The sequence below is a fragment of the Caballeronia glebae genome (genome assembly GCF_001545035.1).
Taxonomy (GTDB): domain Bacteria; phylum Pseudomonadota; class Gammaproteobacteria; order Burkholderiales; family Burkholderiaceae; genus Caballeronia; species Caballeronia glebae.
This window is the reverse complement of the sequence record NZ_FCOJ02000022.1, coordinates 57,672-104,048: the sequence shown is the minus strand read 5'-3', so window position 1 is coordinate 104,048 and position 46,377 is coordinate 57,672. Positions and strand designations below refer to the sequence as shown.

51 protein-coding genes (1 of these 51 cut by a window edge) are annotated in these 46,377 nt (G+C 62.4%); 21 read left to right on the top strand and 30 right to left on the bottom strand.

The window, feature by feature from the left end:
* A partial coding sequence (locus AWB82_RS17110) for a hypothetical protein (RefSeq protein ID WP_143756757.1) occupies positions 1 to 229 on the bottom strand: 229 nt, incomplete at its 3' end.
* A 589-nt stretch (positions 230 to 818) separates the two neighbouring features.
* On the opposite strand from AWB82_RS17110, the gene AWB82_RS17105 reads away from it, so the two are divergent.
* Positions 819 to 1,421 (top strand): phosphatase PAP2 family protein, encoded by a 603-nt coding sequence (locus AWB82_RS17105; RefSeq protein WP_086969224.1) that lies wholly within the window; start codon positions 819 to 821, stop codon positions 1,419 to 1,421.
* A 142-nt stretch (positions 1,422 to 1,563) separates the two neighbouring features.
* On the opposite strand, the gene AWB82_RS17100 is transcribed toward AWB82_RS17105, so the two are convergent.
* Positions 1,564 to 1,929, bottom strand: a complete 366-nt coding sequence (locus AWB82_RS17100; protein ID WP_086969223.1) for a DUF1348 family protein — start codon at positions 1,927 to 1,929, stop codon at positions 1,564 to 1,566.
* A gap of 11 nt (positions 1,930 to 1,940) precedes the next feature.
* Positions 1,941 to 2,762, bottom strand: a complete 822-nt coding sequence (locus AWB82_RS17095; protein ID WP_086969221.1) for an alpha/beta fold hydrolase — start codon at positions 2,760 to 2,762, stop codon at positions 1,941 to 1,943.
* Positions 2,763 to 3,044: 282 nt separating this feature from the next.
* Between AWB82_RS17095 and AWB82_RS17090 the strand changes: the two genes are divergently transcribed.
* Both AWB82_RS17090 and AWB82_RS17085 read left to right on the top strand, forming a co-directional pair.
* Positions 3,045 to 3,656 carry a DUF1003 domain-containing protein gene (locus tag AWB82_RS17090; RefSeq protein WP_200818131.1) on the top strand — a complete coding sequence of 204 codons (612 nt, stop codon included), beginning with the start codon at positions 3,045 to 3,047 and terminating at the stop codon, positions 3,654 to 3,656.
* 20 nt (positions 3,657 to 3,676) lie between these two features.
* The gene (locus AWB82_RS17085) at positions 3,677 to 4,117 is read left to right on the top strand and encodes a hypothetical protein (protein WP_086969220.1); all 441 of its coding nucleotides are present in this window, start codon (positions 3,677 to 3,679) and stop codon (positions 4,115 to 4,117) included.
* Between the two features lie 260 nt (positions 4,118 to 4,377).
* Here AWB82_RS17085 and AWB82_RS37135 read toward each other — a convergent pair whose 3' ends face one another.
* The gene (locus AWB82_RS37135) at positions 4,378 to 4,572 is read right to left on the bottom strand and encodes a hypothetical protein (protein ID WP_143756753.1); all 195 of its coding nucleotides are present in this window, start codon (positions 4,570 to 4,572) and stop codon (positions 4,378 to 4,380) included.
* A 93-nt stretch (positions 4,573 to 4,665) separates the two neighbouring features.
* Between AWB82_RS37135 and AWB82_RS17075 the strand changes: the two genes are divergently transcribed.
* From AWB82_RS17075 to AWB82_RS17065, 3 genes are read left to right on the top strand one after another with little or no spacing between them, the layout of a single operon-like run.
* Entirely contained in the window at positions 4,666 to 6,993 is a 2,328-nt protein-coding gene (locus tag AWB82_RS17075; protein ID WP_086969243.1) for an FdhF/YdeP family oxidoreductase, read from the top strand.
* Positions 6,986 to 8,386, top strand: coding sequence for a cytochrome ubiquinol oxidase subunit I (locus AWB82_RS17070; protein WP_086969216.1), 1,401 nt, complete (start codon positions 6,986 to 6,988; stop codon positions 8,384 to 8,386). Before AWB82_RS17075 ends, AWB82_RS17070 begins: the two co-directional genes overlap by 8 nt.
* Before the next feature lie 17 nt (positions 8,387 to 8,403).
* Entirely contained in the window at positions 8,404 to 9,393 is a 990-nt protein-coding gene (locus tag AWB82_RS17065) for a cytochrome d ubiquinol oxidase subunit II (RefSeq protein WP_086969214.1), read from the top strand.
* Positions 9,394 to 9,485: 92 nt separating this feature from the next.
* Here the strand turns inward: AWB82_RS17065 and AWB82_RS17060 are convergent, their stop codons facing one another.
* Together AWB82_RS17060 and AWB82_RS17055 are read right to left on the bottom strand one after the other, a co-directional pair.
* Positions 9,486 to 9,863, bottom strand: a complete 378-nt coding sequence (locus AWB82_RS17060) for a DUF3331 domain-containing protein (RefSeq protein WP_086969212.1) — start codon at positions 9,861 to 9,863, stop codon at positions 9,486 to 9,488.
* A 39-nt stretch (positions 9,864 to 9,902) separates the two neighbouring features.
* Positions 9,903 to 10,829: a helix-turn-helix domain-containing protein gene (locus tag AWB82_RS17055; protein WP_086969242.1), complete on the bottom strand. Its 927-nt coding sequence runs from the start codon at positions 10,827 to 10,829 to the stop codon at positions 9,903 to 9,905.
* A gap of 478 nt (positions 10,830 to 11,307) precedes the next feature.
* Between AWB82_RS17055 and AWB82_RS17050 the strand changes: the two genes are divergently transcribed.
* From AWB82_RS17050 to AWB82_RS17040, 3 genes are all read left to right on the top strand, one after another.
* Entirely contained in the window at positions 11,308 to 11,655 is a 348-nt protein-coding gene (locus tag AWB82_RS17050) for a DUF4148 domain-containing protein (protein WP_086969210.1), read from the top strand.
* Between the two features lie 28 nt (positions 11,656 to 11,683).
* Positions 11,684 to 12,487 (top strand): alpha/beta hydrolase, encoded by an 804-nt coding sequence (locus AWB82_RS17045; protein WP_086969208.1) that lies wholly within the window; start codon positions 11,684 to 11,686, stop codon positions 12,485 to 12,487.
* Between the two features lie 153 nt (positions 12,488 to 12,640).
* Positions 12,641 to 14,053: an HdeD family acid-resistance protein gene (locus AWB82_RS17040; RefSeq protein ID WP_086969206.1), complete on the top strand. Its 1,413-nt coding sequence runs from the start codon at positions 12,641 to 12,643 to the stop codon at positions 14,051 to 14,053.
* 12 nt (positions 14,054 to 14,065) lie between these two features.
* On the opposite strand, the gene AWB82_RS17035 is transcribed toward AWB82_RS17040, so the two are convergent.
* From AWB82_RS17035 to AWB82_RS17005, 7 genes are all read right to left on the bottom strand, one after another.
* Positions 14,066 to 15,313, bottom strand: coding sequence for an NYN domain-containing protein (locus tag AWB82_RS17035; protein ID WP_086969204.1), 1,248 nt, complete (start codon positions 15,311 to 15,313; stop codon positions 14,066 to 14,068).
* Positions 15,314 to 15,410: 97 nt separating this feature from the next.
* Positions 15,411 to 16,541, bottom strand: a complete 1,131-nt coding sequence (locus tag AWB82_RS17030; protein ID WP_268811029.1) for an NAD(P)H-dependent flavin oxidoreductase — start codon at positions 16,539 to 16,541, stop codon at positions 15,411 to 15,413.
* 58 nt (positions 16,542 to 16,599) lie between these two features.
* Positions 16,600 to 16,995, bottom strand: coding sequence for an SRPBCC family protein (locus tag AWB82_RS17025; protein ID WP_086969199.1), 396 nt, complete (start codon positions 16,993 to 16,995; stop codon positions 16,600 to 16,602).
* A gap of 13 nt (positions 16,996 to 17,008) precedes the next feature.
* On the bottom strand, positions 17,009 to 18,793 hold the full coding sequence (locus AWB82_RS17020; RefSeq protein WP_086969197.1) for a DNA-binding protein: 1,785 nt from the start codon (positions 18,791 to 18,793) through the stop codon (positions 17,009 to 17,011).
* A 268-nt stretch (positions 18,794 to 19,061) separates the two neighbouring features.
* Positions 19,062 to 19,370 carry a DUF4148 domain-containing protein gene (locus tag AWB82_RS17015; protein ID WP_086969195.1) on the bottom strand — a complete coding sequence of 103 codons (309 nt, stop codon included), beginning with the start codon at positions 19,368 to 19,370 and terminating at the stop codon, positions 19,062 to 19,064.
* A 310-nt stretch (positions 19,371 to 19,680) separates the two neighbouring features.
* Positions 19,681 to 20,958 carry an MFS transporter gene (locus tag AWB82_RS17010; RefSeq protein WP_086969193.1) on the bottom strand — a complete coding sequence of 426 codons (1,278 nt, stop codon included), beginning with the start codon at positions 20,956 to 20,958 and terminating at the stop codon, positions 19,681 to 19,683.
* 26 nt (positions 20,959 to 20,984) lie between these two features.
* On the bottom strand, positions 20,985 to 22,403 hold the full coding sequence (locus AWB82_RS17005) for a M20 family metallopeptidase (protein ID WP_086969192.1): 1,419 nt from the start codon (positions 22,401 to 22,403) through the stop codon (positions 20,985 to 20,987).
* A gap of 117 nt (positions 22,404 to 22,520) precedes the next feature.
* Here AWB82_RS17005 and AWB82_RS17000 point away from each other — a divergent pair, with 117 nt between their 5' ends.
* Positions 22,521 to 23,456: a LysR family transcriptional regulator gene (locus AWB82_RS17000; RefSeq protein WP_086969190.1), complete on the top strand. Its 936-nt coding sequence runs from the start codon at positions 22,521 to 22,523 to the stop codon at positions 23,454 to 23,456.
* A 4-nt stretch (positions 23,457 to 23,460) separates the two neighbouring features.
* Here the strand turns inward: AWB82_RS17000 and AWB82_RS16995 are convergent, their stop codons facing one another.
* From AWB82_RS16995 to AWB82_RS16980, 4 genes are read right to left on the bottom strand one after another with little or no spacing between them, the layout of a single operon-like run.
* Positions 23,461 to 23,841 carry a VOC family protein gene (locus AWB82_RS16995; protein WP_086969188.1) on the bottom strand — a complete coding sequence of 127 codons (381 nt, stop codon included), beginning with the start codon at positions 23,839 to 23,841 and terminating at the stop codon, positions 23,461 to 23,463.
* Positions 23,842 to 23,899: 58 nt separating this feature from the next.
* Complete coding sequence (locus AWB82_RS16990) at positions 23,900 to 25,156, bottom strand: patatin-like phospholipase family protein (RefSeq protein ID WP_086969186.1); 1,257 nt, start codon at positions 25,154 to 25,156, stop codon at positions 23,900 to 23,902.
* Between the two features lie 15 nt (positions 25,157 to 25,171).
* Positions 25,172 to 25,954: a 3-hydroxybutyrate dehydrogenase gene (locus AWB82_RS16985; RefSeq protein WP_086969185.1), complete on the bottom strand. Its 783-nt coding sequence runs from the start codon at positions 25,952 to 25,954 to the stop codon at positions 25,172 to 25,174.
* Positions 25,955 to 25,975: 21 nt separating this feature from the next.
* Positions 25,976 to 26,755, bottom strand: coding sequence for an acetoacetate decarboxylase (locus tag AWB82_RS16980; RefSeq protein ID WP_086969183.1), 780 nt, complete (start codon positions 26,753 to 26,755; stop codon positions 25,976 to 25,978).
* Between the two features lie 360 nt (positions 26,756 to 27,115).
* Here AWB82_RS16980 and AWB82_RS16975 point away from each other — a divergent pair, with 360 nt between their 5' ends.
* Entirely contained in the window at positions 27,116 to 27,295 is a 180-nt protein-coding gene (locus AWB82_RS16975) for a hypothetical protein (RefSeq protein WP_086969182.1), read from the top strand.
* Between the two features lie 504 nt (positions 27,296 to 27,799).
* Here AWB82_RS16975 and AWB82_RS16970 read toward each other — a convergent pair.
* The 4 genes from AWB82_RS16970 to AWB82_RS16955 all read right to left on the bottom strand — a co-directional run bounded on the left by AWB82_RS16970 (position 27,800) and on the right by AWB82_RS16955 (position 30,336).
* Entirely contained in the window at positions 27,800 to 28,363 is a 564-nt protein-coding gene (locus tag AWB82_RS16970; protein WP_200818130.1) for a M48 family metalloprotease, read from the bottom strand.
* Between the two features lie 2 nt (positions 28,364 to 28,365).
* Entirely contained in the window at positions 28,366 to 29,226 is an 861-nt protein-coding gene (locus AWB82_RS16965) for an oxidoreductase (RefSeq protein WP_086969178.1), read from the bottom strand.
* Between the two features lie 171 nt (positions 29,227 to 29,397).
* Entirely contained in the window at positions 29,398 to 29,649 is a 252-nt protein-coding gene (locus AWB82_RS16960; protein ID WP_086969176.1) for a hypothetical protein, read from the bottom strand.
* Between the two features lie 69 nt (positions 29,650 to 29,718).
* Complete coding sequence (locus AWB82_RS16955) at positions 29,719 to 30,336, bottom strand: hypothetical protein (RefSeq protein WP_086969174.1); 618 nt, start codon at positions 30,334 to 30,336, stop codon at positions 29,719 to 29,721.
* 482 nt (positions 30,337 to 30,818) lie between these two features.
* Here AWB82_RS16955 and AWB82_RS16950 point away from each other — a divergent pair, with 482 nt between their 5' ends.
* On the top strand, positions 30,819 to 31,973 hold the full coding sequence (locus AWB82_RS16950) for a porin (RefSeq protein ID WP_086969171.1): 1,155 nt from the start codon (positions 30,819 to 30,821) through the stop codon (positions 31,971 to 31,973).
* A gap of 217 nt (positions 31,974 to 32,190) precedes the next feature.
* Here AWB82_RS16950 and AWB82_RS16945 read toward each other — a convergent pair whose 3' ends face one another.
* Both AWB82_RS16945 and AWB82_RS16940 read right to left on the bottom strand, forming a co-directional pair.
* On the bottom strand, positions 32,191 to 32,724 hold the full coding sequence (locus AWB82_RS16945; RefSeq protein ID WP_086969170.1) for a ProQ/FinO family protein: 534 nt from the start codon (positions 32,722 to 32,724) through the stop codon (positions 32,191 to 32,193).
* A 116-nt stretch (positions 32,725 to 32,840) separates the two neighbouring features.
* On the bottom strand, positions 32,841 to 33,107 hold the full coding sequence (locus AWB82_RS16940; protein ID WP_086969168.1) for a hypothetical protein: 267 nt from the start codon (positions 33,105 to 33,107) through the stop codon (positions 32,841 to 32,843).
* On the opposite strand from AWB82_RS16940, the gene AWB82_RS16935 reads away from it, so the two are divergent.
* Positions 33,106 to 33,345 carry a hypothetical protein gene (locus tag AWB82_RS16935; RefSeq protein ID WP_086969165.1) on the top strand — a complete coding sequence of 80 codons (240 nt, stop codon included), beginning with the start codon at positions 33,106 to 33,108 and terminating at the stop codon, positions 33,343 to 33,345. The genes AWB82_RS16940 and AWB82_RS16935 overlap by 2 nt on opposite strands.
* A gap of 20 nt (positions 33,346 to 33,365) precedes the next feature.
* Here AWB82_RS16935 and AWB82_RS16930 read toward each other — a convergent pair whose 3' ends face one another.
* On the bottom strand, positions 33,366 to 34,010 hold the full coding sequence (locus AWB82_RS16930) for a TetR/AcrR family transcriptional regulator (RefSeq protein ID WP_086969164.1): 645 nt from the start codon (positions 34,008 to 34,010) through the stop codon (positions 33,366 to 33,368).
* A 96-nt stretch (positions 34,011 to 34,106) separates the two neighbouring features.
* Here AWB82_RS16930 and AWB82_RS16925 point away from each other — a divergent pair, with 96 nt between their 5' ends.
* The 3 genes from AWB82_RS16925 to AWB82_RS16915 all read left to right on the top strand — a co-directional run bounded on the left by AWB82_RS16925 (position 34,107) and on the right by AWB82_RS16915 (position 36,379).
* On the top strand, positions 34,107 to 35,213 hold the full coding sequence (locus tag AWB82_RS16925; protein WP_086969162.1) for an MBL fold metallo-hydrolase: 1,107 nt from the start codon (positions 34,107 to 34,109) through the stop codon (positions 35,211 to 35,213).
* Positions 35,214 to 35,278: 65 nt separating this feature from the next.
* Positions 35,279 to 35,734, top strand: a complete 456-nt coding sequence (locus AWB82_RS16920; RefSeq protein ID WP_086969159.1) for an MEKHLA domain-containing protein — start codon at positions 35,279 to 35,281, stop codon at positions 35,732 to 35,734.
* Between the two features lie 3 nt (positions 35,735 to 35,737).
* Positions 35,738 to 36,379, top strand: a complete 642-nt coding sequence (locus tag AWB82_RS16915) for a hypothetical protein (protein WP_086969157.1) — start codon at positions 35,738 to 35,740, stop codon at positions 36,377 to 36,379.
* Here AWB82_RS16915 and AWB82_RS16910 read toward each other — a convergent pair.
* A complete protein-coding gene (locus AWB82_RS16910; RefSeq protein WP_086969155.1) occupies positions 36,376 to 37,236 on the bottom strand; it encodes an NmrA family NAD(P)-binding protein in 861 nt (286 codons plus the stop codon). The genes AWB82_RS16915 and AWB82_RS16910 overlap by 4 nt on opposite strands.
* Before the next feature lie 246 nt (positions 37,237 to 37,482).
* On the opposite strand from AWB82_RS16910, the gene AWB82_RS16905 reads away from it, so the two are divergent.
* Genes AWB82_RS16905 through AWB82_RS16895 form a run of 3 tightly spaced genes read left to right on the top strand, consistent with a single transcriptional unit; the run spans position 37,483 to position 40,679 of the window.
* Entirely contained in the window at positions 37,483 to 38,298 is an 816-nt protein-coding gene (locus AWB82_RS16905) for an FAS1-like dehydratase domain-containing protein (RefSeq protein ID WP_086969153.1), read from the top strand.
* 27 nt (positions 38,299 to 38,325) lie between these two features.
* Positions 38,326 to 39,489 (top strand): acyl-CoA dehydrogenase family protein, encoded by a 1,164-nt coding sequence (locus AWB82_RS16900; protein WP_086969151.1) that lies wholly within the window; start codon positions 38,326 to 38,328, stop codon positions 39,487 to 39,489.
* Positions 39,490 to 39,500: 11 nt separating this feature from the next.
* The gene (locus AWB82_RS16895) at positions 39,501 to 40,679 is read left to right on the top strand and encodes a CaiB/BaiF CoA transferase family protein (RefSeq protein WP_086969149.1); all 1,179 of its coding nucleotides are present in this window, start codon (positions 39,501 to 39,503) and stop codon (positions 40,677 to 40,679) included.
* A gap of 2 nt (positions 40,680 to 40,681) precedes the next feature.
* On the opposite strand, the gene AWB82_RS16890 is transcribed toward AWB82_RS16895, so the two are convergent.
* From AWB82_RS16890 to AWB82_RS16865, 5 genes are all read right to left on the bottom strand, one after another.
* Positions 40,682 to 41,635: a LysR substrate-binding domain-containing protein gene (locus tag AWB82_RS16890; RefSeq protein WP_086969147.1), complete on the bottom strand. Its 954-nt coding sequence runs from the start codon at positions 41,633 to 41,635 to the stop codon at positions 40,682 to 40,684.
* 553 nt (positions 41,636 to 42,188) lie between these two features.
* Positions 42,189 to 42,875 (bottom strand): RNA polymerase sigma factor, encoded by a 687-nt coding sequence (locus tag AWB82_RS16880; protein ID WP_086969240.1) that lies wholly within the window; start codon positions 42,873 to 42,875, stop codon positions 42,189 to 42,191.
* 8 nt (positions 42,876 to 42,883) lie between these two features.
* On the bottom strand, positions 42,884 to 43,189 hold the full coding sequence (locus AWB82_RS16875) for a cupredoxin domain-containing protein (protein WP_086969142.1): 306 nt from the start codon (positions 43,187 to 43,189) through the stop codon (positions 42,884 to 42,886).
* Entirely contained in the window at positions 43,189 to 43,722 is a 534-nt protein-coding gene (locus tag AWB82_RS16870; RefSeq protein ID WP_086969139.1) for a DUF4142 domain-containing protein, read from the bottom strand. The genes AWB82_RS16875 and AWB82_RS16870 overlap by 1 nt, the downstream gene beginning before the upstream one ends.
* Before the next feature lie 90 nt (positions 43,723 to 43,812).
* On the bottom strand, positions 43,813 to 44,544 hold the full coding sequence (locus tag AWB82_RS16865; RefSeq protein WP_086969137.1) for a GntR family transcriptional regulator: 732 nt from the start codon (positions 44,542 to 44,544) through the stop codon (positions 43,813 to 43,815).
* 136 nt (positions 44,545 to 44,680) lie between these two features.
* On the opposite strand from AWB82_RS16865, the gene pcaB reads away from it, so the two are divergent.
* Complete coding sequence (gene pcaB, locus AWB82_RS16860; protein ID WP_086969135.1) at positions 44,681 to 46,051, top strand: 3-carboxy-cis,cis-muconate cycloisomerase; 1,371 nt, start codon at positions 44,681 to 44,683, stop codon at positions 46,049 to 46,051.
* A gap of 27 nt (positions 46,052 to 46,078) precedes the next feature.
* Positions 46,079 to 46,377, top strand: partial view of a cation:dicarboxylate symporter family transporter gene (locus AWB82_RS16855; protein WP_086969238.1) — the 5' end (the start) only. Its footprint extends 1,108 nt past the window's final position; the window shows 299 of its 1,407 coding nt (coding positions 1–299); it begins with the start codon at positions 46,079 to 46,081; the stop codon falls past the right edge of the window.

Genomic DNA, 46,377 nt, shown 5'->3' with positions numbered 1-46,377 from the left:
AAACCAGCGAAAAGCTCGCCTCCTGATTCAGATAGTCGCGACGGGAGATCGCTTGGGGATGCGAGACGAGGATCGTTGCAATGACCGGCTCCCCCATTTTCTCGGAGATGTGATGCGCCGACACCGACAAAAGCGCCGCACTGTCGGTGCCCGGCACTTCGAGGTGCTGGGATTGACGACCTGTCACCAGGCTTGCCATCTGCCCTACTGAGTCCAATACACTGGACATGGTCATACACTCCTTCTGCTGCACTGCTATCGAATCTTGCCGACAGGCAAGCGGTGATCAGACTCAGCGCGCGTGCGCTCATTGGCGAGACCCTATCCGACTTCGCAGATACTCGACTACACGAATTTTCTTAAACTCTGAAAAACGATTCGTTTGACTGATTTTTTCGATATTCACTACGCCAAATTCGTCGATCGCGCCTTACGTCTCGGGCACCGCTTTCCAGACCACGAGACTCGAATAGGCGTCGCGATCGTCATTCGATGTCTCCGATGGCATCCGCAGCCGTCACCCCGGAAAGTCCAAGAGGCGGCGCATGTGTGTTGTAGCGTCGCCTATGCATACCGAATTCTTCATAATGCGACCTTGTTCCCACGGATCATCGTCGTTAGTCGGCCCCATGGAAGCGTCATAGGAGATGCGATCTTGATCTGAAAGCGAGTGCAAGCCAGTTGACGCCTTTACGTTGTACCTAGCATGAATTTCGCCCGGAATCTTTCCCTGTCCGCACAGATGCCTAGGTAGCTAAGCCTCACCTAAGCTTCCCCCGCTACGATCGGCCAATCCTCGTAGCCAGCGAACCCGCCGCATGAATTCACTCGAAGCGCTCAATCAAACGTGGTTCCTCTCGATCAACGCGAGACCCGCCACACCGCTATGGCAAATCGACGTCGCGGTCGCCATCGCCAATGACTTGCTCTATCTGATTCCCGCGTTGCTCGCGTTGCTGTGGCTCTTCGGCAATCGCCATCAACGTGACGCGGCGGTGCGCGCGTGTTGCGTCGCGTTTCTCGCGCTCGGGATCAATCAGTTGATCGGCATGATCTGGATGCATCCGAGGCCGTTCATGATCGGACTTGGCCATACGTTCATCGAGCATGCGCCGGACTCGTCGTTTCCGAGCGATCACGGGACGTTGTTTGCAAGCGTCGCGTTGACGTTCCTCGTCGCGGGGCTTTGGCGTTGTGGCTTGCTCGTCGCGCTCGCGGGTGTCGCGGTCGCGTGGGCGCGGGTGCGCGTCGGCGTGCATTTTCCACTCGATATATTGGGCGCGGCGGGCGTCGCGTGCGTGGCGCATATGCTCGTCGCACCGCTCTGGGCGCGTGCCGGAGACGCATTGATGCGCACGTTGATCGCGCTCTATCGCAAGCTGGCGTCGTGGCCGATTCGGCGTGGCTGGCTCGCGCCGTAAGCGACGCATTCACGCCAGCCCGTCTGCATGTCGATCGCGCTGATACCTTCGACGCGATTGCGCATCGAACAGCGTCATCGGGCTGCCCATCGGTTAAAAGAATCGCTGCACGGCGAAGCGCGCAGCGTATCTTTCAACCACATCAAAGCCCGAGTTCACTCAAGCCCGGATGATCGTCCGGTCTTCGGCCGAGCGGCCAGTGGAACTTGCGCTCGCTCTCGCCAATCGGCAAGTCGTTGATGCTCGCGTGACGATGCTTCATCAGCCCGTCGAGACCGAACTCCCAGTTCTCGTTGCCATAGGAACGAAACCAGTTTCCCGCGTCGTCGCGCCATTCATAGGCGAAGCGCACGGCGATACGATTTCCGCCGAACGCCCAAAGCTCCTTGATGAGCCGATAGTCGAACTCCCTGCTCCACTTTCGATCGAGAAACGCGCGCACTTTCACGATCGCCGTCTCGCGCGAGAACGGAGGAAGCGGCGCACGAATCTCCGAAGTGTTGACCATGGCTCGCTCCTTCACTTGCGGATAAACGCAAGCAGGTTCTCGTTGACGATGTCGGCGTGCGTCGTGCACAGACCGTGCGGCGCGCCGGGAACGATCGTGAGCGAGCCATCGGGAACGATCTTCGCGGAGAGCTTTCCGGAATCGTCGATCGGCACGATCTGATCGGCGTCGCCTTGCAGCACGAGTGTCGGCACTGTCATCGTCTTCAGGTCATCGGTGAACTCCGTTTCCGAGAAGGCCTTGATGCAGTCATACGCGCTCTTGATCGAGCATTGCATGCCGGCGAGCCAGAACCAGTCGATCGTACCTTGCGAGACCTTCGCGCCTTCGCGATTAAAGCCGAAGAACGGCGTCGCGAGATCCCTGAAGAACTGCGAGCGATTGTCGATGACGCCACGGCGAATCTCGTCGAATATGGAGAGCGGCAGACCGCCCGGATTCGCTTCGGTCTTGAGCATCAGCGGCGGCACGGCCGAAATCAGCACGGCCTTCTTCACGCGCTTCGTGCCATGACGGCCGATATAACGCGCGACTTCACCGCCGCCCGTCGAATGGCCGATGAACACGGCATCCTTCACGTCGAGATGATCGACGAGTTCGGCGAGATCGTCCGCATAGCGGCTCATGTCGTTGCCGTGCCACGGTTGGGCCGAACGCCCGTGACCGCGCCGGTCGTGCGCGATCACGCGATAACCTTGCCCCGCGAGATACATCATTTGCGAATCCCACGCGTCCGCGTTGAGCGGCCAGCCGTGCGAGAAAACGACGGGCTCGCCCGAACCCCAGTCCTTGTAGAAAAGTTCGGTTCCGTCTTTCAGCGTGAATGTGGCCATGAATAAGACTCCTTCGAGATGCGGGATCAGGCGGCGTCGCTCATGCGATCGATGTGCGGCGCGGCGCATAACGCGGCGAATGTGTCGCGTATGGAAGGAGTATTCATGGCGATCGAAGCCGGCTCTTTTCGATGCAACCGATGTTTTAGCGTATGCACGATGAATCGATTCGCAAGCTTTGCGCCGTGCCGCGCGATATCGATGCGTGCTTTTTTTCAAACGCTTCGTGCGCGCGAGAACGTAGAGTCCGATGAAGATGTTTCCACTCTCTTCATCGCCATCATGAAAGTCGATCAGGACGAAACCGGTTCTTCGGATAACGAATCAAAATTCGATCATCTGCGTTTTCAATTGCCGTATCTTCATCTGACGAGCGCATTCGGCAACGACTGGTTCGCGTTGAAGGCCGAGTCCTTCGCACGCTTCTTCGGCACGCCGACGTTTCTCATCGCGCAGACCTTGATCGTGTTCGCGTGGATCGGATTGAATGTCGCGCATCTTATGCGCTTCGATCCTTATCCGTTCGTGTTGCTGAACCTCGCTTTCAGTCTTCAGTCCGCTTATGCCGCGCCGATGATTCTCCTCGCGCAAACGCGGCAAGCCGATCGCGACAAGGCGTTTTCAGACGCGGACGCGCGGCATCGCGAAGCGCTCGCGCTCGCGGCGAAACGGCGCGACAAGGCGCTTGCGCATCAGGCCGCGCAGATCGAGGCGCTGTTGCGGCAGAACACGGAGCTAACGGCGCTCACGCGCGAACTCGCCGAGCAAATCGCGACGTTGACGCAGGGCATGCACGAGGAACTCGTTTCAAAAATGCGGACGCACGTTCGTCCTGATCGCGTAGCCCGCGCAGAAAGCCCTGCGCGTCGCTCATCCGATGTGCGCCAGCCATGACAAGCCTCGAAGGTAGCCCCATGCGATTCGATCTCGCCCGCTCCGCCGATCCTGGCGCACGCAGCAGCAACGACGACCGGCTCGTGCTCGTGGAACATCGGCGGCTCATCGCGGGGATCGTCGCCGATGGCGCGCCCGGACATGGCGGCGGCGATGTCGCGGCGCAACTCGACGTTGTGAAAATTCGTCTGACGGGTGAGGAGCCGCTTTTGCGCGAGGGCATCGAGACCTTAATACGGCGGCTCGCGACGCCGCACGCCGATATCGCGCCGACCAACAACGGCTCGCTTCTCGCGCCTAACGCGCATGCATTGAAGCAAGCGAGAGTCGGGCGCGTCACCGTGAGCCTCGACGCAATCGACGACGCGGCCATCGCTGCAGGTTTTCTCCCGCTCAAGATCAATATTGCGATAGAGATCAGCGTCAACTCGTCGCAGATTCTGCCGCTTGCTCGGCATTAATATTGCCGGCCGGCGGATTTGCGCCTCATCGAAGACATGGATATCGGCGCCGCGCATGCGTGGCGTCGCGGTCAGGCCGTTGCTTCCGACCCGATTCTCGCGCCGCTGAAACGGCGCTTCGCGTTCGAACCCGACGAATCATAGTTGACATCCGTCAACTATCTATTCGCGAATGGTCGAGCGCGCGTGGGCGTCGTGTCGCGCACGTCGCAGCCGTTTTGCGCGCGGGCGCGCGGGCGCGCGTCTGCGTCGACGCACAGCTATACGAGCGTCTTCTTCGCCACGCTCGCCACGCCCTCGAGCGCATGCGCTGGACGCAACGCGACGATCGCCATCCCGAAACGCTTGGCGCGATGCACGCGGCAAGCGCTATCCGAAAGTGCGCATGTCCCCATGCCGCTCGTGGGCGGATGACGCACGCGCGCGTTCGTGCGCATCGCAAACGAGGCGCGCATTTACGCAAGGCCCACGCGCGCCGAACGACGATCATCACCGTCGACGCACACACCAAATACTCAACGATCTGCATTGTTTGCAAGGCGAAGGAAATGAGCGAAAAGAAGGAAATACGAATCTACAGCAACCCCGCCGGCGGCTGGGACGCGCTGAAGGCCGTGGGCGAAGCGCTGGAGATTCAGGGCGTTGCCGTGTCCGGCGCGCAGACGCTTCTGCACATGAACCAGCCGCAAGGCTTCGATTGTCCCGGCTGCGGCTGGCCCGACCCGAAGCACCCGTCACCGTTCGAATTCTGCGAGAACGGCGCGAAGGCCGTTGCATGGGAAGCGACGACGCTACGCTGCACACCCGAGTTCTTCGCGCAGCACACCGTGTCCGAGCTTGCTTCGTGGAACGACTATGACCTCGAAATGGTGGGCCGCCTCACGCATCCGATGGTGTATGAAGCTGGCTCCGACCGCTACGTGCCGATCGATTGGGACGACGCGTTCGCGCTCGTCGGGGATCGTCTGAATGCGCTCGATCATCCCGATCAGGCGAACTTCTATACGTCGGGGCGCGCATCCAACGAAGCCGCGTTCCTGTATCAGCTCTTCGTGCGCGAGTTCGGCAGCAACAACTTTCCCGATTGCTCGAACATGTGTCACGAAGCGACGAGCGTGGGCCTGCCGCAATCGATCGGCGTCGGCAAGGGAACGGTCTTGCTGGAAGACTTCGAGCACGCGGACGCGATCTTCATCTTCGGCCAAAATCCCGGCACCAACAGCCCGCGCATGATGAGCGACCTGCGTTCGGCGTCGCGGCGCGGCGCGAAGATCGTCTCGTTCAATCCGTTTCGCGAGCGCGCACTGGAACGTTTCGCATCGCCGCAAGATCCGATCGAAATGGCGACGCTCGGTTCCACGAACATCAGCTCGTTTCTCTATCAGGTGCGCGTGGGCGGCGACGTGGCCGTGCTCAAGGGCATGATGAAGGCGATCGTCGAAGCCGACGATGCGGCCATCGCCGCCGACGCACCGCGCGTGCTCGACATCGAGTTCATCAAAGGCCATACGCACGGCATCGACGCGCTCGTCGCCGATGTGCGCGCGGCCGCCTGGGATGCGATCGAGGGTCGATCCGGCCTTACGCGCGACGCGATCACCAACGCCGCGAACATCTACATGCGCGCCGACAACGCGATTCTCGTGTACGGCATGGGCATCACGCAGCATCGTCGCGGTACGGAAGCGGTGCAGCAGATCGCGAATCTCGCACTGCTGCGCGGCAATGTCGGACGGCCGGGCGCGGGCATTTGCCCGGTGCGCGGACATTCGAACGTGCAGGGCAACCGCACGGTCGGCATCACGGAGAAGCCGAACGCGCAACTCATCGCGGGCATCGAGCGCGCGTTCGGGTTCACGCCGCCCGCGAAGCACGGCAACGACGTGGTCGCCGCGCTCGAAGCGATGGTGCGCGGCGAAGCGAAAGTGTTCATGGCGCTCGGCGGCAACTTCGCGGCCGCGATTCCCGACTGGGCGCGCACGCAGGACGCGATACGCATGCTCGATCTCACCGTACATATCTCGACGAAGCTGAACCGCAGTCATCTCGTGCATGGCCAGCACGCGCTGATTCTGCCGTGCCTCGCGCGCACCGAAATCGATGTTCAGGCGGACGGCCCGCAATCGATCACCGTCGAGGACGCGATGTCGATGGTGCATGCATCCGCCGGACGCAACGAGCCCGCATCGCCGCATCTGATGAGCGAGACGGCCATCGTCGCGGGCATCGCGCGCGCGACGCTCGGGGCGAAGTCGCGCGTGTCATGGGAACATCTCGTCGCGAGCTACGACCGCATTCGCGATGCGATCGAGGTCGTGTTCCCGATTTTTCAGGCGTACAACACGCGCATTCGCGTGCCGGGCGGCTTTCATCTGAGCTCTGCCGCGCGCGAACGCGTGTGGGATACGAGCACCGGCCGCGCCAACTTCCTCGTGTTCGACGGACTCGGCGAAGACCCCGCGCGGGACGATCCCGATGCGCTCTCGCTCACGACGATGCGCAGCCACGATCAATACAACACCACGCTCTATTCACATTCGGATCGCTATCGCGGCGTGTTCGGCCAGCGCGACGTGATCTTCATGAATCCGCGCGAGCTGAAGAATCGCAAGCTGCAGGCGGACGACAGGGTCGATATCTTCACGATCGCCGATGACGGTATCGAGCGCGTGATCCGCAACTTCAAGGTCGTCGAATACTCGCTGCCCGACGGCTGCTGCGGTGCGTACTACCCGGAAGTGAATCCGCTCGTACCGCTTTACGCGTTCGACCCGCAAAGCCGCACGCCGTCGTACAAGTCCGTGCCGGTAAGAATCGTGGCGACCGCCGCTTCGTCCGCCACCGAGCTTCAATCCGGATCCGAGAACCATGCTTGATAACGTACTCGACCTGTCGCGCGCGCAGTTTGCGATGACCGCGATTTTCCATATTCTCTGGCCGATCCTGACCATCAGCCTGTCGGCGTTTCTCGTGCTCGTCGAAGTGCTGTGGCTGCGCACCGGCGATGTCACGTACTACCGGCACGCGCGCTTCTGGAGCAAGCTGCTCGCGCTCAACTTCGCCGTAGGCGTCGTGAGCGGCATTCCGATGGAGTTTCAGTTCGGCACCAACTGGGCGGGTTTCGCGCAGTACAGCGGCCAGTTCGTCGGTAACATTCTCGGCTTCGAAGGCGCGATGGCCTTCATGCTCGAAGCGGGCTTCATCGGCGTGATGCTGCTCGGCTGGGGACGCGTGTCGCGCGGCGTGCATCTGTTCGCCACGTCGATGGTCGCGTTCGGCTCCAGCCTCTCCGCGTTCTGGATCATGGTCACGAACTCGTGGATGCAGACGCCGGCGGGCTACACCGTGGTCGACGGCAAGATCGTCGTGACCGACTATATCGCCGCGATCTTCAATCCCGACATGGTGTGGGGCGTATCGCACATGTGGGTCGCGGCGATCGAGACCGGCATGTTCGTGATCGCGGGGATTTCCGCGTGGAATCTCTATCGCAGGCGTCATCCCGAGTTCTTCGCGCGCTCGTTTCGTCTCGCGTTGCTCGTGCTCGTTTTCGTCGCGCCCTTGCAGATCTGGCTCGGCGATTCGAGCGGCGGGAGCGTATTCGAAACGCAACCCGCCAAAGGCGCCGCGATCGAAGGTCACTGGACGACGAATGCACCGGGCACCAGCGCATCGTGGTCGCTGCTCGCGTGGCCGGACAAGGACGCGCAACGTAACGACTGGTCGATCGAAATACCCGGCATGTTGAGCTTGCTCGGCACGCACTCGCTGTATGGGCAGGTGAAGGGCCTCACCAACTTCGCGCCCGAAGATCAGCCGCCCGCGATCCCGCTGCTCTACTACGCGTTCCGAGCGATGGCGGGCATCGGCTTCGCATTCATGTTGCTCGCGTTCTGGACCGCGTATACGTTGCGCAAGACGCGCGGCAGTCTCGAAGCGCTGCTCGCGCAACGCAAGCTGCTGCTCGCGTGGGTGCTCTGCATTCCGTTGCCGTATATCGCGGTGGAAGCAGGCTGGATCGTGCGCGAAGTGGGCCGCCAGCCCTGGGTGATCTATGGTCTGCTGCGCACGCGCGACGCCGTATCGACGATTCCGGCTTCGTCGGTGTCGCTCAGCATCGCCATGTTCGTTGCGTTCTATGTCGTGCTGCTGGTCACGTTCTTCGCGCTCGCGCGCCGCTGGCTGCGCGCGGGTCCCGATCTCTCCATCGTCCCGCCCGCGAATATCGCCGGGCAGGCGAAGGCGACGAACACCACCGACCGTTATTGAACTCTTGAGCTCAACTCATGGATAGCGCAGTTCATACGATGCTCGCCGAAACCTGGTTCGGCCTGATCGGCCTGATGCTGGTTTTTTATGTCGTCACCGACGGCTTCGATCTCGGCATCGGCATTCTCACGCTCTTTCGCCGCAAATCGTCGGAGCGCGACGTCATGGTTCAATCGATCGGTCATGTGTGGGACGCGAACGAAACGTGGCTCGTCGTGCTCGGCGGCGCGCTTTTCGGCGCGTTTCCGGCCGCCTATGCGCTCGTGATGGAGAACCTGTATCTGCCGGTGATGGCGCTCATCGCGGGACTCATCATGCGCGGCGCGGCGATCGGGTTTCGTCATAGCGTCGATCATGGTCCGCTGTGGGACAAGGTATTCGGCCTCGGCAGCCTCATCGCGGCGCTTTCGCAAGGCGTCGTGCTCGGCAAGTTGATCACGGGTCTCGCGCCGGGCAACGCCGCGCTCGGGTTCGTCGTCGTGGCGGCGATCGGCGTCGTCGCGGGGTACTGTCTGCTGGGCGCGACTTATCTCGTCAACAAGACGTCGGGCGTGGTCGAGCAATGGGCGCGGCGAATCTCGTTGCTGAGCGCGGTGTTCACCGTCGCCGCCGCCGCGTTGCTCACGCTCGCAACCTGGTTTTCGAGCGAGGTCGGTCACGCGCGCTGGATGCAGCCGGGCGTCATGCATGTGCTGATCGCGCTCGGAGTTGCATCGGTCATCGCGTTCGCGCTCATCATGGCGTCGCTGTATCTCGGCAGCTCGAAAGGGCCGTTCCGCGCGTCGGTGGCGCTCTTCCTGATCTCGTTCGCGGGGCTCGCGATCAGCCTCTTCCCCTATTTCATTCCGGGCAAGCTCGGCATTCTCGAAGCCGCCTCCGATTCGACGACGCTCGCGTTCATGCTCATCGGCATCGGCCTCGTATTTCCGGTGATGATCGGCTACAACCTCTATCAGTACCACATCTTTCGCGGCAAGCTCGCGGGCGATGCGCGCGCGGGCGAATAAGCGATCATTCGGGGGCAGCGACGTCGGCTGCCTCCGCGCGCATAACAAAACACCGCCTGGCCGGCGGTGTCTTCCAAGACATTGAAAGCGATTCAAAACGGCGTCGCCTGATCGAGCACCGATGCCAGAATCATCGCGCCCGCGTTGCGCGGAACGGGACGCGGATTCGGCGCATAGACGTGATCGCCCGGATTAATCGCACAACCGCTCATCGCGCACACACCAGCGCTGCGCGCCCGCATCGCGCGCCACACCTGATCGCCGTAGCAACAGCGCGTCGAATCGCGCCATTCGATCGTCGCCGTCGTCGTGGACGGACGCTCGATCAGCTTCACGGCGACACGGCGATCATCGCCTTGCGCGAAAGCACGCCTCGGCGACGGCGCTTCGAAGCTCGCGCCGTCACTCAAGGACGTCAACCGGAAGATCGTTTGCGCCCACGGATCGAGCGCGCGTGCAGCTTCAGCCATGTTCGGCTCCTCATCGAAGAATTGCGTGGAATCGATCGCTCATGCCGCGGCGAGCGTGGTCGTCTGCCAGTGCTTCGGTGTAGCGCCGACAAGACGCTTGAAGACGGTCGTGAAATGCGCCTGCGAGCGAAAGCCGCAGCAGAGCGCGACATCGAGAACGCTGTGCCTCGACGCGCGCAGCAGTTCTTGCGCGCGCTCGATGCGTTTTTGCAGCAGATACTCATGCGGCCGCATGCCGGTCGCGCGACGAAATTGCGCGGCGAAGTGCATGCGCGTGAGACCCGTGCTCGACGCGATATCCGCGAGACTGATGTTCTCCGCGAGATGCGAATCGACGAATTCGGACACGCGATTGATGCGCCATTGCGGCAAGGCCGAAAGCTCGCGTCCACGCGCGACGGGCGTCGAGAAATGACGCGCGACGAGCCGCGACACGATCGCGAGGCTCATGCTCTCGATGAACACGCTGCCAAGCGCCGCGCCTTCGGTCTTGCACACGGCGAGCGCCTGCCCGAGCCTTTCCAGCGCGGGATCGCGAATCAGTTTCGGATCGTCGAGGACGATATCGCCCGCATGCGGACGATGGAACAGGTCCTCATGACACTCGGCCAGCGCGTGCTGTGGGACGAAGAGATGCAACACGTCCATCGCCGATTCGAACAGCGCGCTCACGCGTGTCGCGGGCGCGGTGATCTGCACGACGCCCGCGGGCACGCGTCCATGCAGCAGCTTGCGGCCCGCGTGACGAAAGATCAGCGACGCGCACTTCAGATTCAGGCTGATGCAATGCAACGCGCCGTTGCCGTCGTTCGATACTTCGAGCGGCGACTGGCCATGATGCAGCCAGCGAGACATCGATAGCCGATGCGGTTGCAGAACCGGATTCGGGCTGCGCCACCGGTCTTCCAGTTCGATCGATGGCGGGCGCGCCAGTGCCTCGGATTGCGTGAGCGGGTCGAGCGTCATGATAGGTCCATTGGTGAAACTGAAGGCTTGGCGGCCGATCAATGACCGGCATCGCGACGACTCCAAGTTAATCAACCGGAAACCATGCGCCTAGCCGTACATACGGTTGACGCGACCGACCGATGGTTGAGTCGACCTATATCAAGGTTTGATTCGCGCGGCGAAATCGCGAAGGGATAACACCTTCGTATGAGTGCGTGAAACGCGCGCATGATGCGGCTCATCCACACGGCGCATGCGATGCAGCCAGACGTTTCGATCGATGGCGCACGGGCCATGCGAACGTTTAACCGATGCACCGAAGGTTGGTGCATGCATGCTCCTTCGTAGGTGTAGTCGAGGCGCGCCGCCGCCGATACAGTGACATCAAGGTCGAGACACGAACAAAGACCCACGGCCTTACGCAGGGAATCCGAGAAAATCTATTTATTTCGGATACCCGATCAAACGTAGAAATCAATCCACCCAGGAGTCGATCATGAACAAGTACCTCGTCAGCCTCACCCTCGTTGCCGCCACGCTCGCAGCACCCGCGATTGCATTCGCGCAATCGAACGGCACCGTCACACGCGCACAGGTCCGCGCCGATCTCGTCGCCGTCGAAAAGGCCGGCTATAACCCCGCCGTCGCGAGCGATCCGTACTACCCGTCGGACATTCAGGCGGCCGAAGCCAAGGTCGCCGCGCAACATGCCGACGCGTCGCAAGCCTACGGCGGCGTGCAAGCCGGCACGAGCGCATCGGCATCGAGCGCGCCGAAGCATGTCGCGATGAAGAACACGTGCGTCGGGCCGATCGACTTCTGCCAGCCGTTCTTCGGCAGCTGATCCCTCATTGGCACAAGCGGAGTCTTTCATGAAGCGAATCTTGCAAGCAGCCTCGGTGCTGGCGTTGTCGGCCGGCGTGTTCGGATCGGCTAACGTAATGGCTCAGGACGGCGCGCCGTCCGCCGAGGCTCATGCGCCGATAAGGAACATCGTTCTCGTTCATGGCGCGTGGGTCGACGGCTCGGGGTGGAAGCCGGTCTACGACATCCTGACCCGGGACGGCTATCACGTCACGATGGTGCAGGAACCGTTGACCTCGCTCGATGCCGACGTCGCGGCGACAAAGCGCGTGCTCGACCTGCAGAACGGTCCGACGATTCTGGTCGGTCATAGCTACGGCGGGTCGGTCATCACCGAAGCGGGGGTGCATCCGAATGTCGCCGGGCTCGTTTATGTCGCGGCGCACGCGCCGAACGTGGGCGAGGACGAAGGCGCGCTCGGCAAGAAGACGCCCAGCTTCCTCGCGAAGCAGACGGACGCCGTGGAAAAGACAACGGATGGCTACACGTATCTGAATCCCGCGGTCTTCCCGAAGGACTTCGCCGCCGATCTGCCGCTCAGGCAGGCCACGTTCGAATCGCGCTCGCAGATTCTGACGGCGGCGCAAGTCTTCACGACGCCGCTGAGCGCCGCCGCCTGGACGACGAAGCCAAGCTGGGGCATCGTCGCGGGCGGCGACAAGATCATCAATCCGGATCTCGAACGCTGGTACTACGAGCGCGCGCATAGTCACGTGACGGTCATTCCCGGCGCGAGCCATTCCGTGTACGAATCGAAGCCGCAACAGGTCGCGGCCGTGATCGAAGACGCCGCGAAGCATGCGGTGCAGTAAATGACTTGAAACGATGCGAACGCGCGGCGTCGTGCAAAATGCATGACGCCGCGCGCATTCGTCTGCGGTTTCCGGTTCTTGCCGTTATCGCCTTGAATGCCTTATATAGTGTGTGGCGCGCACGAGGCGTCGGATGACCAGACGGAGGCGGCGATGGTTCGGCTCGTGATGATTCTTCTCGGCGTCGACTATCTGCGCACGCGCTGGCGCTCGGTGCTGACGCTCGGGTTGCTCAGCATCGCGCTCGGCGGCGTCATTTTCACCGACGCGCTCGACGGTTCGCTCTACTTTCCCATCGTGCCCTTCGTGCTGATGATGCTGCTCGAAGGTCTCGCCACGTTGGCCGTCGCGTGGACCGGCATGGGCGGGCAACGCAAGCTGCGCTACGTGAAGGGCGCGACCTTCTGCCTGTCGGCGCTGCTCGTGCTGTTCGGCGGCGAGCACGGCAACTTCGTGCTGTCGCTCATCTTCGGCACGCTCTTTCTCGTCGATGGCGCGCTGCAGATCATCTCGGCGCGCGTGGTTCGCTATCGCAAGTGGCGTCTCGCCATGGCGGGCGGCGTGCTCGAAATCGCCATCGCGATCTTCTTCTATCAGCCGTATCCCGATCACTATGCGGGCACGGTCGCGTACTGCGTCGCGTTCGGACTCTTCTTCGGCGGCTGGAACATGATCCTGCTCGCGGCGCGCGTGCGGCGCATGGCGGCGAATCCCGCCGTCGATGACGTGGCGGACACGTCCAGGCGGGAAGACGCGATGCGCGCCGCGCCGTCGTTCGCCGGCGCGCTCTGGGACGGCCCGCCCGCGCCCGATGAAGCCGCGCTGACCGTGCACGTGTGGACGCCCGTCGGCACGGCGAAGTCGCAGCCGAGAAGGCAGTTGATCATCGATCGCTATATCGCCGCCGTCGACAGGAACGGCACCATCTCGACCGGTCACGCGGCGCTGGAGACGCCCGAGGGCGTGTACATCAGCCTGTATCCGGCGGTCGAAATCGACCGTTCGCCGAACGAATTCTCGCGCACGTTGCGCGCGACGCGCGAGAACGACGTGCCCGGCCTCTTTCAGCCGGACTACGAAACGGAATCGAAGGCATGGTGTCCCTCGACGCAGCAGGTGCGTATCCGCAATTACGATCCGGCGCGGCTTGCGCGCTTCTGGCGGGAGTATCGGCGCGATACGACGTATAACCTGACCTACCGCAACTGCTCAAGCTCCGTGGCGCGGGCGCTGGAAGCGGCGATCGAAGGCGCGTCGGCGCGCGTGTGGGGCAGAGGCGGAGGATGGAAACCGCTCGTGCGCATCATGACGACGCCCGAGTTGTGGGTCGCCGCGCAAGTGCGCAAGCGCGCCGCGACGATGGCCTGGACGCCGGGTCTCACGCTCGACTATGCGCGCGCACTCAGCATGCTCGCGGACCCGCGTCACTCGGGCTGGGTGAAGATGGCGCGCATCGCGGTCGCGACGATGTATCGCTCGCGGCAACGCTGGCGCGCCGAAGAGCACGCCGCGGCGCGCGCTCAGGAAGAGAACGCTGCGTCGACGGCGGAACGACGTACCGGCTGACGCGCGTTCAAATCACGATTCGATCGGCTTGTCGGCAGTCTTGCGCGCGCGGTTGCCTCTCGACGACGACTTGCGCGGTGGCCTCGCCGCCTTCGCTTCGACGACGGGTTCGGCGGCGCTCGCGACGCTTTCCTGTGGCAAGTCCACGACGCTTGGCTTTGGCGCGGTCTTGCGCGAGCGGCGCGGCGCGGCCTTTTTCGGTGCGGGCGCGGGTTCCAGCGCGGGTTCCAGCGCAGGCTCGGCGTGCGGCTCGGGCGCTTCCGGTTCTACCGGCGCCGGCGCCGGCGCTTCTTCTAAGGCCATCACGGGTTCCGGCGCGCGCTCGCGTGGCTTCCTGCCCCCGCGCTTTTCCTTGCGCCTGCCCGTTGCCGCGCCTTCGTGTTCAGTCGCAACCCCCGGCTGCTCGCTCGGCCTCACATCCATCGGGGCGAGCTGAGGCGTTTGAGCGGAGCGAAACACGAACGCGCCGGATTTATCGTCGCGGCCGACTTCCAGCAAGCCGCGCGACTGCGCTTCATCGAGCAGATTGCCGAACGCGCGAAAGCCGTATTGCGTCTCGCTGAAACCCGGCTTGCGACGCTTGATGGCGCTCTTCAGCACCGACGCCCAGATCTTGCCGCTCTCGCCGCGCTCCGACGCGAGCGCCTCGAAAGTCTCGACGGTGATCGCGATGGCTTGCGACTTGCGCGAATCCGTTTCCTGCTTCGGCTGCCGCTCTTCTTCCGGTGCGCGCTTCGTTTCGCGTTGTTCGCGCTGTTCACGCTTGGCGATGGCGCGTTGCTGTTCGCGCACGAGGTCGTCGTAGAAGATGAACTCGTCGCAATTCGCGACGAGCAGATCGGACGTCGATTGCTTCACGCCCACGCCGATGACTTTCTTCGCGTTTTCGCGCAGTTTCGACACGAGCGGCGAGAAGTCGGAGTCGCCGCTGACGATGACGAACGTATCGACGTGCGCTTTCGTGTAGCAGAGATCGAGCGCATCGACGACGAGACGGATATCGGCGGAATTCTTGCCCGACTGGCGCACGTGCGGAATCTCGATCATCTCGAAGCTGGCTTCGTGCATCGCCGCTTTGAAGCCCTTGTAGCGATCCCAGTCGCAATACGCCTTCTTGACGACGATGCTTCCCTTCAGCAACAGGCGTTCGAGCACGGGTCTGATATCGAATTTCTCGTACTTCGCGTCGCGAACGCCGAGCGCGACGTTCTCGAAGTCGCAGAACACCGCCATGCTGACGCTTTCCTGAGGTCCAGCCATATGGTTCTCCAGCCCGTGCGGCATGTTTTGAATGCGCACATGATAGCTTGTCGGCACGCGCTCGAAGAGAATGCGCGAACAGACGCATGACCTTTCGTCAGTCGCCCGCGCCTATGTCCACGTTCTTCTCGCGCCGCGCCAGCAACGCGTCGAGCGTCTCGTTCGCCTCGCGCATCAGACGTTCGACGACTTCGCCCGCCGAGCTCCGCTCGTTCACCAGCGCCGACGATTCGCCCGCGAAGAGCGCCATCTTCTCCAGATCGCCGGTCGTCGAGCGCAGCGGCGAAATCGTGCTGTACTTTTCGACCGGTCCCCATTCGTCATGCGCGACGATCTCGCGCGGCAACGCATACGGATCGTTGCCGAAGAGGTGATCGCGCGCCGCATCCGTCACGCTGTTCGCGAGCACGCGCACGGGCGAGCCGGCGGGCCAGTTGATGGCGTAGATATCGGTGTGAACGGTGTCGCCCGCGCGCGCCTCGATCACGCGTTGCTTGTGATAGTCGTGCGCGTAGGATTCGTGCGTCGTCAGGAACACCGTGCCGCAATGCACGCCGCTCGCGCCCAGCGCAAACGCGGCGACGAGCCCCGCGCCCGTCGCGATGCCGCCCGACGCCGCGACGGGCACGCGGATATGCGCGGCGATCTCCGGCAGCAGCGTCGCGAGCGCGGTCGAGCCGCGCACGTGGCCGCCTGCTTCGACGCCTTGCGCGACGATCACATCGGCGCCGGCTTTTTCCGCGCGCAGCGCGTCTTCGAGCGAGCCGACCTGATACAGCACGAGCGTGCCGCTGTCTTTCACGCGCGCGACGATATCGGGGTAGACGTCCCAGAAGAAGCACATCGCCGGCACGCGCAGTTCGAGACATGCGTCGAGCTCGGCGGCCAGAAGATCGGGCTTGGTGCCCGCAGGAATGAGATTGACGCCGAACGGCCGATCCGTCGCGGCGCGCACGGCCGCGACTTCGCTCGCGATCGTCTCCGGCGATTCGCGCACCATGCCGAGCAGTCCGAAACCTCCGGCATGCGATACGGCCGACGCGAGTTCGGCGCGCGCGGGGCCGCCCATGCCCGCGGAAATGATCGGATAACGGCAGCCGAGCACGCGGGTCAACTCGGTTTCGAATGGCGCAGCGTTCGGGATCATGTCGGCCTCGCGCGGATGAGTGGTCCGACTGCACGCGACGGACCCTCGCCAAAGCCTAGACCCGACGGGAAACGCTTTCAAGCACGGAGGGTGATTCTGCGGGTTCCCGCTGTATCAGCGAACGCTTGCGGGCCGCGCGTCAGGGCTTCCCGTAACGCGCGGCGAGCGTGGCGAGGTCGCGGCGGACCCAGTCGGCATCGGCGGCGAATTTTTCATCGGACATGCCGGGCTGGCGGAATAGCGTGAGCGCCACTTCGGCACCCGCGCCATTCTGATAGACGCGCAACGGAACGTAGACCTCGCCGCCCTGCGGCAAAGAGACGCGATGATCCATGACCCCGAATGCGTTGTGCCCGGTGAAGCGGATCGTCACCTCGCCTTCCGGAGCGCGGGCGCGCCAGTGCTCGCCCATGTCTTCGAGCGTCGACTGCGCGAGCCCGGACGCCCACGTAGGAAAGACTTCCGGACGCCAGATCGCGTCGTAAAGCTCGCGCCAGTCGCGATCGATCGTCACGGTGAGAGTCAGCGTTTGCATCGTCACACGAGCGTCACGATTCGATCTTCGACATAACCGCCGTAGCCGGATCGTAGCGATAGCCCTTCTGCGCGAGTTGTTGCGCCATCTTGTCGCCGATCAGCTTTTGCTGCGCCTCGCGGAACACGAGTTCGTGATCGGGCTTCAGACGCTCCAGTTCGACCGCGAGCCTGCGCATCAGCGCGACTTCGCCGGTGCTGCGGGCATCGATGAAAAGGATCTTCTCGTTGGAAACGTCGAGGCGCTGGCGCAGGTCCTTCGCGTAGGTCACCCATTGCTCGGCGTTGGCGCGAAGCTCGTCGTAGGCCTTCGAATGCGCCTTCGCCTGCGCCGAAAACTGACGTTGCAGCGATGCCAGCTCGGACTCTTCGCCCTGCTCTTTTTCGACGAGGCGCTTCGCGAGATCGGTGGCGTTTTTCTCGGCGGCTTCGGCGCGTTCACGCAACGCGTTGACATCGTTCGATACGCGCGCGAGTTCCGCGCCCTGCTCGGCCTTTTCGGACATCAGCGCGCTGATCTGCTTGCGGGCTTCGTCCAGCTCGCCGCCGACGCGCTCCGCCTGATCTCGCTGCGCCGAAACCTCGGCGCTGCGTTGAGCCGCGCTTTCGCGCTCCGCTGCCAGCGCGCTGCGCGCTTCGTTCAGCTCCGCTTCCAGTGCGGCGACGCGCGCGAGGGTTTCGCTCGCCTGCGCTTCGGCGGCCTGCGCGCGCGCATGCGCCGCGTTCGCGTCCTGCGACAAGCGTTCAGCTTCCGCCGATTTTTCCTGCGACACGAGGCCCAGCGCTTCATGTTGCTGACGCGCGTGGTCGCGTTCCTCGGCGATGCGCGCGAGCGCCTCGTCCTTGCCCGCGAGCGACGCGTTCAATTGCTCGTGCTGCTGGCGAGCCTGATCGCGTTCCCCCGCGATGCGCGCGAGCGCTTCGTCCTTGCCCGCGAGCGACGCGTTCAATTGCTCGTGCTGCTGGCGCGCCTGATCGCGTTCCTCCGCGATGCGCGCGAGCGCTTCGTCCTTGCCCGCGAGCGACGCATTCAATTGCTCGTGCCGCTGCCAAGCCTGATCGCGTTCCTCCGCGATGCGCGCGAGCGCTTCGTCCTTGCCCGCGAGCGACGCGTTCAATTGCTCGTACTGCTGGCGAGCCTGATCGCGTTCCTCCGCGATTCGCGCGAGTGCTTCGTCCTTGCCCGCAAGCGCCGCGTTCAGCGCCTCTTTCGCGCGCCGCTCTTCTTCGAGCGACGCCTTCACGCTTTCCAGTTCAACATGCTCTGCCGACGCAAGCCGCACCGCTTCCTCGCTACGCGCCTCGGCGGTCTGCGCGCGCGCCGTGGCCGCGTCGAACTCTTCGCGCAGCCGCGCGACCGACTCCTCCGACGCCCGCAACGCGCTCGACATTTCCGTCATCTGCTGGCGGTTCTTCGCGGCCTCGTCGCCGGTCTTCTCGAATTCGACGAGCGCCTCGTCGCGCTCCGCAAGCGCGGTCGAAAGCCGCTGGCTCACGGCGGAAAGCCGCTGACCGGACGCTCGTTCGGTTTCGTCGCGCGAAACGGTCCAGAGCCGCCGCGCGACGTTCACGAGGGTCTCGGCAAGGTCGTCCGGCAGTCCGGTCTGCGCCTGCTGCTGCGGCATGTCCGGGGAACGCGCCTCGCGCCAGCGCTGCAAGGCGGCCGCGATGGCGACGACCGAGCCGCTCCCGGCCTCCGCCCGAACGGTCATGGGCGAAACCTTGCGACCTTCTTCGGTCAGGCGGTCGGCGATCGACGCGATCTGCTCGTCGGTGATGTTGTCTACGTCTGTGGGCATAAGCGCCTCGAAAATCAATGGCGTCGCACTTAAAACACTGCGATACGTTGTTACATTTGGCTGAATCCGCGCGGGGCGGAAAGGGATGATACCCATTTTCCGCGCGCAACCATTCGCAGCACGCCACATGCCGTCGAAAAAGGTTTTCCGGCGCGAGTGTAAATCGCCTGCTTCGCCCTGAATTCGAGACGCAATACGTTGGCCCATAAATGCATCGAGCCCGGACGGGCAAACCGTCCGGGCTATCGAAAAGGGTAAATCGAAGCGATCAGGGCTTCGCGAAAACCGGGCCCAGCCCGATGACATCCGTATCCGTCGAACGCGCGCCCGACGCGACGTTGCCGCTCGCGGGCGCGCCGTATGCCGTGAGGCCCTTTGCTGCGTCCACGCGCGCTTGCGCGGCCTGGATGTTCTGCGGATATTGCGTCTGGTCGCTCGCGGGATCGTAGCCGGCCTTTTGCAACTCGACGAGTTGCGCACGCACCTCGGCGCGGGTGATCGGCTGGTTCGATTGCGCGAACGAGAAAGCCGGAAGCGCGACAGCGGCAGCGATGACGAGGGATTGAATGACTTTCATGATTTACCTCCAGAGAATGTGATGGAAGGCCGTTCTGGTGATCCGCCGTGTGTTGCGAATCGTTCGGCTTGGAGGTATTTGAACCGGCGGACGTATCTGGCTTGTTTCGCGAAACGCGGATTATGAAACGCCGTGTGTCGGCATTCGACGCAGATACAGTGCGATACAAAGCCGGCGGCCGTTTCACGACGGCATTAACAATCGGCTCGTTCGTATCGGTATAAGAAGTAATCGGAAGCGCGTTCGCGAGGCGGGATCATTCGTATCGACCCGGTCTTGCGAACACGCTGTCATTCATCGAAAAAGCGGCTCAGGCCGCGGCGCTTGCCGCTTTCATCTGCCCATTGCCCCGGCTCACGGCCGCGAGCGCCGCAAGGCTGATCACCGCCGTGAACATCATGTAGAAGCTCGGCGCCGCCTTGCTGCCCGTCGCGCTCAGCAGCCAGATGATGATCGCGGGCGTGAACCCGCCGAACACCGTCACGCCGATGTTGTAGCCGATCGACATGCCCGTGGCGCGCGTCGACACGGGGAATATCTCGGACATCAACGCTGGCAGCGCGCCGAAATAGATCGCCTTCAGCAGCGCGAGCCACGCGACGAGCGCGAACAGCGCCGGCACCGACACATGCGACACGACATACGCGAACGCCGGATAGCCCGTCACGAAGAGAAGCAGCGCCGCCGTCGACATCTGCTTGACGCGGCCGATCTTGTCCGAAAGATGTCCCGCGAACGGCGTCACGAAAGTCAGCATCAGGCCCGCGACGGTGCTGGCCGCGAAACCCGTCGATGCATCGAGATGCAGCTCGCGGATAGCGAAGGTCGGCACGTACTGCAGCAGATAGTTCACCGCCGTCGATACCGTCAGCGCGCCGATCGAGATGAGCAGCAACGCCTTTTGCTGCGTGAATACATCGCGCACCGGCGTCGACGTGTGCTGCGCCTCGGTAAAATCGGCCGCGTCTTGCAGATAGCGGCGCAGGAACAGGCCCGCCGGCCCGATCAGCAAGCCGAAGAAGAACGGAATGCGCCAGCCCCAAGCGGCAAGCTCGGCGGCGGGCATCAGCTTGGCGAGCGCGAAGCCGAAGATCGACGCGAGCAAGGTCGCCAGTCCCTGCGTGGCGAATTGCCAGCTCGCGAGCAGGCCACGACGATTGGGCGCGTGCTCGATCAGCATTGCCGTCGAGGGACCGAACTCGCCGCCCGCCGAAAAGCCCTGAATCAGGCGCGCGATGAACACGCCCACGGGCGCGATCACGCCGATCGATGCATACGGCGGTATCACCGCGATGATCGCCGTGCCGATCATCATCAGACCGACCGACGTCATCAGCGCGGCCTTGCGCCCGCGCTTGTCCGCGTATGCGCCGAGCACCATGCCGCCGATCGGCCGCACCAGATACGACGCGCCGAACGAGCCGAACGTGAGCAGCATCGACGCCGTCTCGTTCGCGGCCGGGAAGAAGTTCTTCGCGATATACACCGCGAAGAACGCGTAGATCGCGATATCGAACCATTCGAGCGCGTTGCCGACCGAAGTCGCGAGCACGATTTGCGTGAGGCTCAGAGGTTTTTTGTTCATGATGTCAGCGTGTCATGAGTGGCGTTCGATTAATGCGCGGCGCGCGTGGCGACGATCGCCGCGCCGGTCTCGCCCAGATCCCACCAGAGGCCCGCCATCACGCCCAGCGATTCGCGCATGACGGAGCCAAGCACGTGCTCGTTCGGTGCGTGCTGGTTGCACGCGGGATACGAATGCGGCACCCAGAGCGTTGGCAGGCCGAGCGTCTTCGCGAAGACATCGTTGGGCACGGTGCCGCCGAGGTTCGGCAACAACGCGGGCTTCTTGCCGGTCGTCGCGCGCATCGAATCGAGCGCCCAATGCACCCACGGATCGTCGAGATCGAGGCGCGTCGCGGGCGTGCCTCGCGTCGCCTCGACCGTCACTTCGGTGAAGCCGTGCTCCGCGAAATGACGTTCGAGATGCGTCTGCAAGTTCTCCCAATCCGTGCCCACGACGAAGCGCAACTGGCACACCGCTTTCGCGAACGGCGGAATCGCGTTGACGGGCGCATCGGCGTTGCCGGATTTCATCGCGAGCACTTCGAGGGCGTTCCAGCCGATCACGCGTTCGGTCGGCGTCAAGCCCGGCTCGCCCCAGGTCGGGTCGATGTCGGGCGAGCTTTCATCGCGGCCCAGTTCGATATCGGCGAGGGCTTCGCGCACCGCGGCGGAAATCGGCGGCGGCCGCAATCCCTCGACGACGATGCCGCCGTTGCGATCGACGAGACTCGCGATTGCATGCGACAACACGACGGCCGGATTGCGCAGCACGCCGCCCCAATTGCCCGAATGATGGCCGCCTTCGCGCAGATCGACCGTCAGTTCGAACGGCACGCCGCCGCGCGAGCCCAAAAAGAGCGTCGGACGTTCGGCCGACACGCGCGGCCCGTCTGAAGCGATGAACACGTCCGCCGCGAGCGCATGCTTGTGCGCGGCGCAGACTTCGTTCAGACCCGGCGAGCCGATCTCCTCGCCGGTCTCGAAGATCACCTTCACGTTGTAGCCGAGCCTGCCTTCGCGCGCCTGCAACACCGCCGCGAGCGCGGCGAAGTTGACCGAGTGCTGGCCCTTGTTGTCCGCGGTGCCGCGACCATACCAGCGGTCTTCATCGACGACAATCTCCCACGGCGTCAGGCCCGCGCGCCATTGCTCGTCGTAGCCGCGCACGACGTCGCCGTGGCCGTAGGTCAGCACCGTCGGCAAGTCGCGGGATTCGTTGCGCTCGGCGATCAGGAACGGCGGGCCGCCCGCGACGGGATTCTCGACGACGCGCGCCGTGAAGCCGAGACGCGCGAGCGTGTCGCTGACTTCGTCGGTCAGATAGGCGTTCAGCGCGGGATTGCGCCCATTCTGGCTCTCGGTGCGAAACGCGACGCGGCGCTGCAAGTCCGCGAAAAACGCGCCCGAATCGAATGCATTGCACGCGATGGCGATCGCGGCTTCCCGACTGTACTGAGGTTCTTTCACGGCGTCTCCCGGAGATATGACCAGCAATTCCGGCCAGTCTAGGAACGCCAAAAATTCGCCACAATTTCAAAATTTGCGACTAGCATTGCCAAAAAGGCAACGCTCAGAGGACGCATCGTGCTGCATGGCATCGCACTCAAATACTTCGTGGAAGTCGCGCGCTCGGGTTCGCTGGCGGCGGCGTCGGAACAGCTTCATGTCGCCGTATCGGCGATCAGCCGGCAGATCGCGAAGCTGGAGGAACAGGCGGGCGCGCCGCTATTCGAGCGCATGCCGCGCGGCATGATCCTGACCGAAGCGGGCGAATTGCTCGTGCAGCACGCGCGCCGCGCGCTGATGGACGGCGACGCGGTGCTCGCCGAGATATCGGAGATACATGCGCTCGGGCTCGGGATCGTGCGCATTGGCTGCACGGAGGGTTTCACGCGCTGCTTTCTGCCGAGCGTGTTGGCGTCGCATTATCGCGCGCATCCGCGCACGCGCTTCGTCATGCGCTCGGGTACGCCCGGGCAAGTCGAGCATTGGGTGGCGAGCGGCGAAGTGGACGTGGGACTCGCCTTCTCGACGTCGACATCGACCGCGTTGAGCGTCGAATACAGCGTGAAGGCGCCGGTCTGCGCGCTGCTGCCGCCAACGCATCCGCTGGCGGGCAAAGAGAGCGTTACGCTCGACGACGTGCTTCAGTATCCGACCGCCGTGCTCGATCGCGGCACGACCGTGCGTCAGTTGATCGACTGGTGCTGCTCGGCGCGCGGCGTGCACCTCGAACCCGTGATGACGAGCAACAATTCGAGCGCGATGCATCATTTCGCCGCCCTCACCGGCGCAATCACGCTCGGCAGCGCGATCGCGCTCGAAGGCGATCCGGGGCCGCCGACGCTCGTCGCCACGCCCATCGACGAGCCTTTGCTCAACGAACGTCTGTTGCAGGTCACGGTGATGCGCGAGCGGCGTCTGCCGCCTGCCGTCGATCAGTTCCTCAAGACGCTGACCGACGCGTTGCGCGAGAGTCTGGGTGCGCCGGGCGCGCGCGCGAAGAGAAAAAAGCGTTAGCCGGTTATTGCGTCGCGACCCACCACGTCGTGCCGGCGGCGTCGCGAAAGCCGCCCCGGAAGTCGTCGTCGGCACGTTTGCGCGCGGGCGCTTGCACGCTTTGCGCGCCGTTCTGGATAGCCCGATCGTAGACGGCCTGGGCGTCGCGCACGTACACGTGGATGTGCGGACCCTGCGATTGCTGATCGGTCGCGCCGCCGCCGATCATCACGATGCTGTCGTCGATGCGCACTTCGGCGTGCATCAGCGAGCCATCGGGACGATCGAAGCGGCGGACCAGTTCGGCGTCGAAGACGCGTTCGAGGAAAGCGATGATTGCTTGCGCGTCTGCGCAGACGAGATAGGGGCTGATGGATGGGTAGGTCGCGGGTTTCCAATCGGGCATGGCATGCCTCGCAGCGTTGTATCGAGGCTAACTAGAGTAAATGAAACCCGCCACCGCTTCAAACGCCTTCGACTACATCATCCAGCTTCTTTGCCGCTGGCTTCGGCATCTCGGCTGTCGCTTGCGGCGCAGGCTCATGCCGATGCACGTCATGCGTCACGAAGCCCAGATCGCGATTCGGCACCTCGAACCATTCCGGATGCGCGAACGAACGGCGAATGTCTTCCAGCCCGCTCGCCCAGTGCTCGCCCATCGTGTCGTTGCTGAACTCGAAATCCTTGTAGTGTCCTTCGAAGAACTTGTCCTTGTAGATGAGATGCACGACGTTCAGCGCGCCGCCATTCGCGACCGACTGCGCCTCGCGCAACAACGGATTCGAGCAACGCGTCTCTTCCGGAATGTGCTCCAGCAACTCCTTGATAAGCCGCGCATTCTTCTGGTTGTGTAAAACGAAATCGGTGATCGCGCGCGTTCTGCTCGAATACTGAATGTCCTTCGTGCGGTCGCTCACATCGAGAAGATCGGCCGGCAACGTGCCGCGCGCGGTCCATACGTCAACCTGAAACACGAGCACATCCTTATGCTGGCTTCCGCCGATAATCTCCGCGAGCGGCGTGTTCGACACGAGGCCGCCGTCCCAATAGAACTCGCCGTCGACCTCGACCGCCGGAAAGCCCGGCGGCAACGCGCCCGACGCCATGAAGTGCTCGGGCGCGAGACGCATCTCCCTGTTGTCGAAGTACACGAGATTGCCCGTGCCTACATTCACGGCGCCCACCGATACGCGCATCGCGCCATCGTTGATGCGGTCGAAATCGGCGAACTGCAGCAGCGTCGAGCGCAACGCGGACGTGTAGTAAAAGCTCACGTCGCTCGGCTGCTTGCTCTTCGCGAGCGCGAAAGGCCATTGCGCGCGCGGTGAGAAAAAGCCCCGCTGCCCTTCCATGACAGCGTGGGCCGCCGCCCAGTCGCTCGAAAACTTGCGGGCGATATTCCCGAAGCCGAATGCGGCGGGGATGAACGCGCCCGCCTGTCCGATGAGATCGGCGGGCTGACAGATCGTGCTCCAGAAGCCGCGCAGCGCGGCCACGCGGTTCTCGGGTGCATTGCCCGCGATGATCGCGGTATTCAGTGCGCCAATGGAGACGCCCGCCGTCCAGGTCGGATCGACGCCGGCTTCAGTGAGCCCTTCGACCACCCCGGCTTGATACGAACCCAGCGCGCCGCCGCCTTGCAGCACGAGGCAAACCTCATCGTAGTCCGGCAGCGCGATGGGATTCGTCTGCGTATGTGTGTTGCGTTGACTGCGGCGCATGGGTTCTCCTTGCCGTTATTGCATGAACCAGCCGTGACTCACGACGATCGATTGCCCGTTCAGCGCATTCGATTCGAAGCCTGCGAGGAACGCCACCGTGTTCGCGATATCGGCGACCGTGGTGAATTCACCATCGACCGTATCCTTCAGCATCACGTTCTTCACGACGTCGTCTTCTGAAATGCCGAGCGCCTTTGCCTGTTCGGGAATCTGCTTCTCGACGAGCGGGGTGCGCACGAAACCCGGGCACACGACGTTGGCGCGCACGCCGCGCGCTCCGCCTTCCTTCGCAACCGTGCGCGCGAGCCCGAGCAAGCCGTGCTTCGCCGTGACATACGCCGACTTCAGCTTCGACGCCTCGTGCGAGTGCACCGATCCCATGTAGATGATCGAACCGCCCTTGCCCGACGCGTACATATGCTTGATCGCTGCCCTGGTCGTGAGGAACGCGCCATCGAGATGGATCGCGAGCATCTTCTTCCAGTTGGCGAACGAATACTCTTCGATCGGCGCGATGATCTGAATGCCCGCGTTCGACACCAGCACATCGATGCTGCCCAGCTTCGCCACCGTATCTTCGATGCCGGCGTTCACGGCGTCTTCGTTCGTCACGTCCATCGACAACGCAATCGCCTTGCCACCCGCCGCGACGATGTCGTCCGCGACTTTGCGCGCATTCACGAGATTCAGATCGGCGATGACGACCGTCGCGCCATCCTTCGCGAGCCTCTTCGCCGTCTGTTCGCCGATACCGCTCGCGGCGCCCGTTACGAGCGCGATTTTTCCTTGCAGTGCCATTTGATTATTCCTTTAACGTTGTTATTTATTGACGGCGAGCTTGAGCCCGCCAATTGGCGCGAGATAGTCGTAAGCGACTTCGCCGATATCGAGCGTGAGATTCGCGATGACATGCCGCGCGCCCACGATCTTGCGCACCGGCAGATCCGCGACCGGAGCGAGCGCGTGCCTGTGCAATTCGAGTGCGGCCGGGCCTTCCCATGCACCGAGCACGCTCACGTCGCGCAGAAAGAAACGCACGAGTTCGCACACGCGCGCGGTGCCGTCGACATGCGGGAGCACTTTCAGGAGATAGTTCGGCACATCGGCGAGCTTCTTGCGCTCGCTTTCGAGATCGAGCGGACGATACTTGTAGCCCATCGTGGCCGTCGCGACACGTTGCGTGCCGTAGTCGAGCGTACCGAGCAGCGTGTCCGTGCCATCGACTCTGAGACGCGGCGACGCGAGCTTCTTAGGAAAGCCCCAGATCTCGCGGCCGCCCGCGATCGGGCCTTCGTCGTCGAGATACATCGCATGGGTATAGCTGCCCTTCTTGCCATCCGGACCGATTACGGAGATCACCTGACCGCTTTCGGTGTAGTCACCGAAGCCGGTTGAATCAGGCATGCGAATGAATTCGTAATTGACGAGACCGTTGTCCACTTTGAGCGGCTCCGGAACAACGGCGCGCAGCGCATCGAGGTCGGTCTCGTAGGAGATGATGAGGTACTCGCGATTGGTATAGCGGAACGGCGGACGCGGGTAGGCGGGGCTGCTTACAGGCATGGCGAAAGCATTCCTGCGGATGTCTTCTTCTTTCACTTGATCGTCCGTTGGTTGAAAACAGGAACGATAGTAGATGCAGTTGCTGATCTTTGTTGCTGACCCCAGGCAGCGAATGCACATATATCGAAGTAGTACGAAACAAAAAATCCCGCTGCTTCATGGTCTTATTCATCGCACTTATCAATTGGTTTTTTTTGTGCAATATACTATTGCTTCGGCGGCGCCCACACAGTCAGGAACCGGGCGATGCCGCGCGGCTCAGAAACGCATAACGCGATCGAGCCGGTTTTTTCCCTGGTAGCACCGGAAGTATCAAGTCTTGTTTCTTTTCAGTGCAGAGCGACGGCCCACGCGTTGCCTTGCCCTTTTAAGGCCATCTCCTCCAAGCGAGTCTCCATGAAAACGTCCTTGAAGAAATCCCTCGTGCTTTTGGTGCTGGCGGCATTCGCGGCGCCGACGTTGTCGTTCGCGGCGGCGGAATATCCCGATAACAAAGCGCGGCCCGCGTATCACAAGAAAGGCCAGAAGCATCATCACAAGAAGTCGACGACACCGCCTCCCTCGCAAACGCAATAAGGCGAGGCGGATCATAAAAGCACGGGCGTTCTGTCGGGACGCCCGTGCTTTTTTGCGCGCGATATCAGGCCGCTTCGATACGTCGCGCCGGGAGAATCGCGCCAGTACGTCGAGATCACGCCGAGCAGCACGCCGTTGCGCGAACGCAGCGGCGTAGTCTGAATCGCTCGGATGGCGGTTTCGCGCAAGATCAGGTAGTCCGTCGTGCCGCGACGTAGTTCGGATTCCTATCTGCTGCAGCACTTCGCCGCCGTCCTCACGCAGACTCATACGGCTCTCGCTCAAGCCCGCCCGAAGAAGATCGATGACGTCCCGCTGCGATTCGTTGCGCGGCGCGCTTTGCACGAGAACGAGCGGCACATGAGGATAGAGTCACCCGCGACCCGCTTCCATTGCGCTACGCAAGATGGTGCGAACCGGCGGCAATTTCGCACTATTGCAAGGAGCGCTCTTCGACAATTCAAGCTGCTGTGTTTTCCCGCGCGACCGATTTGCACGCGGCAACTATCGCGATGTCGACATGAGGCGCGCGCGCATCGCATCGACGCGCGCCTCGTCGATACATCCGCGTGCCGCCATCGTTTCGAGCGCCGCCAGAGCCGATGCCGCTCCACAAAGCGATGCGGCTTTGGCGTCGGCATCGAGTTCGAACGTGGCCGCGCGTTTTACGGCGCGCATACGCCAGATCTTCGCGCACGCGAAGAACGCCAGCACGAAGCCGAGGCCGGGAACGCCCGTGCGCCAGAGATCGTCATCGGGCGAAATCGCGAAGATGATGCACGGTATCGACAGCAGCGCCATCGCGGCGAGCACCGTCCACGCAAAATCGAGCAGCATCGAATTGCGCTGCGTCGCGTGACCGACTTCGTGAGCCACGACAATTCGAAGCAACGGCTCCGGTAACGCGAGCGTGGCGCGATCGAGTTCAATGCGGTTGAACAAGGCTTCGTAGCACGGTCCGCTCGAAGTCGTCACGAAGCGCACGCGCGGCGTCGCGACGTGCAGAAGAGCGGCATCGTCGGCGACGAGCGAGAGGATGTGCTGTTCTTCCGCGCGCGGCCGCTTCATGATCACTGAGCCGGGTTATCGGTCCACTGGCTGCGAGCCTGCCATGTCTCGATTTCGGCGTTGAGCTTCGCGAGTTTCGTGCGCACGAGTTCGAGCCCGGGGCCGCCGAGCACGAGATGTCCCGGCGGTTCGGGCGACGTGACCGCTTCGATGATGACCTGCGCCGCGCGCGCCGGATCGCCCGGCTGTCTGCCGCTGCGCTCCGCGATGGCCGCGCGCCGCGTGCCCGAGGTCTCGGCGTAATCGTCGATCGGATTGCGCGTTTGCCTCAGCGAACGGCCCGCCCAGTCCGTGCGGAACGGGCCCGGCTCGACCGCCGTGACCTTGATGCCGAGCCCTTCGGTTTCGCGTGCGAGCGCTTCGCCCAGGCCCTCAAGCGCGAACTTGGTCGCGGCGTAATAACCGCTGCCCGGATTGCTGACGAGACCGCCCACCGACGTAATGTTGACGATATGGCCCGAACGACGCTCGCGCATGCGTGGCAGCACGGCTTTGATCATCGCGGCGGCGCCGAAGAAGTTCGCTTCGAACATAGCGCGCACTTCTTCATCTTCACCCTCTTCGACAGCTGAGAGATAACCGAAGCCGGCATTGTTCACGAGCACGTCGATACGATCGAAGGCGGCGTAGGCATCGTCGATTGCGGACTTGATTTCGTCGGCGCGCGTAACGTCGAGACGCACCGCGATCGCGCGGCCTTCGCCGCGTTCGACGAGATCGCTGACGCTGTCCGGATTGCGCGCGGCCACGACGGCGCGCCAGCCTCGATCGATCACCGCGCAAGCGAGTTCGCGGCCGAAACCGGTCGAGCATCCGGTGATAAACCAGACGGGCGTGTCGATGCTGCCGTTGGAAACGGGCATTGCGGTTCTCCATGGAAGACGCGCGGCATCCCGATCAGTTTGACCGGAATGCGCACGCGTGTGTTCGGGTGTATTCGGGATTTCGCTACATGTTGAAGCAAATCGAACGCGCATGCTTGCGCGCGACGCTTCGCACAGAAGTTGAAAGCTTTGAAGAACGAATGCGCGAAGTTATCGCAATGCAGGCATGCGAATCGCGCGATAAGTTCGCGGTTCCAGCAAAGCCGCCTGCTCGATACGGGCGGCAACCTGCTTCCATCCGGCGAGTTCTTCGTCGAGCACGGCGATTGTCAGAAGAATGCGTTCACGGTCGTGTTTCGTGTGCGCGTGCATTGCGCTTTCGCGCAGCGGACCGAGCGTCGCCTCGCGCTGCGCGATCTGCTTTGCGATTCTTTCTCTCAGGCGTTTCAGCGATTCGTCCATTTTTCGTATGACCGGATGTTGTCGCTAATCTCTACGCAAACTTTGCGCCCGACCGCGTATTCGATTCTGTCATCCCGCATCGCCCGCGCTGATCGCCGTCTGCATGCTTTTCAATAGCTTTGTCAGATAGCGAAGCAAACCGACCGTATCGCCGAATTCGATAAACCCTGGCTTCACGCCGTCGCTGAAAAGCAGCGTGCCGTCCAGCGTGTGATCGACGATCAAGCCGGCATACGCGGCGTGCGGCATGTAGTCGTCGCCGGCGAGGTTGAAGGTATTGCCGTTCACGGCCGCGTCACGCAGACGCATGAGGAACTGCACTTCGGGCGCGCGCGACGCCGACAATCGATGCATATCGAAATACTCGGCGACCGCGAGAATCGCATTCGTACACGGGACGATTAGCGCGAACGCAATGCGCTTGTCGGCCGTGTCGAGCGATGGCCACGACAGCGCGTCTTCGGGCGGCGCGCTTTTGGTCGGCGTGCCGTCCTCGCTGTGCGTGTGCGCTTCGGGATGCGAACGCTTGCGCGCCAGTAGCGGCCGCGCCTTCGCGAAGTCCGGCGGCGGCGCGCCGCGCTCGATCCAGTCGGACAAAAGGCTCGCGTAGGCATGGAGCATCGTCAATTGCGCTTCGATAAAGGCGACGCCCGCTCTGCAGGGGTCAGGATTGTTGTGGTCGGACATATCGGCTCCCGTCGTTTATTGAGTTCGATCTAAAGATGTACTCGCCTTGCTTGATTGGTTGCTCCGACTACGTTGCAATGTGCGCGCCTGTTCGCAAGGCCGTGATGTATCGGACCTGACCGTTAGTTGCATGTAGTGCGCCAAAAGCATGTGCCGTTTGTGACGCCCTGTGAAAGAAATGCTACAAGATGCGTTTCTGAAATTTACGAATACCTGACGACGCGCTATATTTCGTCCGCTATAACGTCAGTCGTCGGCCAAGGTGCCGAGGCAACGCTACTTGTCTGTTTTCTCGCAGCGGGACATCTCCCGCTTCGTTTGACGAAGTGCCCTATACATCACGAAGCACTCGACCTTCGCGCGGTTTTCTCGCGAAGCCGGGATGGCCGCGCTCGCGCTCGTCGAATGCGCAGCGGCGATTCCCCACTCGGGCCGCGTCGGGCGGCATCCGCATCACGCGGACAACACCAAGGAAAAAAAGAATGAAGAAGCAAATCGTAGCGGCTACCGCACTCGGCATGTTCGGCATCGCGGCGCACGCGCAAAGCAGCGTCACGCTGTACGGGATCATCGACGCCGGCATCACGTATGCAAACAAGGTCGCGACCTCGACCGGCCACGACAAGCTGGTGAAGTACGGCGACGGCGTCGCGCAAGGCAGCCGCTGGGGCCTGCGCGGCACGGAAGATCTGGGCGGCGGTCTCAAGGCGATCTTCGTGCTGGAAAGCGGCTTCAGCACCGGCGACGGCTCGCTCGGCCAGGGCGGCGCGATGTTCGGCCGTCAGGCGTATGTGGGTCTGTCGAAGAATGACTACGGCTCGCTGACCTTCGGTCGTCAGTACTCTTTCTCGACCGACTATCTGGGCGGCAACTACACGATGGGCAGCCAGACGGCCGCCGGCAACTACGCCTATCACATCAACGATCTGGATCAACTGACGTCGAGCCGTATCAACAACGCGGTCAAGTTCAACAGCGCCAATTTCTACGGCGTGACCTTCGGCGCGATGTACGGCTTCTCGAATTCGACGAACTTCGCGGGTTCGCCCACGACGGGAACCGGCGCGAACGCTGTGCAGGGCTCCTCCAGCGCGTACAGCTTCGGGTTGAACTATACGCAAGGCCCGTTCGGCATTGGCGCGGCTTACACCAACATCCGCTTCCCGAATGGCGCGACGCCGGCGTTCGGCGTCAGCATCGCGAACGTGAACACGCAGGGTCTGCGCGATCTGGAAACGTATGGCGTCGGCGCGCGCTACATGATCGCCGCCGCGACCATCTGGGCGAACTGGACGCACACCAACTTCAAGCCGATCACGGCTGGCTCGTCGGATCTGAACAACTATGAAATCGGCGGCAAGTACGCGTTCACGCCGGCTTTCAACGCGGGCCTCGGCTATACGTTCTCGGACCTCGGCGGCAGTCTCGATGGCAAGTGGCATCAGATCAATGCCGTGTTCGATTACGCGCTGTCGAAGCGCACCGATGTCTATTTGAGCGGCGCGTATCAGAAGGCGTCGGGCAGCAACAACGGCACGCCGGTGCAGGCGGAAATCGGCTCGGCGCCGTCATTCATCGGCAATGCGGGCGCGAACACGCAGTTCGTGACGCGCGTCGGTCTGCGTCACAAGTTCTGATCGAAGGCTGATCCAGAAGAAGCGCGATGCCGAAGCGGCATCGCGCTTTTTTTTCGCCCGCGCCCGAATATATTTCGCATGCCGAAGCATTACGGCCGCAGACATAGGGCGAGATCACGCGATACGAAGATATGCGATGCGTTCGAGCGAAAGTCGAAAACGTGCGAAATGAAGTGGGGATGCCGCGCGCGAGGCAGGCTGCGCGCGTCGTGTCGCGTTACTTGGCGGTTTCCGCGGATTCTACCGTTTCCGCGGTTTCCGCGGGCTTCGGAGTCGAAGCCGAACGCGCCAGTCGATTCGTTTCCAGATATACGGCGCGTTCCGCGTCCGCCGTCGATACTTCGCCCGCTTGCACGCCCGCGAGATCGAGTCGCGGCGCGCCCTGCACGAGACAGGTCCAGTAGCGGTTGCCACGGCACCAGACCTTGATCGCGCCGCGCAGCTCTTTCTCGTTGAGTTTGAGTTCCTCGGCGTGCTTCATCAGGTCTTCGAAAATGCCGACCTTCAGCGGAACCTTCGGTGCGGGATTCTTCGGAAATGCGAGCGGAAAACGCTTTTGCAGCTTGCCGATCGTATGCACGACGGGGTCCACCGGTTTCGATGGAGCCGCAGCGGGTTTGGACGGCGCCGCCGCCTTCGGCGCGCCCGCCGGCGCAGGACGCCGCACGCGCGGCGCCTTCTTTTTCGCTGCGTTGCCGGCAGCCTGTTTTGCGAGTTGCTCTTTCAGTCCGGCGAGTTGTTCAAAGCCCATCACATCGTGCCCATAGAAAACGTATCGGGATTTTAACAGCCTCCGGTGACGGCATCGTTGCGGGCGGCATTTTCAGTCAAGCATCGGACCCGAAAAGGCCGCCCTGCCGGCGTCGCTTATTGTCCGCCCGAATAGACGTTGCAGAAGGGTTGCGGGCTGCAGGTGTTCCGCATGCCGCCGGCCCACTTCGATGTTCTCCCGCTCGCGCCCTGTCCCACGGCGACGCCGCCATAGGCGGTATCGCCGGAAGGCGTCGCGCCCTGCGCATTTTGTTGGCTGGATGCGGGGATGGACTGCAGGGTATCGCTCGGCTCTTGCGCCTGAGTGAGGTTGACGAGTGAAAACGCGGCCACGAGCGTGGTCGTAACGAGGACGGTCTTCATGATTTTCTCCTTCGACGAAGGCTTACCGCAGCCTGACGCAAAAAACCGCCAGGTGAATCCTGTGCGCAAGAATCTGCGCACTTATAGACCCTATACCCTAATCGGCGCGAAGTTAATCCCATACTTCGAGCGTCTCGTCGCTTCGCTCGAATTCGTGCATGAACGTTCGGCCGTTCGCGGAAAAGCGCTTGAACAAAACGGCACCGAGATGTCGCGCTTCGCGTCTTCGTTCGTCTGAGCGGCGGTGAGAAAGCACCCTTAAGCGCGTTTTGGCGTGGAGCGCTCATAGTGCGCGAGAAACATATCGGCGGCCGCTTCCGCTACTTTCTTTTGCTCGGTGTTCGAAAGCGGCGGCTGACCCATCGTCACTTGCGGCCAGAACGCGAAACCCTTCACGACGCCATGCAGTTGCTGTGCAGCGAAGACCGGGTCCGTAACCGCGAGCCGGCCATCGGCGGCGGCTTTTCTGATCCAGACCGTCACGTCTTCCTCGCGCTCGCCGATTCGCGCCACCATATCCCGCGCCCGCTCCGGCGAGTGGATGCCCGCCGCGATCGCCACGCGTGCGAGCGATAGAAAAGCCTCGTCGTTCATGAGGCGCAGCTTGCGCGTGAGCATGGCGAGCAATTGCGCGCGGAGCGGTTCATCGGCGCTATAGACCGCCGCATCGCCGGTTTCGCTTGCATCCCACAGTCGATGCAGGATCGCGGCGAACAGCGCCTCCTTGCTCTCGAAGTGGTTGTAGACCGTGCGCTTCGACACGCCCGCGCGCGCGGCGATACGGTCCATGCTGGTCGCGTCGTAGCCCGCCGCGATGAACTCCGCCACGGCCGCGTTCACGATCGCGGCGCGCTTGCGGTCGGTCAGGCGCTGGGGAATGTCGTTCAGGTCGCTCGAATCCATCCCCATATTTTACACCGTCCGGTTTACTTTTCTCTCAAATTTAAACTACACTGTGCAGTCTACTTTCTGCTTCGGGCTCACGTCCCTTCACGTCCCATGACTTCGTTCGCCGATCGCATCAGCCGTGCCCTGGGTCTTGCCGCAGCAAAACGCGGACGCGCGTTGTCGAGCGCGTCGCCGCAACATGACGGCGAGCGCTTTCGCAATGTCAAGCCGCGTCCCGTCGAAGGTTTCGGCAAAACGCTGCGCATCATGTGGAACATTCTGCTCAACAAGCCGCGCAACACGGCGCCGACGCAAGCGCCCATCGTCGATACGCTCAAGCGCGCCGATCTCGATGCCGCGCCCGACCGAAGCCTTTTCCGCCTCGGGCATTCGACGATGCTCTTCAAGCTGCGCGGCGAATACTGGCTCACGGACCCGGTGTTCGGCGAGCGCGCGTCGCCGTTCAAGCGCGTCGGGCCGAAGCGCTTTCATGCGCCGCCCATCGCGCTCAACGATCTGCCGCCGTTGCGCGGCGTGATCCTGTCGCACGATCACTACGATCATCTCGATCGCGATACCGTGCTCGCGCTCGCCGCGACGACGCAGACCTTCCTCACGCCGCTGGGCGTCGGCGACCGGCTGATCGAATGGGGCATCGATGCAGCGAAAGTACGCCAGCTCGACTGGTGGCAGAGCGCGGAGATCGACGGCCTTTCGTTCACGGCAACGCCCGCGCAGCATTTCTCCGGCCGCAGTCTCCTCGACGGCAACAGCACGCTGTGGGCGTCGTGGGTCATCGTCGACGATGAAGTGCGCGTGTTCTTCAGCGGCGACACGGGCTATTTCGACGGCTTCAGGACGATCGGCGAGCGTCTTGGTCCGTTCGACGTCACGCTGATCGAAACCGGCGCATACGATGCGCAATGGCCCTACGTCCACATGCAGCCCGAGGAAACGGTGCAGGCGCACATCGACGTGCGCGGACGCTGGCTCGTGCCGATTCACAACGGCACGTTCGACCTTGCGATGCATCCGTGGCAGGAACCTTTCGAGCGCGTGACGGGGCTGGCTCTCGCGCGTGGCGTCGCGGTGGCGACGCCGCGCATGGGCGAGCGTCTCGATCTCGAAGCGCCGCATCGTGGCGAGCGCTGGTGGCGTGAAGCGGCCGATGCGCCGAAGCCGGCGTCGTCGTGGCGCGTGTGCGCATCGCAGGAATGATGCGTGCACGAAGCGATGCAAACGCGTAAGGTGGCGGCTTCGCGCACACACGAGTTATCTCGCACATGCAGCCGACCGACCTCGACTTCTTCACGCTTCTCAGCGAAAGTTATGCGCGCCTCTTCAACGCTGCATTGACGCCCGAAGGCATAACATCGACGGAAGGCGCGCGCTGGCTTTACGAAGACGCGCCCTTCGGCATCCTCGCGCACGATACGCAGCCCGATCCCGTGTTCGTCTACGGCAACCTGAACGCGCAACGGCTCTTCGGTTATACGTGGAGCGAACTGACCGCCCTGCCGTCGCGGCTGTCCGCTCAGGCGCCCGAGCGCAGCGAACGTCAGGCGTTCCTCGAACAAGTCACGCGCGATGGTTATGTCGACGGCTATCGCGGCATTCGCGTCACGAAGTCGGGCGAGCGCTTCTGGATCAAGCGCGCGACCGTGTGGCAATTGTTCGATCGCGACGGCGTCCATCGCGGACAAGCGGCGATGATTCCGCACGTCAGCCACTTCGCCTGAACCATGCGCACGCCGCGTTCCGTGCGCACTGTCGAGCGCTTCGGGCGTGCGCGGCTCTCGCGCTCCTTTTTCATGCGCGAATTCCTGTTCAGCGAGATTGCGTGCATTGAAGGTATGCGCAACATGCCCGACGATCCGCAACTCGCTATCGCAGCGGGACGCGCGTTATGCGAGCATCTGCTCGAACCGTTGCAGGCAACCTTCGGACGCGTTGCGATTCGCTCGAGTTATCGCTCGCCTGAAGTGAACGGCTTCGGCAACGCACGCGATCTGAGTTGCGCGTCGAACGAGCACAATCGCGCGCGGCACGCATGGGATCGGCGCGACGCGGACGGTCACATGGGTGCGATGGCCACCATCGTCATTCCCTGGCACATGGACCGTTTGCGTGACGGTGGCTCGTGGACGTCGATGGCGTGGTGGATCCATGACCATCTTCCGTACAGCGAGCTGGAGTTCTATCCGAAGCTCGGCGCATTCAACATCGCATGGCACGAGATGCCGAAGCGCCGCATATCGAGCTATGTCGAACCGCGCGGCCTGCTGACCGCGCCGGGTCACGCGAATCACCACGGCGATCATGGCGAGCATTATTCCGGCTATCCGGCACTCGTCGTCCCGCCGCCTTTTCTTCACGACGATTAACGCGCGACGAGCTTGCGGATAACATCGACGAGCGGCGTCTTGCCTTTGACGATATCTTCGCGACGGTTTTCGAAATCGATCCATCCCTCGTTGAAGCCGTCTAGCATCTGAATGCGCGGCGTCGGATGCTTCATGCCCTGACTCACGAACAGCGCGTTCCATGTTTCGCGCGGCACTGCCTGCGCGCGCACCGGCTTGCCGAGAACGGACGAGAACGCCGCGGCGATATCGTTCGGGCTCGTGTGTCGCGCTCCTTCCAGTTCGACGATGCGCGCCCCCGTCCACACTTCCTGCATGAGCTTCGCGGCGAGTTCGCCTATGTCGTCGGTGGCGACCATCGGAATCGCGCGGTCGAGCGGTTGCAGAAACGAGTGCACGATGCCAACGTTACGCGCCGAATCGACATCCCATGCGCAGTTCTCCATGAACCAGCCCGGACGCAGGAACGTGACGGGGATCGATTGCTTGCGAAGCGCGTCTTCCAGCAGCGTGCGCTGCGTCAGAAGATTGGTGTGAGCGGACTGCGCGCCGATGGTCGACAGGCACACGATTCTGCGCGGCCTGGCGCGTGCGAGCGCCGCGACGATCGTATCGATGACTTCGCGCGCTTCCCGAAAGTCCGGCGCGGGATCGAATTCCGGCGGCGGAAGAATGAACACGGCTTCCGCGCCTTCGAAGGCGTGTGCGAGCGCATCGGCGTCGGTCATGGTGGCGCGCGCCACATCGCAGCCGCGCGCCGACCAGAGCGCGCCCTTCTTCTCATCGCGCACGACAGCGCGTACCGGTTTGCCCGCTTCCAGCAGCGCTTTGGCGAGCGCGCCGCCGACTTGTCCCGTGATTCCCGTGACGACATACATAGTCCGACTCCTTTTGTGCAACGCGTTTGACTTCAACGGATTACATGTTAGGGCGCGGAGCCGATGTGAAAAATGACGTGCCGGTTATGGGATTGATGACTCGATGTTATGCGCCACGCAACGGCGTGATAGGTTCAACTTATGCCCGGCACATGAAAGCGGTATTTCCAATGCGCGGAAGATTTCTCTAAAGTCACGCTATCCAATCGGGATTCGCCGGACATTTCCGGCAACGGAGACAACACGATGAAAACCGAGAGCGCCGTCGATATCGTTGCGCCCACATCGGTCGCGGCACTTGCCGCCACGCTCGATTACGATGCCGCTCCTCGCGAAGGCGATGCCCTTCCGCCCTTGTGGCACTGGATCTTCTTCCGGCCCATCGCGAGACAGTCGCTCATCGCGGAAGACGGTCATCCGAAGAAAGGCGGCTTTCTCCCCGATCTCGGTCTGCCACGCCGCATGTGGGCCGGCGGACGCCTGCGCTTTCCCGCGCCCGTGATCGTCGGTGCGGGCATCACGCGCGAATCGACGATTCTCGATGTCAGCGAGAAGCAAGGCCGCAGCGGCAAGCTCGGCTTCGTGACCGTTGGACATCGCATTTCCTGCGGCGATGCGATCGCGATCGAGGAAGAGCACGACATCGTGTATCGCGAGCCGGTCGCACTTGGCGTGCCCGTGCCCGCGCCGAGCGCCGCGCCGCGCGATGCGCAATGGCAACGTAACATCGTTCCCCACGAAACATTGCTGCTGCGCTATTCGGCGCTCACCTTCAACGCGCATCGCATCCATTACGACAAGCCTTACGTAACGCAGGTCGAAGGTTATCCCGGACTCGTCGTGCATGGACCGCTCATCGCCACGCTGTTGATGGATCTATTGCGCCGCGAATTGCCCGACGCAATTGTTATCGACTTTTCATTCAAGGCGCGGCGTCCGTGCTTCGCGGGCAACACGTTGCATCTGCGCGGGCAGCCATCCGCCGACGGCAAGACCGTCGAGCTCTGGTCGAAGGACGACGAAGGCTGGCTCGACATGACCGCGCGCGCGACGCTCGCCTGACGCTATTCACTCATCAGCAAGCACATCATGATCGAATCCACTCCCGACGCTTATCAGGACATCCGCGAGGCCGTGCGCGATCTGTGCGGCCAATTCCCCGGCGAATACTTTCGGAAGATCGACGAGGCACGCGGTTATCCCGAAGCATTCGTCGAAGCTCTGACGAAAGCGGGCTGGCTCGCCGCATTGATTCCACAGGAGTACGGCGGCTCGGGACTCGGGCTTACCGAGGCATCCGTCATCATGGAAGAGATCAATCGCTCGGGCGGCAACTCGGGCGCGTGTCACGGCCAGATGTACAACATGGGCACGTTGTTGCGTCATGGCTCGGCGCAACAGAAGCAGCGCTACTTGCCGAAAATCGCATCGGGCGAGTTGCGCCTGCAATCGATGGGCGTGACCGAACCGACCACCGGCACCGATACGACGAAGATCAAGACGACCGCGCAACGCAAAGGCGACCGCTATGTGATCAATGGACAGAAGGTGTGGATTTCGCGCGTGCAGCATTCGGATCTGATGATTCTGCTCGCGCGCACCACGCCGATCGCGGACGTGAAAAAGAAAAGCGAAGGCATGTCGATTTTCATCGTCGATCTGCGCGAAGCTATCGGCCACGGTCTCACGGTGCAGCCGATTCTCAACATGGTGAATCACGAGACCAACGAGCTTTTCTTCGACAATCTGGAGATTCCCGCCGAAAATCTTATCGGCGAGGAAGGCATGGGATTCAAATACATTCTCGACGGCCTCAACGCGGAACGCACGCTGATCGCGGCCGAATGTATCGGCGACGGTTACTGGTTCATCGACAAAGTCTCGCAGTATGTGAAAGACCGCATCGTATTCGGACGTCCTATCGGCCAGAATCAGGGCGTGCAGTTTCCGATAGCGCGCGCATATGTCAACATCGAAGCGGCTAACCTGATGCGCTTCAAGGCGTGCGAGTTGTTCGACGCGCACGAGCCTTGCGGCGCGCAGGCGAACATGGCGAAGCTGCTTGCCGCCGACGCCTCGTGGGAGGCGGCCAACGCGTGTCTGCAATTTCACGGCGGCTTCGGCTTCGCCGCCGAATACGATGTCGAGCGCAAGTTCCGCGAGACGCGTCTTTATCAGGTCGCGCCGATCTCGACGAACCTGATTCTCTCTTACGTTGCCGAGCATATCCTCGGCCTGCCGCGCTCGTTCTGAAGGAGGCCGTCATGCGTCCGCTGCAAGGCATCAAGGTCGTCACGTTCGAACATGCGATCGCGGCGCCCTTCTGCACGCGTCAGCTCGCCGATCTGGGCGCACGCGTGATCAAGATCGAGCGACCCGGCACAGGTGATTTCGCTCGCAACTATGACGAACGCGTGTCCGGGCTCGCATCGCATTTCGTGTGGACGAACCGATCGAAAGAAAGCGTGACGCTAGATGTCAAGCATCCCGAATCAATCGATATCGTCCACAAACTGCTCGCCGATGCCGATGTATTCGTGCAGAACCTTGCGCCCGGGGCGACGCAACGGCTCGGCCTCGATTACGACACGTTGAAGGAACGCTATGCGCGACTCATCGTGTGCGATATCTCGGGTTATGGCTCGGATGGCCCGATGCGCGACAAGAAAGCTTATGACTTGCTGATCCAAAGCGAAGCGGGTTTTCTGAGCATCACGGGTTCCGAAGGCGCACCGGCGAAAGCGGGCTGTTCTATCGCGGATATCGCCGCCGGCATGTACGGCTACACGAATATTCTCGCCGCGCTCATCGAACGCGGACGGACCGGGCGCGGCAAGCGCATCGACATTTCCATGCTGGAAAGCATGGTCGAATGGATGGGTTATCCGCTCTATTACGCGATCGACGGTCAGACGCCGCCGCCCCGGGCAGGCGCGTCGCACGCGACGATTTTTCCTTACGGCCCGTTCCCGGCGGGCGACGGCAAGACCGTGATGCTCGGCCTGCAAAACGAGCGCGAATGGAAGAAGTTCTGCGAGATCGTGGTTCGTTTGCCGGAGCTCCACGACGACGAGCGCTTTTGCGCAAACAGCCGTCGCACGCAGCATCGCGAAGAGTTGATGCACATTATCGTCGATGCGTTCGCTTCGTTGACGGCGGCGCAGGTCATCGAGAGGCTGGAGGAAGCGGGCATCGCCAATGCGCGCATGAACGACATGCACGATGTCTGGAAGCATGAACAGCTCGAAGCGCGTCATCGCTGGACGCAGGTCGATACGCCCGCCGGCAGCATTCCCGCGCTCTATCCGCCGGGACTCTTGAGCACCGATGAACCGCGGATGGACGCCGTGCCCGCGCTCGGTCAGCATACGGAGGCCGTTCTGCGCGAGCTAGGTCTGGATAGCGAAACCATCGATCGCCTGCGCGCCGAGAATGCGATCTAGATTCATCGCGCTTTCACATCGGCGCGCGCTTTGCGCATCGTCACGCCTTGCCAGCTATCGCGTTCGATGTGCTCGGCAATCAACTGAATCAATGTCTCGCGCACCGCGACCGTGGCCGAATTCATCGGTGCGTCGTTGGGCCAGCAAATGCTGGCCGGCCGCTTGATGATCGGCTCGACGATTTTCCGCATTCTCGGCAATAGCGCCTCATTCCATTGCGCGATAGCCGACGAAGGCAGAATCGTGCAGGCTCTGCCCGAATGCGCAATCAGCAAAAGCGCCGGCAGCGAGTCGATATCCGCGACAACATTCAATTCGACCTTCTCGCTCGCAAATGTGCGCTCGATCAAGAGGCGCAAGCCGTTCGATGCGCCGGGCGCGACGAGCTTCACGCCCGCGAGCCTGGCGAGCGGACATGTCGATGCGCGCGGCGAGATGCCGCCCGGTTCGCCCGCCAGATAGAGCGTTTCGTCCAGCACGGGCAAAGCCGTGATGCCGGGTGTATCCGATTCACGAAAGAGAATCGCGAGATCGAGCCGGCCATTGGCGAGCAACTCGTTCAGATAGCCGCTCATGCTTTCGAAGAACTGCAGCCGAATGCCCGGATAGCTATCCTGGATGCGCTCGAACAAGGGCACGGCAAGAACGGACGCCATCGTCGTCGGCAAACCGACTGCCACGGTGCCGGATTCGGCCCCCGCACCCTTGGTCACTTCCTGCTTGAGCTGCTCCATCTGTCGTAGCACGACGCGCGCGTGCCGATAGAGCGCATCGCCCTGCGCTGTGGGCGTAACGCCGTGATTGCTGCGCAGAAGAAGCGTGACACCGAGTTCCGCTTCGAGCCGCGCCATTTGCTGACTGAGCGAAGGCTGTGCAACGTAAAGCTTTTCCGCTGCTTTGCCGAGACTGCCGTAATCGACGATGCTGACGAAGTAGCGAAGCTGGCGAACGTCCATATGGATTACGAGGATCAATGTCAGGCGCGCTCGTGAATGCCCGGCGCCGGTGACTTATTCTATAGCTCGCAACTTCATATGAATCGTTCCGTTTCCCTCCGATCGCGCGCAGCTTTGATCTGTATCGATCAAACGGGTTTGGCTTGGCGTCGCTCAATGCCCCGGTCCGTTCTGTTCGATGCAACTCAACACGAGCGTGCTGTTCACGCCCGCTTCCGGGCTGAGCGTTGCGGTATGGATTTCGCTGTCCGTGCAGCGCCAATTGGCCTGGAGGTCATTCCTGCAAGCCTGGGTCGCGTCGCTGATGCGTTTTCGGTTAGGCACGTACTGACATGTGTCCAGGCCGTTGCACTGACGCGTAAGATCGTGCGTCGCGTTGCCGCTCTCGGCGCCGCAATTCGCGCCATACGTTGCGGATAAGATTGTGATCGTCCTTGCTCCGGTGCTCGAAATGCCCGCCAGCATGACGATTGCCGCTATCGCGCAAGCCCGTTGAAAGCGCGTAGCAGCCCGGTTCTTATCCATGGCGTCCTCCTTCACTCACGCCGGAGTGTTATGACACGCCGCCCGATAACTTCGATAGTACGCGCGCGACAATCCGATCGCACCGCGCGCCGCCGAATGCGAAAACGTCGCGCTCGGCGAGATCGAAGGCTTGCGCGAGCGATTCACGCATCATGCTGCGCGCACGAAAATGCCGGCTGCGCACCGTCGCCTCCGGAATGTTCAGACACTGCGCGGTCTCCTCGACGCTCATCTCCTCAATCGAACGCAACACGAAGACAATGCGAAACAACTCGGGCAATTCATCGAGCTTGCGTTCGAGCAGCGCGCGAACCTGCGAACGGGCGAGCGCCTCGTCGGGAGCTGTGTCGTCGTGCGTGTGCATTGCTTCGGCCTGTTCGACGTAATCGGGCGCGTCCACGATGGGAATCACATTCTGACGCCGCGCCGAGCGCCGAATCCGCGCGAAGCATTCGTTGAGCACGAGCCTCGATAACCACGTGAAGATCCGGGCATCGCCGCGAAACTGACTCATCGACCGATACGCGTGCAGATAAGCGTCCTGCAACGCGTCCTCGGCTTCGGCGTCGTTGCGCAAGGTTGCGCGCGCCAGGCGATAAAGACGCCGGTTATGCCGACGCATCAGCAGTTCGAATGCGGAGCGATCGCCCGCGACGACACGGCGTGCAATGCTCAGATCGTCGTCGTTGGGTGTGTGTTGTGCGGGCTCGCTCATCGTCGTCTTCATCGAACGTTCAGTACCGCGTGCATCGTCGGGTGCAGCGTGCATGAATACGCATAGCTTCCCGATTCGCGCGCGACATAACTCCACGACGCATCGGGCGAAATATCGTGGGAATCAAAGGCTCTTTTGTCAGCGGTCGCGGTATGCGGAAACAGGTCCTTGTTCAGCCACACGACGCGGTCCCCTCGCGCGACGTTCAACACGGGCGGCTCGAAGCGCATCTGTTCGATCACGACGACATACGTCGCAGCGCCTGCCTCGGCGTGCAACACAAGCCCGCTCACGAAACAAACGAGCCAGCGCATCACGCACCGCCATTGCCCAGTTCCGCCTGCACATGCCGCGCGTGCTCCAGATGCGCGACGAATGCGGGCCGCACTTTCACGAGCAGCGCCTTCAGTTCCTCGTTCTGCGCGCCCGGAATCAAGGTCTTGTCGAGCGCCGCCAGCACGCTTTCATGATAGGCGACCTCGTGATCGATATACGACTTGTCGAAGCTGCCGCCGGAAAGTGACTTCAATCTCGCGATATTCGCGTCGCCGCCTTGCTTGAGGCTCTGGCTCGTCGGATTATCTTCCGGCGTCACGTGGAGCTTTTTCACGAGATCGGTCGCGGCCTTGTTGACGCCGCCATGGTCCGCGACCATCTGCTGCGCGAACGCCTTCACGTCTTTCGATTTCGTTTTCGATTCGGCGAGCCTGCCCGCGTCGATATCGACCTGATTGGCCGTCACGACGATAGCCGCGATCTGCGGATCGGTCGGCCCGGCGTCTTGTGCGTGAGGCGCGATACTTGCAAACGCAAGCATCGCCGCCAACGCGGCATGGATGAGCTTCATGTGACGTCTCCCGGCATCTCGTTGTGGATACCGGCTTAGATGTCACGTCGGAAAACCGCGTTCCCGGATCGCGTGCGTGCGTGAGTGCGTTCAACCCTGCGAGCGTTTGAGCCGCATCGACACCGAAAAGCGCTCCGCCGGATGCACGGTCACGGAAACCTCGAACGTCGCGCCGGCCGAATCGAGATAACGGCGCACGATCTCCAGCGCCGCGCTTCCCGCCTCCACGCTCAGACGCTTCGCCATCTCCGCCGACACGGAAATGGCGCGCACGTCCTGCTGAATTTCATCGATGCAGCGCCCATAGCGCGCCTCGATCAGCGAACTGATGAGCGTATCCGGATTCTCCTTTGCGGCTTCGGCGGCCTCCTCATAGGCCGGATCGATATACACATCGGTCCAGCCAATCGGCGGGCTGTCTCTGTCGCCGTCGATACGCAAGCTCGACACACGCAGCCAGGGCGTGCCCTGCGCGCAGCGCAAGGTTTTCGCCAGCTTCGCGGATGCCTCGATCCGCTGCTTCGACTGCACGAGGCGCAAGTGCTCGGAGCCGAACTGCACGAGATCGTCGACCGAAGCGAGCGAAGGACGGAAATCGTTGCGCGGCTGCATCGACTCGACGCGCGTGCCCGCATTCTTGCGCCGCGACACGAGCCCCAGTTGCTGCAATTCATGCAGCGCGGCGCGCACGGTGTGGCGGCTCGTCCGGTACTGATCGCGAAGCTCCAGTTCGGTTGGCAGATAAGAGCCGACGGGAAAGCGGCCCGACGCGATTTCCTCGGTCAGCTCGCGCGCGATGTCGGCGAAATGCGGTCTGTTCATTGCTGCAATGGTTGTCGTTTTCGGTGGTCAGGGTAAATCATAGCTTGGCCAATATGTTCGAACATATTAATCTGCATATGTCCGGACATATTCGATGTCCCGTTCCAGTCTATTTTTGCTTCCGCGAGAGGTTTTCATGACAAGCTCCATTTCTCCCCTGGCCAGCACCGTGTTCGATTCCGTGCTGTTTCGCGATGCATTCGGCACTGCGAAAATGCGCGCGCTGTTCTCGGATCACGCGCTGGTGCAGCGCTATATCGACGTGGAAGTGGCGCTCGCGAAAGCCGAGTCGCGCACGGGCGTGATTCCGGCCGAAGCCGCCGAAGTGATCGCGCGCGAATCGAAGATCGAGCGCATCGATTTCGATCACATGCGCGAGGAGACGGACATCGTGGGTTATCCGATCCTGCCGCTCGTGCATCAGATGGCGAAGATGTGCGGCGAGGCCGGACGTTACGTTCATTGGGGCGCGACGACTCAGGACATCATGGATACCGCCGTTGCGCTGCAAATGCGCGATGCGCTCGATTCCATCGAGGCGGATATCCGCGATTTGCGCGCGATTCTCGCGGACCTCGCGAAGAAGCACCGCGATACGCCCATGGCCGGCCGCACGCATTTGCAACAGGCGTTGCCCGTGACGTTCGGCTACAAGGTCGCGATCTGGCTCGCGATGTTCGATCGTCATCAGGAGCGCCTCGCGCAGATGCGCGAGCGCGTCGGGGTCGTCGAGTTCGCGGGCGCGGCGGGAACGCTGGCATCGCTCGGAGACAAGGGCTTTGCGGTGCAGCAGGCGCTCGCCGAAGAACTGAAGCTCGGCGTGCCCGCGACCACCTGGCATGTCGCGCGCGATGGCTTTGCAGAAGCGGTCAATCTGCTCGCCCTCGTGACGGGTTCGCTCGGCAAGATCGCGCTCGACATCATGATCATGGCATCGACGGAATTCGCGGAAGTGTACGAGCCCTTCGTGAAGGGACGCGGCGCGAGCAGCACCATGCCTCAGAAGCGCAATCCGATTTCGAGCGAACTCATGCTCGCCGCGGCAAAGGCGGTGCGCCAGCACGCGGGCCTGATGATCGACGCAATGATCCAGGACTTCGAGCGCGCCACCGGCCCGTGGCATGCGGAGTGGATCGCGATTCCGGAGAGCTTCATTCTCACGTCGGGCGCGTTGCATCAGGCGAAGTTCGCGCTGGGCGGCCTGATCGTCGATGAAGCGCGCATGAAGCACAACCTTGGCATCAGCCGTGGCCTGATCGTCGCCGAGGCCGTGATGATGAGCATGGCGCCCTACACCGGCCGTCAGCAGGCGCACGACATTGTGTATGACGCATGCCGCACCGTGAACGAGCAAGGCGGCACGCTCGCCGAAGCGCTCGCCGCATTGCCCGATGTGACGAAACACTTCGACCGCGCCGCCATCGACCGCATGACCGATCCCGTGAATTATCTCGGCCTCGCGCCGCAGATGGTGGATCGCGCCATCGCGCTGTCGAGCGAGATCTGATAATCGAAAGTCATGGAGGAGCATGCGATGAATAACGAAAACGCATTACACGACGACACGACCGTCACACCGCCGAAGAAGCTGCCGTGGTACCGCAAGCTCGGCATGCAGGTGCTCGTGTCGCTCGTGATCGGCATTGCGGTCGGTCTCGTCTTTCCGAAGTTCGGCGCGCAGCTAAAAGTGCTTGGCGATATCTTTCTCGCGCTCATCAAGGCCGGCGTTGCGCCGCTCGTGTTTCTCACGATCGTGCACGGCATCGCTTCGGCGGGCGACGTGAAGAGCGCGGGGCGCGTCGGCTGGAGAGCGATCGTCTACTTCGAAGTCGT

Bases quoted from the DNA above. Each gene is read 5' to 3' on its own strand.
- AWB82_RS16880 (WP_086969240.1), bottom strand. From the start codon at position 42,875: ATGAGCGAGCCCGCACAACACACACCCAACGACGACGATCTGAGCATT.
- AWB82_RS16995 (WP_086969188.1), bottom strand. From the start codon at position 23,841: ATGCCCGATTGGAAACCCGCGACCTACCCATCCATCAGCCCCTATCTC.
- AWB82_RS16895 (WP_086969149.1), top strand. From the start codon at position 39,501: ATGCGTCCGCTGCAAGGCATCAAGGTCGTCACGTTCGAACATGCGATC.
- AWB82_RS17020 (WP_086969197.1), bottom strand. From the start codon at position 18,793: ATGCCCACAGACGTAGACAACATCACCGACGAGCAGATCGCGTCGATC.
- AWB82_RS17045 (WP_086969208.1), top strand. From the start codon at position 11,684: ATGAAGCGAATCTTGCAAGCAGCCTCGGTGCTGGCGTTGTCGGCCGGC.
- AWB82_RS17090 (WP_200818131.1), top strand. From the start codon at position 3,045: ATGAAAGTCGATCAGGACGAAACCGGTTCTTCGGATAACGAATCAAAA.
- AWB82_RS17025 (WP_086969199.1), bottom strand. From the start codon at position 16,995: ATGCAAACGCTGACTCTCACCGTGACGATCGATCGCGACTGGCGCGAG.
- AWB82_RS16905 (WP_086969153.1), top strand. From the start codon at position 37,483: ATGAAAACCGAGAGCGCCGTCGATATCGTTGCGCCCACATCGGTCGCG.
- AWB82_RS17065 (WP_086969214.1), top strand. From the start codon at position 8,404: ATGGATAGCGCAGTTCATACGATGCTCGCCGAAACCTGGTTCGGCCTG.
- AWB82_RS17060 (WP_086969212.1), bottom strand. From the start codon at position 9,863: ATGGCTGAAGCTGCACGCGCGCTCGATCCGTGGGCGCAAACGATCTTC.
- AWB82_RS16940 (WP_086969168.1), bottom strand. From the start codon at position 33,107: ATGAAGACCGTCCTCGTTACGACCACGCTCGTGGCCGCGTTTTCACTC.
- AWB82_RS16915 (WP_086969157.1), top strand. From the start codon at position 35,738: ATGCGCACGCCGCGTTCCGTGCGCACTGTCGAGCGCTTCGGGCGTGCG.
- AWB82_RS16890 (WP_086969147.1), bottom strand. From the start codon at position 41,635: ATGGACGTTCGCCAGCTTCGCTACTTCGTCAGCATCGTCGATTACGGC.
- AWB82_RS16975 (WP_086969182.1), top strand. From the start codon at position 27,116: ATGAAAACGTCCTTGAAGAAATCCCTCGTGCTTTTGGTGCTGGCGGCA.
- AWB82_RS16925 (WP_086969162.1), top strand. From the start codon at position 34,107: ATGACTTCGTTCGCCGATCGCATCAGCCGTGCCCTGGGTCTTGCCGCA.
- AWB82_RS16865 (WP_086969137.1), bottom strand. From the start codon at position 44,544: ATGAACAGACCGCATTTCGCCGACATCGCGCGCGAGCTGACCGAGGAA.
- AWB82_RS37135 (WP_143756753.1), bottom strand. From the start codon at position 4,572: ATGCGCGCCTCGTTTGCGATGCGCACGAACGCGCGCGTGCGTCATCCG.
- AWB82_RS16985 (WP_086969185.1), bottom strand. From the start codon at position 25,954: ATGGCACTGCAAGGAAAAATCGCGCTCGTAACGGGCGCCGCGAGCGGT.
- pcaB (WP_086969135.1), top strand. From the start codon at position 44,681: ATGACAAGCTCCATTTCTCCCCTGGCCAGCACCGTGTTCGATTCCGTG.
- AWB82_RS16900 (WP_086969151.1), top strand. From the start codon at position 38,326: ATGATCGAATCCACTCCCGACGCTTATCAGGACATCCGCGAGGCCGTG.
- AWB82_RS16930 (WP_086969164.1), bottom strand. From the start codon at position 34,010: ATGGATTCGAGCGACCTGAACGACATTCCCCAGCGCCTGACCGACCGC.
- AWB82_RS17095 (WP_086969221.1), bottom strand. From the start codon at position 2,762: ATGGCCACATTCACGCTGAAAGACGGAACCGAACTTTTCTACAAGGAC.
- AWB82_RS16945 (WP_086969170.1), bottom strand. From the start codon at position 32,724: ATGGGCTTTGAACAACTCGCCGGACTGAAAGAGCAACTCGCAAAACAG.
- AWB82_RS16935 (WP_086969165.1), top strand. From the start codon at position 33,106: ATGATTTTCTCCTTCGACGAAGGCTTACCGCAGCCTGACGCAAAAAAC.
- AWB82_RS16920 (WP_086969159.1), top strand. From the start codon at position 35,279: ATGCAGCCGACCGACCTCGACTTCTTCACGCTTCTCAGCGAAAGTTAT.
- AWB82_RS16970 (WP_200818130.1), bottom strand. From the start codon at position 28,363: ATGAAGCGGCCGCGCGCGGAAGAACAGCACATCCTCTCGCTCGTCGCC.
- AWB82_RS17040 (WP_086969206.1), top strand. From the start codon at position 12,641: ATGGTTCGGCTCGTGATGATTCTTCTCGGCGTCGACTATCTGCGCACG.
- AWB82_RS17050 (WP_086969210.1), top strand. From the start codon at position 11,308: ATGAACAAGTACCTCGTCAGCCTCACCCTCGTTGCCGCCACGCTCGCA.
- AWB82_RS17100 (WP_086969223.1), bottom strand. From the start codon at position 1,929: ATGGTCAACACTTCGGAGATTCGTGCGCCGCTTCCTCCGTTCTCGCGC.
- AWB82_RS17105 (WP_086969224.1), top strand. From the start codon at position 819: ATGAATTCACTCGAAGCGCTCAATCAAACGTGGTTCCTCTCGATCAAC.
- AWB82_RS16910 (WP_086969155.1), bottom strand. From the start codon at position 37,236: ATGTATGTCGTCACGGGAATCACGGGACAAGTCGGCGGCGCGCTCGCC.
- AWB82_RS16875 (WP_086969142.1), bottom strand. From the start codon at position 43,189: ATGCGCTGGCTCGTTTGTTTCGTGAGCGGGCTTGTGTTGCACGCCGAG.
- AWB82_RS17075 (WP_086969243.1), top strand. From the start codon at position 4,666: ATGAGCGAAAAGAAGGAAATACGAATCTACAGCAACCCCGCCGGCGGC.
- AWB82_RS16990 (WP_086969186.1), bottom strand. From the start codon at position 25,156: ATGCGCCGCAGTCAACGCAACACACATACGCAGACGAATCCCATCGCG.
- AWB82_RS17015 (WP_086969195.1), bottom strand. From the start codon at position 19,370: ATGAAAGTCATTCAATCCCTCGTCATCGCTGCCGCTGTCGCGCTTCCG.
- AWB82_RS16965 (WP_086969178.1), bottom strand. From the start codon at position 29,226: ATGCCCGTTTCCAACGGCAGCATCGACACGCCCGTCTGGTTTATCACC.
- AWB82_RS16870 (WP_086969139.1), bottom strand. From the start codon at position 43,722: ATGAAGCTCATCCATGCCGCGTTGGCGGCGATGCTTGCGTTTGCAAGT.
- AWB82_RS16955 (WP_086969174.1), bottom strand. From the start codon at position 30,336: ATGTCCGACCACAACAATCCTGACCCCTGCAGAGCGGGCGTCGCCTTT.
- AWB82_RS17035 (WP_086969204.1), bottom strand. From the start codon at position 15,313: ATGGCTGGACCTCAGGAAAGCGTCAGCATGGCGGTGTTCTGCGACTTC.
- AWB82_RS16960 (WP_086969176.1), bottom strand. From the start codon at position 29,649: ATGGACGAATCGCTGAAACGCCTGAGAGAAAGAATCGCAAAGCAGATC.
- AWB82_RS17070 (WP_086969216.1), top strand. From the start codon at position 6,986: ATGCTTGATAACGTACTCGACCTGTCGCGCGCGCAGTTTGCGATGACC.
- AWB82_RS17085 (WP_086969220.1), top strand. From the start codon at position 3,677: ATGCGATTCGATCTCGCCCGCTCCGCCGATCCTGGCGCACGCAGCAGC.
- AWB82_RS16950 (WP_086969171.1), top strand. From the start codon at position 30,819: ATGAAGAAGCAAATCGTAGCGGCTACCGCACTCGGCATGTTCGGCATC.
- AWB82_RS17055 (WP_086969242.1), bottom strand. From the start codon at position 10,829: ATGACGCTCGACCCGCTCACGCAATCCGAGGCACTGGCGCGCCCGCCA.